Source organism: Xanthomarina arctica (genome assembly GCF_014638915.1).
Lineage (GTDB): Bacteria > Bacteroidota > Bacteroidia > Flavobacteriales > Flavobacteriaceae > Xanthomarina > Xanthomarina arctica.
Genome location: NZ_BMFQ01000002.1, coordinates 980,413 through 1,038,083 on the forward strand (window position 1 = coordinate 980,413; position 57,671 = coordinate 1,038,083).

Here is a 57,671-nt window from a genome sequence, read left to right on the forward strand (position 1 = left end):
CTTTAGACATGTTTGTATTGCCCACCATTTTCCAACCTATAATTTTGAAATAAATAAATTTAGCAAGTTTCCGCATATTACATTTTAAGATATAGTTCCTTTAGCTTGTCGCGAGTTATGGTTTTTTTCCAATGTTTTCCAAGAGCATTTTCCCATAATGGTTCTAAGCTTAAAGCCACATCTATCATAATATCGAATTCCTTATCGGATAAGTTTGAGCAAATTCCTTTTGGAATTGTTATATTATGCTTTTCACGCATAACCTTATACATGGCAACACCTTCAGGGTAATATTCTTCTAAATGTTCAAACACAATACAATTACCTACGCCATGTTTTACTCCTAGCAGATAACCTAAGCCATAACTCATGGCGTGTGCAACGCCAACTTGTGAATAAGCAATACTCATACCTCCATGCCATGAAGCCATCATTAACTTATCATTAGATTCATCTTTGCTTAAAGTGTCTTCTAAAAAAATCTCTTTACATAATTCTAATGCCTTTTCGCCGTAACTTTGACTAAACGAGTTTAAATAAGTTCCATTTAAAGACTCTATACAATGAACATAGCAATCCATTCCTGTATAAAACCATTGATCTTTAGGAACATCTTTTGTTAATTCCGGATCTAAAACAACTTGATCAAAAGGCGTGAAATCACTATTAATTCCTAATTTTCTATGAGGCCCAGTTAGAATGGTGGTTCGAGATACTTCGGCTCCTGTTCCAGATATTGTTGGGATGCCAACATGATAAATAGCCGGTTTTTTAACTAAATCCCAACCTTGATATTCTTTAGATTCACCCTCGTTAGTTAACATAATGGAAATAGCTTTAGCAAGATCCATAATGGTTCCTCCTCCAATGCCTATAATTCCAGATGGTAGTGCTTTATAGGTTAGAATAATCTCTTCAACAAGTTCATCTACTTGAGATGTTTTCGGTTCTTCATTTGCTGAAATATAATATATTTTATCATCGTAAGACAATGGAATTCTTGAAGTCAACCAAGAATTACCTTGAAAAACATCGTCCACAATATATATAAATGGTGCTTTGACGTTTAATCTTTTTGGAGAAAGAATATCTCCTAATTGATTAAAACTACCTCGTCCAAAAACCACTTTGGACACCATTGGGAAATTTTTATAACTCATGAATATGGAATACTAAAATTATCAAATTAATTTAATAATGGTAAAATATCTAACAAACTTGCCACTGTTTTATAGGTTTTACCATTGGTTTCTTTTTCATCCACCTGTTCGTGAGCCCAAGTTGTATGAAATGGCACATGAATAGCGTGCGCCTTAATATTTACTAAAGGTAATACATCTGATTTTAAAGAATTTCCAACCATTAAAAATTCCGATGGCTTAATATCCAAATGATTTAAAAGTTTGGAATAATTAACATCTTGTTTATCAATCAACACTTCAATATGATGAAAATAGTCTGTTAAACCAGACTTTTCCAACTTTCGTTGCTGGTCTAGTAAATCGCCTTTTGTTGCTAATATTAATCGGTATTTAGTTGAAAGGGTTTTTAAAACTTCTTCCACTCCATCAAGCAATTCTACAGGTTTGTTAAGCATGTCTTTCCCAATATCTAAGATGGTTTGCATGGTTTTATTGGATACATTATTATTAGATAATTCCAAAGCCATCTCAACCATTGAAAGCACAAAGCCTTTAACACCATAACCATAAAGAGGCAGGTTTTTCATCTCCATTTTAAAGAGTTCCTGGTCTATTTTGTTTACAGTTTCGAATTGAGATAATAAGTTTGCAAAAGCTACTTCGGCATCACGAAAATATGTTTCGTTTACCCAAAGCGTATCATCTGCATCAAAGCCAATAACTTTTATATTTTTGTACTCTTCAATCAAATTTATTTCAATCTTAATTTAATATTTCTAAATTTATTTTTGCTTATTGGTAGATCCTTTATAAGGAAGAACGTCCTTATTTCCAAAGCTTCTTTGCTCGTTCTAAATCTTCAGGAGTGTCAATTTCCACGCCCTGAACATCTGTTTCTACCATTTTTATTTTTTTGCTATATTCTAAATAACGAATACATTCTATTTTTTCTGAAGCTTCTAAGGTTAGCATTGGTAATCTATAAAAATCCAATAAAGCTTCTTTTCTAAAAGCATAAACACCTTTGTGTTTATGATATTTTACATCAATAGTTTCGTCTCTTGGATAAGGAATTGGACTTCTTGAAAAATAAAGTGCAAAATTATTTTTATCCACAATTACTTTTACGGTATTTGGATTTTTAATTTCGTCCCAATCGGAAATATGAACCATTAGAGATGCTAAATCTATTTCTTTATTTACATCGTCTTTAAAAACCTCAATGAGTTTTTTTAATGAAGATACTTCTGTAAATGGTTCGTCTCCTTGTACATTTACCACAATATCAATGTCCATATGCTCGACTGCTTCTGCTATTCTATCGCTTCCACATTCATGTTCTTTTTTACTCATCAGGGCTTTCCCTCCATGATTGGTAATTTCATCGAAAATAATCTGACTATCGGTTACTACAAAAACATCGTCAAATAACTTGGTGTTTACAGTAGCTTCGTAAGTTCTTCTAATAACAGATTTGCCTCCCAAATCTTGCATAAGTTTGCCTGGAAAACGAGATGCACTATAGCGTGCAGGAATCATGGAAATTATTTTCATCAAAGATTTTATTATTAATTCAAAAATAGGATTTTTAAAAGATATATAACGACTAACTTCAGTGAAATTTTCGCCTTTTCAATATTCTTCTATAGGCAAGCCTACAACTGATTTATTCTTCAGTAAAAAATTCATCTTTAAAACCAATGAGGTACAATTTATCTTTAGCTCGAGTTACAGCAGTGTATAACCAACGTAAATAATCTTTTGTAATGCCATCCGGTAAATAAGGCTGTTCTACAAATACCGTATTCCACTGCCCTCCTTGAGATTTATGACAAGTTATGGCATAGGAAAACTTAACCTGCAAGGCATTAAAATATTTATTATTCTTGACGCTTAAAAACTTTTTATAATTACTAGTTTCATTTTCATAGTCCTTCATAACTTCTTGATAAAGTCTGTTGGAATCTTCATAGGTAAGCGAAGGAGTTTCTGCTGAAATGGTATCGAGAAGTAACACGGTTTCAAATGGTGCCATTTTAGGATAATCAACCATTCGAACTTTCACTTCAGCAAAACGAAAACCATACAAATCAATAATATTAAATATTTCTAGGACCTGAATAATATCTCCATTGGCAATAAACCCAGCTTCAGTAGTAGGTTTTATCCAAAAATAATTATTCTTAACAACCATTATAAAATCTCCTGTTGTTAACTCATTTTCATTAAATAAAATTCGGTTTCTAATTTGTTCATTATATAAATTGGCGCGCTTGTTACTTCTTACTATAATGGCTGTTTCCTCATTGCCTAATTCACTATAGGCATCATTTATAGCATCCATAATTTCATAACCATCCGTAAGCCTAATAATATCTGTATAACCGTTTAAATTAAACTTAAAAGTGTCGAAAAAAGTATCTGTAATGGCTTCACGCAAACTCGTAGCATTAACCAAAATTCCAGAATCTTGCTCTTGCCTAACTACTTCGTCCAACTCCATCTTAGTAACTTCTTTGTTATAGTTAAGACTTAACATGTTTTCATCTAAAGCAGGACTTAAATCTAATTTAACTGGAGGTAATTGAGCTGTATCTCCAATTAATAAAAGCTTGCAATTAGAACCAGAATAAACATATTGCATTAAATCGTCTAAAAGGGAGCCATTTTCAAAAAATTTGGATTCTCCAGGAGTATCTGGAATCATGGAAGCCTCATCAACTATAAAAATGGTGTTTTTATGCTTATTAGGTTGTAAAACAAATTTTACACCTCCTCCTTTATCTTTTTTTGGAAAATATATTTTTTTATGGATGGTAAAAGCTTCTTTCCCAGAATAATTGGAGATTACTTTTGCTGCACGACCAGTTGGAGCCATTAGCACCGCACGCTTCTCTGCCTTCCATAAATTAGACACAACAGTACCAATGATGGTTGTTTTCCCTGTTCCAGCATAGCCTTTTAATAAATATAGTGCATTTGGCTCCTTACTAAAAATAAACTCCGAAAGTTGTAATAAAACAATTTCTTGTTTTGATGTAGGTTTGAATGGAAACTGCTGTCTTATAAGAGAATAAAATTCCGAAGAGGTCATGAAAGATGTTAATTTATTAAATTTCATCAAATATAGGAATGATTTTTTCGTCCTTTGGTTTTTACGATTAAAAAAAAATTGTAGATTTGCGTTACACCTTAATAAAATTTAATAACTGACACTATGTTAAAAATAATTCTTATAGCTGTTGCTGTAATAGTAGTTACAATTGGTTTAGTATGGCTAATTGACAAATTTATCCCTTCTAAAGCAAAGCCTGTTTTGACTATCGCTCTCTGGGCTTTAATTTTCTTTTTGGGTTACCTGACTTATATGTCTGTTTACGAACCTATTCAATTTAACAAAGTAAAGAACAAACGTTATGCTGTAGTAATTGAGAAGCTTATTGATATTAGAGATGCACAATTGGCTCATCAACAAGTAACAGGTCAGTTTGCTCCTAATTTTGAGAGTTTGGAGAAATTTCTAGACACGGCACAATTTACTATTACCCAACGTAGAGATTCTACTATTATAGATGAAGAATTAACGAAACGTTATGGTGGTGTTGAAACTACTAAGGAAATTACAATTATTGACACCTTAGGTTTTAAATCGGTTAAGGATTCATTATTCAAAAACTCTGATAGATATAAAACCATGATGAATGTGCCTAATACAGATGCACAATTTGAAATGCAATCAGGTGTACTAGAAGAAAATGATATAAAAATTCCTGTTTTTGAAGCAAGCGTTAAGAAAAGTATCATCTTATTTGATCAAAACAAATCTTTAATTGATCAAGAAAACCAAGTTATAGCGGTTGATGGTGTTAATGGAGATGCATTAAAAGTAGGATCAATGAACGAAGTTAAGACCATTGGAAATTGGCCTAAAACTTATGGTGATAGCGAATAATACTGATAAAGTAATAACTAATCTAGAATTGTCCATTCAAGTAAGTTTGAATGGACTTTCTTTTTGTATTCTAAATCGACAAACAAATAGCATTACTTTTTTAAAACATTTTGAAAAAGACAAAAAACTTTCGCCTTTTGAAGCTTTAGATTTTCTAAAACATCTATTCAATACAGAAGAAGAATTAAAAACACCATTCCATAATGTGCACGTTATTTATGTGAATGAATTGGCTACTCTAGTACCAAAACCTTTATTTAATGAAGATTTTTTAGCAGATTATTTAAAGTTCAATTCCAAAATATTAAAATCGGATTTTATTGCTTACGATACGATAGACATAAACGAAAGCGTGAATGTGTATGTGCCATATGTGAACATTAACAATTATATTTACGACACTTTTGGAACTTTTATCTACAGTCATTTTTCATCCATACTTATCGATAAGATTCTACAGATTGAAAAACATGCAGACAATTTTAAACTCTATGTAAACGTTAATAAAGACCATTTTGAAATTGTTGTAACTAACAAAGGACAATTAACATTGTATAACACCTTTGACTATTCGACTAAAGAAGATTTTATTTATTATATTTTATTTACCATTGAACAATTGAAGCTCAATCCTGAAAAAATAGACCTTGTGCTTTTAGGATGTATTGATAAAGATTCAGATTTATTCGAAATACTTTATAAATACATTCGTCATGTCCATTTTGGCAAAAGATTAGATTCCTACCTTTATACTAACAATCCAAAATCTAATTATTCAGATTTTGTACTAATACAAAGTTTTTAATGCGCATAGTTTCTGGAGAATTTAAAGGCAGACGGATTACTGCTCCTAAAAAACTTCCTGTTCGTCCTACCACAGATATGGCTAAGGAAGCTTTATTTAATATTTTAAACAATCTATATTATCTTGACGATATCTCTGTTCTAGACCTTTTTTCAGGAACAGGAAATATAAGCTATGAATTTGCGTCACGTGGTACTAAAGATATTGTTTCAGTAGATCAAGATTATGGCTGTATTAAATTTATTAATGAGACAGCAATTAGTTTTGGTATGACTATTCGAACTATAAAGAGTGATGTTTTTAAGTTTTTAGAAAAATCGACACAAAAAGCGACTATTATTTTTGCCGACCCTCCTTACGAATTCTCTTTGGAATATTTTACCAGAATTCCTGAGCTTGTATTTAAAAACAACCTATTAGAAGAAGGCGGTGTTTTAGTTGTAGAACATTCGAAACACACCGATTTATCTAAAGTTGAAAATTTTAGCTATTCCAAAAGTTATGGCGGAAACATGTTTAGCTTTTTTAATGCCGAAAGTAGCGACGAAGAAGAATAAATTATAAAACAAATCCCAAATAGTATACACTAAATGGGATTGTTTATTTAAGCAAATCTATAAGCCGAATTCTGTACATTCTCTATTTATAAAATAGAAAAGCCCTTATCATTTATCTGAGCATACTGTTACCAGCACACTTTAGCTGCCTACCCTCCAACAATCGAGCGTGCCGCCCTCAAACGTTGGTATACATGACATTGCACCACATAGAGTTTACCTGGTTTCACTACAGCATTACCTGTACATACTTTCTGTTGCACTTTTCCTAATCTCACGACTGGTGGCCATTAACCACTATGTTGCACTACGGTGTTCGGACTTTCCTCCATCCTGAATAAACAGGACAGCGATAAGGCGATCTGCTTCCTGCAAAGTTATGTAAAAGTTATAAGTACTAAGAGTTAAAAGTGTCTAAAGTTATAAGTACTTAAAGTTAAGTGCGACTAAAGTATTTTTAAAAACCAACTTTAGGCACTCTAGACACTTTAAATACTTTAGGCACTTTTTTTGTTAATAACTCCTATTAAATTTAGCTTTAAAATCAACTTATTTTAAGCTGAATTTTTAACTTTGTTACAAGATCAATTAGCATCTTGAATGCTAAATTAAATTAGGTAAAATTGGAACACTTTGTAGTATCTGCGCGTAAATACAGACCTCAAACGTTTAAGGACGTTGTTGGGCAGCAAGCTATTACAAATACCTTACTGAATGCCATTGAAAACAATCATTTAGCACAAGCATTATTATTTACAGGTCCTCGTGGTGTTGGTAAAACAACTTGTGCACGTATTTTGGCTAAAATGATTAATAGCGATGGTACAGAAAAAGTAGATGAAGATTTTGCTTTTAATATTTTTGAACTAGATGCGGCTTCTAATAACGGTGTAGACCAAATTAGAGAATTAACAGATCAGGTTCGTATTCCACCACAAGTAGGAAAATACAAAGTGTATATTATTGATGAAGTTCACATGCTTTCTCAAGCGGCTTTTAATGCCTTCTTGAAAACCCTAGAAGAACCACCAAAACATTGCATTTTTATACTTGCAACTACAGAAAAACATAAAATTATTCCAACCATCTTATCGCGTTGTCAGATTTTCGATTTTAAACGCATAACCGTTAAAGATGCCAAAGAATATTTAAAATTTATTGCTCAAGAACAAGGCATTGATGCAGAAGACGACGCACTTCATATCATCGCTCAAAAAGCAGATGGCGCTATGCGTGATGCACTTTCCATTTTTGATCGTGTGGTTAGTTTCTCTGGAAAACATTTAACCAGACAGGCAGTTACCGAAAACTTAAATGTTCTTGATTACGAAACCTATTTTACAAGTACAGATTATATACTTGAAAATAATATTCCTGCCTTGTTAATTCAATTTAACAGCATTTTAGCCAAAGGTTTCGATGGACATCATTACATCGCTGGACTGGCTTCTCACTTTAGAGATTTGCTGGTTTGTAAGAATTCTGAAACCATTGAACTTTTAGAAGTTGGCGAAGACACCAAAGATAAGTACCTGATTCAATCTAAAAAAGCATCGCAACCATTTTTACTGCATGGCATTGAACTTGCCAACGATTGTGATTTAAAATTTAAATCCAGCAAAAATCAACGGTTACTTGTTGAATTATGTATCATGCAGCTTGCCTCTATCACTTTTGATGGAGAAAAAAAAAATAGCAAAAACTTCATAATTCCTGCCAGTTATTTTATTAAAAAAGGAATTAAGCCTATTCCTGTTGCTGTTCCAAAAAAACAACAAGCTGTAGCTGAAAAATCAGAGCAAAGCACTTATGCCCAAGTTGCAACAAATGCAACTTCGGTTTCTAAGAAAATAGCCGAAACTGTTACACAAGAAACTTCTGAAATTCCAAAAATTACTTTAAACAGTGGGAAAAAAGCAACTTCAGGACTTTCACTTAAAAGTATTCAAGCAAAAAAAGACCATCAAATAAAACAAATGGAAGTTGTTGTTGATGAAGAAAATTTACCAACAGATCAGTTTACCAATGAAGTTTTTATGTCCTACTGGAGCTCCTTTGTTAAAACATTGGAAGAAAAAGGACAATTTAATTTGGCTTCCATACTTTCCATAGATACTCCAAAAGTAGTTGGAACAACTATACATTTAGAATTCCCAAATGCCACAAACAAGGTAGAAGTTGAACGTCAGCAATACGACTTGATGATGTTCTTAAAAAAAGCCCTTAATAATTACGACCTTCATTTATCCATAGAAGTTAATGAAGAAATGGAAAAGCAATATGCTTATTCATCCATGGATAAATATGAAAAATTATTAGAGAAAAACCCAGCCATAGAAACCTTACGAAAAACATTCGATTTAGATATTTAACTTGAAAAAAAAGAATAAAGAGAAAAGAAAATAGAATCATTTTAACAGAATTTATTATGTCGAAATTTATATTATTACTTGTATTTATTGGAATAGTTTCTGTGAGTTGCGATGGCAGAGATCGTGTTTATAATAACAACTCAGCCGTCTTGAAGGAAAACAAGCTGTTAGATTCTTTTTCTGAAAGCATAACTTATATTCCAGAAACATATACGGAAGTTGTTACTGATACCATTTTAAGTAATGGTTTTCATATAAAAATGAAAACATATTCCAGCATGGAAAAAAGTGTTTTAAATGAGTTTAAACAAGACACAATAAACCATAAAGAATATTACAGAGAGTTTATTTCGGAAGTGATTATCACTAAAAATTCAATAGAAATTTTTAATAAAAAGGTGGACAAACAGTTTTTTGAAACTATAAAAAACGACCTTCAATTAAACAATTCCATTGTGAAAATTATGGTTGACGAATCTTCATCTATTGAAAAGGATCGTATTGTTTTGTCGGCTATGATTCAGAAAACAAATAGTAATAAAGTGACTTTTTGTGACATCGTGATTGATTCTGAAGGAAAGTTTGAACTAAGAAAAATCAATGAGCTTTATGCTTATTCTAATTAGTTAATTTTAAAAAATGACTAAACCAAAAATCATGTTAGGGTTGAAATTACCAACCGACCCACGTTGGGTAAACATAGTAGAAAAAAACATTGAAGACATTCTAACAGACCATGCTTATTGCGAGCAAAAGGCGGCAAGTACTGCCATTTCTCTAATTGTAGGGTTTCCGGAATACACAGAGCTTGTTCAAGAAATGATTGCCTTAGTAAAGGAGGAAATAAGCCATTTTAAAATGGTTCATGATCGCATTATCGAAAATGGTTGGATTTTAGGTCGCGATAGAAAAGACGATTATGTTTTACAATTGATTACTTTTTTCCCAAAAGGAGGAAGTAGAACTACTCAATTAGTACATAGATTGCTTTATGCTGCCTTAATTGAAGCCAGAAGTTGTGAGCGTTTTAGACTGCTTTCAGAAGAATTGGAAGATAAAGAACTGGCTGAATTCTATAGAAAATTAATGGTAAGTGAAGCCAACCATTACACCATGTTTTTAGGTTTTGCCAGACAATATGGAGACCGAAAAGAAGTGGATGAAAAGTGGCAAAACCTTCTTGATTTTGAAGCAAATATCATGAAAGACTTAAGCAAAAAACAAACCATTCATGGATAAAAAAAACTCCGATACTTTTTTAAGATATCGGAGTTTTTTTTGAAGTTTTAGATAATTATATTTTTACACCAACACCTATTTGAATGTTGCTATTTTTTGCTTCATAGTAGGAATCGTCATCTATAACATTTGTAAATCCGTAGGAATATCTGGCATCGATGAAAATGATATCAGTAATAAAAAATTCCACACCTCCTAATGCCGAGAAAGCAAAGTTTTTATAACCATCTTCAAACTCCCATACTTTAACACCAACCATTGGACCAGCTCCAACGGAGAATCTATCGCCAAATCTATATTTCAGTAATATTGGTAACTGTATGTAATCTATTCTTAAATCTTTACTTTTTGCACCTTCGCCTGAAAATTGGAGTTCTGGAGCAATACCAAGGGTTTCCGATAAATCATATTCAGCAAAAAATCCAAAAGCAAAACCGTTTCTATGCGTATTTTCAAAATCTGGATTAGGTTTAAAATCTAAGTTGGAAATGTTTAAGCCTGCACGAACACCAAACATGCCTTCTTGAGAAAAGGAATAGTTTGCACAAATTACAAAGGCTATAAGTAGTATTGTTTTTTTCATAGTAATATAGTTTAATAATAGTTTCGGGTTTCTAATGAAGCTAATATATACGTTTTACCGAAAAGTAAAATATATTAAAGATTAAATGTATACTTTTTACTGTGTATTGCTAGAAACCGTATCGTAGTAGATGCTTTTTATAATGCCATCGGACAAACCAATTTTAGGCACGTAAATGTCTTTAGCTCCACTCCATTTCATGGCAGACAAATAGATTCTAGTAGCAGGAATAATAACATCTGCACGATCTTGATTTAAATCCAATTCGGTAATACGTTCTTCGTAAGAATAAGATTGTAAGGTATTGTAATAGGACGTTAAATAGAAATAGGTTAAAGGTTTTCCTAAAGGTTTTCCAGAGATTTTAAATATTTTATTAATGTTTCCACCGGAACCAATGACATCAATTTTTTCGAAGGCATCGGTGTTTTTCTTAATCCAGACTTCTAATTCGTTCCATGTTTCTTTTTTAACAATATCGTTCAGCAATCTAACGGTTCCTATTTTAAACGACTTAGATGTCACTGTTTCTCCTTTATTTATAACTGTAAATTCTGAACTCCCGCCACCAACATCAACATATAAGTAGGTTTTATTCTTATCTATATAAGAGTTCAAATCCGTAGCCGCAATGATGGCCGCTTCCTCTTCTCCTTCAATAATATCTATTCTAATTTTCGTTTTTTTATAGATTAAGGCCGAAATCTCTTTCCCGTTTATAGCCTCTCGCATAGCTGAAGTAGCACAAGCCTTATATTTTACCACATTATGCGTTTTCATTAATAATTTAAACGCTTTCATGGTATCTATCATTCTTTCTATGTTGAAATCTGAGATGTTCTGATCCAGGAACACGTCCGCGCCTAAACGAACTGGTACACGAACTAGAGAACTTTTTTTGAAACGCGCTTCCTTTCCTTTTTCTTCTATAATATTAGCTATTAGCAATCTAACAGCGTTTGAACCAATATCGATAGCGGCATATTTCTTTATTGAAAGCATATTAATTTTCTAATTTTTTTAAATAATAATCATACAAAGCAAATTGTGATCTTACTTTAGGCAACTTATTTTTTCTGTATTCATTTTTTCGAGATTCGTCTAGAATTCTAGATTTTACGTTATCGCTCCAAGAAATATTAAAAGTATCTATAAGCTCTTGTTTGATGTCTTCATCCAAAATAGGACAGCTTACTTCTACCCTATTTTCTATGTTTCTAGTCATAAAATCTGCTGATGAAATATACACTTTTGGGTTATTGTTATTACAGAACATATAGAGCCTAGTATGCTCTAAAAATTTATCGACTATACTAATAACTTCAATGTTTTCACTCATCCCTTTAACTCCAGGAATTAAACAGCAAATCCCGCGAATGATCATTTTAACCTTAACACCTGCTCTACTTGCTTCATATAGTTTATCTACCATATTAAAACTTGATAAACTATTCATTTTTAATTGAATATATGCCGGCTTGCCTTCTTTTACATTTTTAATTTCAGTATCTATAAGTTTAAAAAAACCTTTCTGAGTGTAATGTGGCGAGGTAATAATGTGCTTATATCTGTATAATTTATAGTTAATCTCAAAGAAATTAAATACTTTATTTATATCTTTTAAAATACTTTGATTTGAAGTAAACAAGGTATAATCTGTATATATTTGAGCCGTAGATTCGTTAAAATTTCCAGTACTTATAAATCCGTAGCGCTTTAATTTATGATTTTCTTCGCGCTCAATGACACACATTTTACTATGTACTTTTAAACCTTGAACACCAAAAATTAGATTAATGCCTTCAATTTGCATTTGTTGGGCATAATCTATGTTTGCTTGTTCATCGAAACGAGCTTGTATTTCCATAGAAACCGTTACTTTTTTACCGTTTTTAACCGCATTAATTAAAGAACTAGCTACGTGAGAAATTTCAGCTAATCTATAAATGGTAATTTTTATAGTTTTTACCGTTGGATCTAAAGCGGCTTCTCTTAAAAACTTAACCACATAGGAAAACGTTTGATAAGGCGCATAAAGCAAATAATCCTTTTTAGCAACACTTTCGAAAATACTAGCTTCTAAACTTAAGTTTTTAATTGGTAAAGGTTCAATTTTATTATAAAGTAAGTCTGTTCTACCCAAGCTTGGAAAAGCGATATAATCTCTTCTATTATGGTATCGTCCTCCAGGAATAATACTATCGTGAGAATCGATTCCCATTTTAGACATTAAGTAGTTTAAAGTTTCAACATCTATAGTTTTATCGTAAACAAACCGGACAGGTTCTCCTATTTGTCTATGTTTAACGCTATCCGAAATTTTCTCCATAAAACTCTTACTTAAGTCGCTTTCAAAATCTAATTCAGCATCTCTAGTAATTTTAATCATATGAGCAGAAATACTATCGTATTTGAAGATATTAAAGATATCGTCTAAGCAATATCTCAACAAATCGTCTAGCATTATGATATAGCTTTTATCATTTTGATCTGGCAAAACCACAAAACGATCCAAGCTTTTTGAAATTTCGATTAAAGCATATTGATTAAGTTTCCCATTATTTAAACCCATTTTAACGGCTAAATATGAGGCACTATCTTTTAAATTTGGTAGGTCCACTTGATTGCTTAAAATTATGGTAACCAATGCAGGACTTACTTTTTGGATATAATATTGCTTAATAAAATGTTTCTGTTGCGTCGTTATTTCATTTTCTTTTATAATGAAAATATTTTCTTTCTCAAGTTCGCTTTGAATATTGCTTAAAATCTCTAGACTTTCGCTTTGCTGTTCAATAACTATTTGGGTAATTTCTTCAAGAAGCTCTTTAGCTTTAATGCCGCCAAGTTCACTTTTAGCTCCTTTTCCTGCTTCCACAATCCGTTTTACAGTTGCGTATCTTACTTTAAAAAACTCATCTAAATTGTTCGAAAAAATACCAACAAATCTTAATCTCTCAATTAATGGCACATTTTTATCTTCGGCCTCTTGTAAAACTCTGGCATTGAACTGCAACCAGCTTATTTCTCTATTTATATAACTATTGTTAAGTTTTTCACTTTTTGTCATTAAATGGTATTTATATATTACAAATATATTCTATTAGTATGAAATACCGAATACAAAGGCTTCATACTTATTGGAAATTATTACAATTATTTTCAATGAATAAATTATTAAAATGATTTTAAAATCAAGATTAATAGAAACTGTTTTCACTAGGGTTCACAACCTATTTGAAGGAAAAAACTATCCCTTCAAAAGATAAAATATTCAAAATTATTTAGAGTACTTAGATCCTTAAATCTCTCGGAAAAATAATTTTTACCGTTTCGCCCTTATAAATATATTTCCAAGAATCTACTTGAAACTCAATTATTACAAGCCCACTTGTAGGCACATTCTCAATATATCTATCACCAAAATTATTTACAAAATATGTTAATGCCTCATTATGACCAAAAACCATTAAGGTTTCAATGTCATTTGAAACAGCTTTTATTGTTTTAATGAGATTTTCTCCAGAAAAGTCGTAAAGGTTTTTATCAAATTCGATGATATTTGAATCTATTTTCAAATTTTCAAGGAAAATCTCTGCTGTATTTTGAGCTCTTTTTGCTGCGCTAGAAAGCACTTTATTTGGTAATAATTGATACTGTTTAAAACTAAGGGAAACGAGCTTAGCATCATTGATTCCTCTAGATTCCAATCCTCTTTCATGGTCTGATATGCCTTCGCTCCATGAAGATTTAGCATGTCTAATAAGTATTAGTTTTTTCATTTTTTACGATTAAAAGCAACTTTTATCGACAAAGTGTTGCGCATGTCGGACATATGACTTAATTTGGCCACAAATAAAACAAAGTAAGCTATTATAAATCTATTAAATTTAATTATTAAATATTTGAAATCGCACAAAAAATAATTAGAAAGACCCAAAAGTTAGAATTTCCAGAATTATTTGGTTCGGTTAATTATTGCATTTCATCGATGAAGTGATTTTAAAAGTCCGCTTATCGAGTATTTAAGTTATTTAACATTTATTTTTGATTGATACAAAGAATCGCTATTTATTTGTTGTGTAAGCTATAATTAAAAATGATCCCAAGTCAAAAAATTAACTTAATCCATTATGCATTGATGCGTCAATGTACTTCCCTCAGCAATTTTATATCAAATTGCAAAACAAACAATTAAGTCAAATTTACAGATTTTACATTTTTATTATTTAAGGTTTATCATTTAAACTTGAAAGATTATGAGAAAAATAATTAAACGAACGTTATCAAACTTTCTAATGGTTTGTGCTCTAACAGTTTTCTTTTCTGTTAATGGATTTGCACAAGAAAACATTTACCAGATTTTCGATGAAAATTCTGGAAACAGCAATTTAAGGAGTTCAGTAAGTATTCCTAATCAATTGTTACATGGTAAGAACCCTACCATCTATATTGAAAATTCTACAATTATTAATGTTACAGGAGAAACTAGTCCTAAAGTTTTAAAACTTTTGGATGCAACTTCTATAAACATGTTACAAAATAATAACAATCTTTATAATGGGGTTGAAGTTATTACCATAACCTTAAATAGAGCTTCTGATTTAATTAACAGATTAGATGTTTCCAGAATTAACGGATTCTCATCGTTAAAATACATTTATGTAAAATGTTTATTTGATTGTTCAGATCAACAAATAAATAATTTCCTTTTAAATGCAGATTCTGTAACAACAGTATTCTATAAAGTTGTAAACCAGTCCTAAATTAAATTATAATAATTAATTATTATACAGATGAAAAAACTATACGCTATTAAAATTCAAGCTAATAGAAACCTAATTCAACTAGTCTTATTAACGGTTATGTTATTAGGTGCTAGTTTATTTAGCTACAGCCAGGTTAGAGTTCCTTTTACTCCAAGAGCTTCCCAATATACTCCAGGTCAAACTGTTTATAATATTAAGGGAGATTTTACAATGGTAGGTAACACAAACTTAACATTAGTAAATTACAATACTACTAGAAATAATAGTAATAACGACATGGAATTTGTTGATGTAGATGGTGATTCTTCTACTAACAACTCCTCATCATCAACTTTACAATTCTCTGAAGAAAATGGTGCTATCCAAAGTTGTTCTAATATTATATATGCAGGACTATACTGGACTGGCAGAAGTAATAGCAGTAATTTTACAGATTTACAAAGAAGGACTATCAAATTTAAAGGTCCAAATCAATCTTATCAAACATTAGTTGCAGAAGCAGGAGACATTAGATATCCTGGTGATAACGGCATGTATGCTGGATATAAGGAAGTAACTGCCGAAGTTATAAATGGTGGTATAGGTGAATATTTTGTTGCAGATATGGCCCTTTCTGAAGGAGATGGTGGAAGTACTGGTTACTATGGTGGCTGGGGAATGGTAGTTGTTTACGAAAATTCAAAAATGGACTGGCGTGATGTTACTGTTTTTGATGGTTATGCTTATGTAACTGGAGGAAATGCGAGCCATACTTTAGATATTTCTGGTTTTAAATCGGTTCAAAATGGTGATGTAGATTTTAAACTTGGAATGATGGCTGGTGAAGGAGATGTTGGAATTTCTGGAGACTATTTTCAAATAAGAAGACAATCTGATAATCAATATCAAAGTTTAAGTCATACAGGAAATACAGCTACTAACTTTTTCAATTCTTCCATTTCTACTGGAGGAAATGATAGAGATTTAGAATTACAAAATAATACAGGATTAGACATAGCCATGTTTGAAGTGGCAAATCCTAACAATACTATTATAACCAATAACCAAACATCTACCCGATTTAGGTATGGTTCTACTGCAGACACTTACATTATTTTTAATATTACCTTCTCTGTAGACGCTTATGTACCCGATGTTGAAGGTACAGTTACAACAACTAATGTTAATAACATGCCTAATCCTGTACCGCTAGAAGTAGTGCCTGGAGATACTGTAGAATATGGCATGGAGATAAGAAACAAAGGAACAGAAGCTACTAACAATACGGTAATTACCTTACCTATTCCTTATACATCTTCGTATAACGATTTAAGTATTGCTTATACTGTTAATCCACCTTTATTTTCTCCACCGGTTCCGGCTCCGTATTATAATCCTAATTTGGGAGCAACAGGATCTATTGTATGGGAAATTGGGACATTACCAGTTCCAACCAACCCGAATGACATATTAGCTACTCTTTCTTTTGAATTAGTTGCCACCACCGATTGTGCTTTATTAGTAAATGCAAGTTGTGGTACTAATATTTCTTTAGGAGGGTCGATTAGTGGTGTTGGGAATACATCTCAAACCTCATTTAATCAAAATTTAATTCAGGGGTTTAATGCCACTGGAAATTGTATTGGAGAACCAATACCAACCCCTTATATTATTCCAATCAATTCTCAACAATATGTTACTGAAAATTGTGGTAGCTACACTGCTGTTAGAGATTTTTACTTCTGTAATATTGGAACAACTCCAATTCAAACATCTCAAGTAAGTGCAGAATTCCCACAAGGATCTAGATATTATAACGAATATCCGCTTACTCCAACTACTACAGAATATAATGCGTCTAATCCATTTCCTCCTGTAACTGGAACGTACTATGCTATTCCTCCGGGATCATCAACTTGTTATTATCAATTTACAATACATGTTGAAGTCATTACTTCTACGCCAACTGCTACAGATGTTTTCTATTGTTTAAATGAAACTGCGAGTCCTTTAACGGCAACTCCTAGTGCTCAAGGAAACCTATTGTTTTATTATATAAATAACAATCCAAATACCATTGGTCAAACTAGTATTACTCCTAGTACGACTGCTGCTGGTTCAACTACATATTATGTAGCTGAAGGTCTTGACGAAGATTGTGTTAGTCCAAATAGAATCCCTATCGTTGTAACTGTATACGATGAAATTACTATAACCTTAGAAAGTATCACTCCAACAACTTGTAATGTTAATAATATAGGAGCTATAGATATTTCCGTAACTGGAGGTACTGGCGATTATACTTATTTATGGAATGATACAGCTAATTCAACAACTCAAGATATTTCTGGTTTAGCTGCAGGTTCTTATACAGTTGTTATAAATGATGACAATTCTAATTGTACTGCTACTGCTACTTTCGAAGTAATTGTTGAGGCAAGCACTACCCCAATTATTACAGCTCCTGTTGGATTCTCAACTGATGGTTGTACATCTGCAGATGTAACAAACGGAGATTTAACAGCTTTGGCATATTCTGAAACTGAAGTTACTATTACTGAAGCTGAATTTTTAGCTGAAGGTGGTACTTTTACTGAAAATAATGTTGCAAGCATTACTTATCAAGACAGTACTTCTGGTTCTTGTCCTTTATTAGTAACTAGAACTTTTACAATTACTAATGAATGTGACGTTTCCACAAACGATACACAAACAATTACAATAAACTCACCTGCTGTTGTTGTAAATGCTCCGGCTAATGCTTCTGCTGAGGCTTGCGATTATGCAACTCAGGCTGAAGTGGATACGGCTTTCAATACATGGTTAGAAGGATTTACTGTATCTGGTGGCTGTGATGCTACTGGAACTTACGGAACTCCTACTGCTCCTCTTTTATGTGAAGGTGGTACAACTACGGTTACTTATACGATTACTGATGCGTGTTCTCCATCAACTATTGATAGAACATTCTCAATAACTGCTCCTGAAGCTCTTGTTGTAAATGCTCCAGACAATGCTTCTGCTGAGGCTTGCGATTACGCAACTCAAGCTGAAGTGGATACGGCTTTCAATACATGGTTAGAAGGATTTACTGTATCTGGTGGCTGTGATGCTTCTGGTTCTTACGGAACTCCTACTGCTCCTCTTTTATGTGAAGGCGGTACAACTACGGTAACTTATACAATTACTGATGCTTGTTCTCCATCAACTATGGATAGAACATTCTCTATAACTGCTCCTGAAGCTCTTGTTGTAAATGCTCCGGCTAATGCTTCTGCTGAGGCTTGCGATTATGCAACTCAAGCTGAAGTGGATACGGCTTTCAATCTTTGGTTAGAAGGATTTACCGTGTCTGGTGGCTGTGATGCTTCTGGTTCTTACGGAACTCCTACTGCTCCTCTTTTATGTGAAGGTGGTACAACTACGGTTACTTATACTATTACTGATGCGTGTTCTCCATCAACTATCGAAAGAACATTCTCAATAACTGCTCCTGAAGCTCTTGTTGTAAATGCTCCGGCTAATGCTTCTGCTGAGGCTTGCGATTATGCAACTCAAGCTGAAGTGGAAACGGCTTTCAATCTTTGGTTAGAAGGATTTACCGTGTCTGGTGGCTGTGATGCTACTGGAACTTACGGAACTCCTACGGCTCCTGTATTGTGTGAAGGTGGTACAACTACGGTTACTTATACAATTACGGATGCTTGTTCTCCAACAACTTTAGAAAGAACATTCTCAATAACTGCTCCTGAAGCTCTTGTTGTAAATGCTCCAGACAACGCTTCTGCTGAGGCTTGCGATTATGCAACTCAAGCTGAAGTGGATACGGCTTTCAATACATGGTTAGAAGGATTTACTGTATCTGGTGGCTGTGATGCTACTGGAACTTACGGAACTCCTACTGCTCCTGTTTTATGTGAAGGAGGTTCTACAACTGTAACTTATACTATTACTGATGCGTGTTCTCCATCAACTATCGAAAGAACATTCTCAATAGCTACTCCTACTCCTTTAACTATTGTAACCGAAGCTTCTAATATCGACATACAATGTGATGGTACTGGAAATAATGGTGCCATTCAAGAATGGTTAGATAATAATGGCTATGCAGTTATTTCAGATAATTGTTCTGCAATAACTTGGACTAATAATTATGGTGGTGCTGCTTCTGATTGCGCGGCTCCTATTTTTGTTACCTTCACAGCTACTGATGCTTGTGGAAATTCAGTAAATACGTCTGCTTCTTATTCTATTATTGATGCTGTAGATCCTGAAATTACAACTCCTGCTAGTCCGCTTACAGTGGAATGTGATGGCAATGGAAATATGGATGATTTAAACAGTTGGTTAACTAGTAATGGTGGGGCTACTGCTACTGATGATTGTTCTGCTATATCTTGGACCAACAACTATACAACTCTTTCTGATGATTGTGGGGAAACTGGTTCTGCTTCTGTAACTTTTACTGCAACAGACGCTTGTGGAAACGAAAGCTTTACAACCGCTATCTTTACTATTATTGATTCAATAGCACCTGTCGCTCCAACGGCGCCTGCTCCTTTAGCTTACCAGTGTTTAACAGATGTAACTGTAGCTGATGAATTAACGGCAACGGACAACTGCTCTGGAGACATTATTGGTGTTTTAGAAGAAATTACTGATAACTCAAATCCTTGTAACATAATTATTACACGCACTTGGACTTTTACGGACGCATGTGATAACAGTTCATCTGTTTCTCAGATAATCACAGTATCAGACACAATTGCTCCTGTAGCTCCAGAAGCTCCAGCTAATATAACTGTTGAATGTATAGTCTCTGATTTACCTGTTCCACCTGTTTTAGTAGCCTTGGATAATTGTTCTGGTGAAATTATTGGTGTTTTAGAAGAAGTTATTGACAATTCTAACTCTTGTAACGTGATTATTACACGTACTTGGACATTCACTGATGCTTGTAATAACAGTTCGTCTGTTTCTCAAATTATCATTGAAGTTGACACGATTGCTCCTGTAGCACCTGATGCTCCGGCCGATATTTCTTATGAGTGTATCTCAGAAGTTCCTCTTGCTGCAGAATTAACTGCTAACGATGCTTGCGCCGGTTCAATTATGGGTGTAGTTTCAGAAATTACTGATGAAACCAATCCTTGTAACATCCTTATTACACGTACTTGGACTTTTACAGATAGTTGTAACAACAGTTCAACTGTTTCTCAAACAATTACGGTAGCAGATACGATTGCTCCTGTAATTAGTGTTGAAGCTTCTAATATTGATATCCAATGTGATGGCACTGGAAATGATGGTGCTATTGTAGAATGGTTAAATAATAATGGTGGTGCTTCAGCATCTGATAACTGTGGAACGATTACTTGGACTAATAATTATGGTGGTACAGCCTCTGATTGTGCAGCTCCTATTTTAATTACTTTCACTGCTACGGACGCTTGTGGTAATTTTGTTAACACCTCTGCTTCTTATTCTATTATTGATAATGTTGCTCCTCAAATAACAGTTGCTACTTCAGAAACTGTGGAATGTGATGGGTCTGGAAATACGGTAGCTTTAGAAGCTTGGTTAATGAATAATGGTGGCGCAACTGCCACTGATGATTGTTCAGCGATAACTTGGTCTAATAATTTCACTAGTATTACTAACGATTGTGGAGAAACTGGATCTGCTAGTGTAACTTTTACTGCAACTGATGGTTGTGGAAATGAAAGTTCAACAACTGCCATCTTTACAATTATAGATACAATAGCTCCTGTAGCTCCTACTGCTCCTGCCTATATCACTTACGAATGTGTAGCTGATGTGCCTGTTGCTGTTCAATTAACTGCTACGGATAACTGTGCTGGAGAGATTGTTGGTGTACTTGAAGAAATTACTGATAACTCAGATTCTTGTAACATAACTATAACACGTACTTGGACATTTACTGATCCTTGTAATAACAGTTCGTCTGTTTCACAAATTATTATTGTTTCAGATACAACACCTCCAACTTTTAATGGAGTTAATAATCCTGTTTGTGTTGCTGAATTGATAAATGGGTCGTTTGAAGCGAATACTTTTAATGGTACTCATGTTCAGTTCCCGCAAGCACAAGTTCCGGGGTGGAGCACAACAGCCCCACATGGAACATTAGAATTACAAAGAAATGGTCAAGTTGATGGCTCAGTGCCACATAGTGGAAACTATCATTTCGAATTAAACGGTCGAGGTTTAGATGATTTATATCAAGAGTTCTGTACGTTACCGTCTAGTGAATTAGAAATCACGTTTTTCCATAAGAAAAGAGCTGGTTCTAGTGTAGTAGATGTTTTAGAATTATATGCTGGAAACGATCTTAATAATTTAACCTTATTAGGTACTTTCCAAGTAAATGCGAATGAAGGTTGGAAAGAAAACATTGTAAATTATACCGTTCCAGCGAACCATAATTCTACAATCATACTTTTTCAAGCCATATCTGGTTCCACAGTTTCAGTTGGAAACCTATTAGATGATATTTCTGTAAGTTCTAATAATAATTCTTACGGTCCAATGCCTCTAGATATTACTGTAGAATGTACAGAAATTCCAGAAGTGCCAATCCTTACAGCCTCTGATAATTGTGGAGAAGCTACTGTTACATTTACAGAAACTCAAAACCCAGGTAGTTGCGATAATGAATACACAATTATAAGAACTTGGACTGCGACTGACACATGTGGAAATTCAATTTCACATACACAGAATATAACAGTTCAAGATACAACTGCACCAGGATTTGTTCAATCACCACCACAAGACATTACTGTAGAATGTGATGAAATTCCTGAGGCTCCTGTATTAACTGCAACTGATAATTGTGGAGAAGCTACTGTTGCCTTCGTTGAATCAAGTACCATGGGTGATTGTCCAACAATAGAAATTATTGAAAGAACATGGACAGCTACAGATGCTTGCGGAAATGAAACTATTATTACCCAAGTTATAACTGTGGTTGACACATTAGCTCCTACGGCTCCAGATGCACCAGCCGACATTACATATGAATGTGTTGCAGATGTACCTGCTCCTGGAGAATTAACCGCAACAGATAATTGTTCTGGTGACATTACAATTATTGGTATAGATGTTACTGATAGTACGGATCCTTGTAATGTAATTATTACACGTACCTGGACTTTTACAGATGTATGTAATAATACATCTTCTGTTACTCAAACTATTACGGTCTCAGACACGACACCTCCAGAATTTACTGGTGTTAATGAGCCTGTTTGTGTTGCCGAAATTATAAATGGAACTTTTGAAGCCAATACTTTTAATGGCGAACATGTCCAATTTCCTCATGAAGAGGTTCCAGGATGGAGCACAACAGCGGCACATGGAACTTTAGAAATACAGAGAAATGGACAGATCGATGGCTCAATTCCACATAGTGGGAACTATCATTTTGAATTAAATGGTAGAGGTTTAGATGATCTATATCAAGAGTTCTGTACGCTCCCGTCTAGCGAATTAGAAATAACTTTTTATCATAAAAAAAGACCTGGATCTAGTGTCGTAGATGTTTTAGAACTTTATGCAGGTAATGATTTAAATAACCTGACATTATTAGGAACATTCCAAGTAAATGAACAAGAAGATTGGAAAGAGAATATTGTAAACTATACCGTTCCTGCAAATCATAATTCAACAATTATTTTATTTCAAGCTGTTTCAGGATCTTCTAGTTCAGTTGGTAACTTATTAGATGATATTTCTGTAAGTTCAAATAACAATTCTTATGGACCTTTACCTACAGATATTACTGTAGAATGTACTGATATTCCTGAAATACCAGAACTTACAGCTACTGATAATTGTGGAGATGCTTCTGTAACATTTACAGAGACTCAAACTCCTGGAGCTTGTGATAATGAGTATACAATTGTAAGAACATGGACAGCTTCTGATACCTGTGGAAATTCAATTTCACATGTACAAAATATAACCGTTCAGGATACAACTGCTCCTGGTTTTGTTCAAAATCCACCACAAAACATAACTGTAGAATGCGATGCTATTCCAAATGCACCAATATTAACTGCAACTGATAATTGTGGAGATGCTACTGTTACATTTATAGAATCGAGTACAACTGGTACTTGTCCAACTTTAGAAATAATTGAAAGAACTTGGACGGCTACAGATGCTTGTGGAAATGAAACTATTATTACGCAAGTTATAACAGTAGTTGACACTATTGCTCCTGTTGCTCCTGCTGCTCCTGCCGACATTACATTAGAGTGTGTTATTTCAGATATTCCAGATGCTGTGGAATTAACGGCAGTAGATAGTTGTTCTGGTGATATTATTGGTATTGTTTCGGAAACTACCGACGAATCGAATCCTTGTAATGTAACTATTACACGTACTTGGACGTTTACGGATACTTGTAATAACAGTTCAACTGTTTCTCAAACAATTACGGTAGCTGATACAATAGCGCCATTAGCACCAACTGCTCCAGCAGACATCACTTACGAATGTGTTGCTGATGTACCTGTAGCCGCTGACTTAATTGCTACTGATAATTGTGCTGGTGAAATTACAGGTGTTGTTTCAGAAACTATGGATGACTCGAATTCTTGTAACGTGATCATAATCCGTACTTGGACATTTACTGATGCTTGTAATAACAGTTCTTCTGTTTCTCAAACAATTTCAATATCTGATACAATAGCGCCATTAGCACCAACTGCTCCAGCGGACATCACTTACGAATGTGTTGCTGATGTACCTGTAGCCGCTGATTTAATTGCTATTGATAACTGTGCTGGTGATATTACTGGTGTTGTTTCAGAAACTATGGATGACTCCAATGCTTGTAACGTAATTATAATACGTACTTGGACATTTACTGATGCTTGTAATAACAGTTCATCTGTTTCTCAAACAATTACGGTAGCTGATACTACTGCTCCAACAGTGACAAATAACTTAAGTGATATTACTGTCAATTGTGATGTTATTCCTGATGTACCAACACTAGAGTTTGACGATTGTTCAAGTAATGTAACTATAACTTATTTCAACGAAGACAATTCGTTTGATGGAACAAATAACAATTATGAAATTATTTGGACTTGGGAATTTTCTGATACTTGTGGTAACATAGGAACAGCATCTCAAATCGTGTACGTTACTATGACTGATAATGTACAATTAGTTGATGATAATAGATGTTCTGATGATGGAACCATAGACTTATTCGATTACTACAATGGAACAGATACCTCTGGTACTTGGGTAGTTATTTCTGGTCAAACATCTTTAGATGGTAGTTATTTTGATCCTTCAGATGTGCCATTAGGTAATTATGAGTTTAGTTATACTGTTGCTTCTAATGGTTGCTTAAGTACAACCGAAGTTACCATAACGGTTAATGATGACTGTATTGTACTTCCATGTGGTAGCGATGATGTGATTATCTCTAAAGCTATTACTCCTAACGGTGATCAATGGAACGAATATTTCACGGTGACTGGAATTGAAACATGCGGATTTGTAATAGATGTGAAAATATTTAACCGTTGGGGAGCTATGATTTATGAATCTGGAGACTACCAAAATAATTGGAATGGAACAGTTTCTAAAGCATCCATTGGAAATGCTAATAACGTTCCTGCTGGAACATATTATTATATTCTAAATTTAAAAAATAGTGGATTACAACCTATTACAGGATATGTCTACATCGGAACCAAATAAAAACGATAACCTATGAAACTTTATAAACATTACATTGTTGCGATAGCATTGTTGAGTTGTACGGTTGGAATTGCACAACAATTACCTCAATTCACCCAATATATGTATAACACGATCTCAATAAATCCTGCCTATGCAGGAAGCCGAGAGACTTTAAGTGTGGTAGCACTTCACAGAAGTCAATGGGTGGGATTCGATGGAGGACCAATAACTCAAACGCTTTCTATTAGCTCACCTTTAAGAAATGAAAAGATGGGTGTTGGATTATCTGTAATTAATGATAAACTTGGAGATGAACGTTTTACTTATGTTTATGGCGATTTTTCGTATACTATTCAAACGGGGGCTAACACCAAATTAGCATTTGGTGTAAACGCAGGATTTACAAGTTATAGTTTAGATAGAACTGCGGTTGATCCAGGTAGTCAAGATCCTAACATTTATGGCATAGAAGATCGCTGGAGTCCAAATATTGGAGCTGGTGTTTACTGGCATTCACAAATGTGGTATTTAGGTCTTTCTGCCCCTAGAATTTTAAACACTGATTATACTAAGGGTGCAAACAACCAAGATATTGCAGCTTTAGAGAGAGTAAGTTACTACTTTACAGGGGGATATGTTTTCACATTAAGCGAAAACACCAAATTGAAACCTGCCTTTTTGGTTAAAGCAACTAATGGAGCTCCATTATCTTTGGATTTAACAGCGAATTTCTTATTCTTTGAAAAGTTCTGGTTAGGTGGTGGATATAGAGTTAACGAAAACACGTCTGCTATAGGTGTTTTAACAGACTTTCAAGTTTCTAAACAATTTAGAATAGGTTATACTTACGAATATCCGCTTTCAGAAATCAATGCCTACACTGGTGGAACTCATGAAATTTTATTGATGTTCGAATTATTTAAACCTAAACGAATCAAATCTCCTAGATACTTCTAAAATATAACAGCATGAAAACAAAAGTCATATTAACAATAATTGCATTAAGCAGTACTTTTCTATTTTCTCAAGAGAAAGTTGCTGATAAATTTTTTGACAACTATGCCTATTTAAAAGCTGCTGAACTATATCAAGATGCAGTAGATAAAGGCAAAGAAAATGAACATGTTCTTACAAGGTTAGGAGATTGTTACTATAACAACTCAGACTCTGAACAAGCGGCCATCTGGTATGGAAAAGCTTTGGCAAAGTATTCAGATGTTAGTGCGGAACATATTTATAAATACATCCAGACACAACGTAGTTTAAAAAATTACGAAGAAGCTGATAAATGGTTGGAAAAATTTAAAGAGAAACAAGACGGCGATAGTCGTGGTAAAAAAGTAAAAGAAAACAATTTATATTTATATGAAAAATTAGCTTCTACTGCTGGGACTTCTGTAAAACTGGAGAACCTTTTAATGAATTCTGGTTATTCAGATTTTGGATCTTTTGTTAATGCCAATACCATTTATTTTGCATCCGCAAGAGACATTCAAAATGATATATATAAATGGAACGATGAGCCTTTTTTAGATCTCTATCAAGGAACTATTTCTACTACAGATGGTAAAAAAGAAATTTCGGATGTAAAGAAATTATCTTTTGAAGGAGTTCAAAAAAAGAATTTACATACGGCAGACGCCATTGTAACGAACGATGGTAATACCATGTACTTTTCTAGAATGAATGTGGGTAAACGAAATAGAGCTCGTATGGATAAAGAAGGTACGGTTCAATTAAAAATTTACAAAGCCACGCTTATAGATAGCACTTGGTCTAATATTGAAGAATTACCAATTAATAATGATGCCTTTTCAACGTATCACCCGGCCTTAAGTCCTGATAATAAAACCTTATATTTTACCTCAGATCGCGAAGGTGGTCTAGGACAAACAGATATATACAAAGTTGAATTAACAGGTGACAATACCTATGGTGCAGTTTCTAATCTTGGTCCAAAAATTAACACGGAAGGCCGTGAAAGTTTTCCTTTTGTAGCGAAAGATAGTACACTCTACTTTTCATCTGATGGATTCTTAAATTTAGGTTTATTAGATGTTTTTAAATCCGATTATATTAAAAACGAAGATGCCGAAGCTGTCAATCTTGGAGCACCGTATAATAGCGGTTACGACGATTTCGCTTTCTTTATAGATTCAGATTCTAACGAAGGCTATTTCTCCTCCAACAGATTAGGTGGAAAAGGAAGTGATGATATCTACGGATTTACCGTTATTGAATGCACTCAAAAAGTTGAAGGTATTGCCAGAAATAGTAAAACTCTAGAACCGTTACCAATGACAACGGTACAATTAATAGACGAATTTGGTAAAATTGTTAGAGAAATTACAACTAATGAACTTGGTGAATATGCTTTCGATTTAGATTGTAATTCAACATACAAAATACTAGGTAGTAAACCAGATTACAAGGATGCTTTAGTAGCCTTAGAAACTACAGATGAATTTGAGAAAGTCCATAAAGCCGATTTATTATTAATTCCACTTATCAATGATAATGAGATTGTAATAAACCCTATTTTCTTCAATTTTGACAAATGGGATATTAGACCAGATGCCGCTTACGAACTAGAAAATATTGTTTCTGTTATGCGCGAACATCCAAACATGGTTATTAAAATTGAATCTTATACAGATAGTCGTGGTACAGATAGCTATAACATGAAATTATCTGATAGAAGAGCAAAATCTACAAGAGATTATTTATACTCTAGAAACATTGCACAAGAAAGAATTGCTAGTGCTATTGGATATGGAGAAACAGATTTAGTTAACGATTGTTCTAGTGGCGTAGAATGTACTGAAGCCCAACATCAAGCAAATAGACGTTCTAAATTTATAATTCTTAACGATAACGAAAATTAATATTTAATGTTTTAAGTAAAAAACCTGCTTAAACATTTAAAATAAAGTGTAATAAGATTTAGTATTTTTAATATCTATAGCTTACATATTAAACCTTCCTAACAATAGTCTTATTACCTAAAAGCCACTCAACTCGAGTGGCTTTTAAATTTTATAATTACTCGCTTTAAAAACAACTAGATGTATTTTAAAACGAAACATAGTTGTCACTGCCAATGAAACCTTCAAACTTTAAACAATTAATCACAGAACTTCCTTTATAAGAAATTGCAACTTCATTATATTCTATTACAAATAGATTTAGAAGCCTGATAGAGATATACCAAACTCAGAGTCTGTCTATAACCTTAAATTAAAAAGAGATCTTTAAAAAAGCCTGTAAATACGTTTTAGCTAATAGGTTATAAGTCATGGAAAAGACAGATTATATGGCATACAAAAAAACCACTCTCCTATTTTAACAATAGATAGAGTGGTTTTTAAAATTTGCTATTAATTCGACTTAAGGTCTAATCAACTTAAAATAAATATAGCTTACATATTAATTTTTAATTTATTACTAACTGACTATTTTTTTACAAAAATGTTTGTATAAAACCATTTGCCTTCATCATTTTTTTCTGCTGAAATATCGAAATCTGTAAAATCTCCTTCAATATTTTCTTTATGTCCTGGACTATTTAACCACGCATTTACAACAGACTCTGCAGATGTAAATCCATAGGCAACATTCTCAGAAACTGCATTAGCTCCTGCATTATTAATTAAATAATTTTTACGTTGAAAAAAGTTATCATGAGAAACGTTATTATGATCTATCATGTAATCTGTATGACCATAAGCTTGAGATTTAATTAAATTCATGTTATTAAGTGGATTTAACCCAACACTTAATCTGTAGTCATTAATCAATTCTAAAATTTCAATTTCAATAACTTTTGTTTCTGGAACAACAACACTAGAATTCGCATTGTTTGTTGTTTCGTCAAGGCTATCAGTTGAGCAGGAAAATGATAGCAAGGCAAATAATACCATTACTGGTAATAGAGTAGGTTTTTTCATTATGTAGGTAATTTAGATTTGGTATTGCTAATTTAAATTCCTAATTAGAAAAAACTGTTAACAAAATGTTAAAATCGTTAAACTACATGTCTTTTGTCGATTTTTTATACATTTAATCGATGAAATGCATTTTCATAATGATAAAACAAGCTTTTAAACGAATATTTATGGAGATAATCGATTTTTAACCCAATCGAATTCTGGAGTTAATGAATATCTAATTCTATCATGCAGTCTATTAGGTCTCCCCTGCCAAAATTCTATTTCAACTGGTTCCACTAAAAAGCCTCCCCAAAAGTCAGGTCTCGGTATTTCTTTACCTTCGTAGGCCTTTTCTAAAGCTACTAATTTTTCCTCTAGTGCTTCTCTACTTTCTAAAATTTCACTTTGATTTGATACCATGGCTCCTAATTGACTTCCTCGAGGTCTGGATTCAAAATAACCATCGCTTAAATTGTCTGCAATTTTTTTTGCCTTTCCTTTAATAATTATTTGTCTTTCGGCTCCATGCCAAAAAAAAGATAAACATACATTTGGATTATTTTCAATGGCCTTTCCCTTTTCACTTTTATAATTGGTATAAAAAATAAAACCTTCGTAAGTGAATTTTTTAAGAAGCACAACTCTATTTTTTGGAAAACCATCTAAACCTAAGGTAGAAATGGTCATAGCATTGGTTTCAATTTCTGGAAAAAATTTATCAACGTCAAAAAACCATTTTTGAAACAATTCTAATGGATTTTCAGGAGTATCTTCAAGTAAAAGCTCTTGTTTTTCGTAAGATTTTCTGTAATTGCCTAAATCTGTATTCATTACAATGTTATTTAATTATTAAATTGAATTTTCCTTTCATAAATAAACAATTTCACATAAATTTAAGAAAAAATTGCCCTCAATGACATTTGAAAATAGCAAACATTTTAACCTACTTCCAAGTTCAAAAATAGAGTTTTCTTTTGGTACCTTCTTCTTTTTAGATAAAATAGTTGTCTCGGAATTAAATGAAGGCATCCACTTCGATTGGGATAAAATTGAACAAGTTATTTCCTCAATCGCTGATCATTATGGTGATAATTTTAAAGTAGCATTTCTTTCTAATAGAATGAATTCCTATTCAATAGAACCACAATTATGGGTAGATTTTTATAAAGATTATAATTTTATTGTGGCAACTGCCATTGTAGCCTACAACGATTTCAATTTTAAAAATGCCTCATTGGAAAAGCACTTCTCCCAGACAAGCGTAAAACGTTGCGAAACTCTAGATGAAGCCATAGATTGGATTCAAAATTTAAACGAGTTTAATTAAAATTCAAAAACCTTTCCATCTGCCGCTAATTGTACGTTATCAAAAATGGTTTGAGCTTCTAGTTTAAAGTCGTTTAAATTGTCGTAACGCGTAGAGAAATGTCCTAATATTAATGTCCCAACTTCAGCCTGTTTGGCAATGCTTGCTGCTTGTTTAGCAGTACTGTGCTTGGTGGGTGTAGCAAGTTGTTCGTTCTTTTCTAAAAAGGTGGATTCATGGTATAAAACCGTAACATTTTTTATTTGTTCCACCATGGTTTCATTATAAGCTGTATCACTACAAAAAGCATAACTTTTAGATTTATTGGGCTTCTTTGTAACGGTCTCATTTTTTATTAATTCACCTTGATTATTTTCTACGTCGAAACCTTGTTTAAGTTTGTTATAATAAGCTACATCAATATCTGCATTTAAAGTGGCATTCATATCCAATTTACGTTCTCCAAGCTTTTCTTTAAATAGAAATCCATTGGTATAAACTCGATGATCTAAAGGAATGGTATGTACTTCCACTTTGTCATCTTCATAAATTAGTTCCGATTCTATAGAGGTCAATTCATGGAAAATTAGCTGATAATTAGTCCAAGAACCGGCTAATTTCATCTGCAGTGTTACTAGCTCTTTTAAACCTTTTGGAGCATAGATATGTAGTTCGGTTTCCCTAGTTAACAATCTAAACGTTGAGATAAGTCCTATTAATCCAAAATAATGATCGCCATGTAAGTGCGAAATAAAAATATGTTTAATTCGGTTGAATTTCACTTTACTTTTTCGCAATTCCACCTGGGTTCCTTCGCCACAATCGATTAAGAAAATATGATTCTTAATTTCTAATATTTGTGATGTCGGATTGGTATTTGCTCGTGGAACGGCACTATGACAGCCTAATATGGTGAGTTTCATTTTTGATGTTTGTTGTAGAGTTGTTTGTTTTTGAGTCGCTGAACCCATTAATTATTTATCACGTTTTGATAAAATGCCACAGCTAAACAGCTAAACGACAAACGACCAATCTATTAGAACCCTAAGTCGCGTTCCATTTCTTCCATTTCAATAATATCGTAAGCCTCTTTTATTGTTGGAACCACTAGAATTTCGTCTGGCATCTCGTCCAAATTCACTTTATCTGAAACAATAACAAACGAATGTTTTGCTTTTCGGTGTGTATTTGAAAGTTGTAAAAATTCGATAACCTCCTCTAAAGGAATGGCTTTTAAACTTGTTAAAGAAATAATGATATTATCATTTTTATAACGGTTGTAAACAACATCTAGTTTCTTTATCAATTCGAAAACAGATGCTTTTTCTTGGGTAATTACGGTAACATTACCATCTTTATCTATAATCATATTTTTATTGTTTAATTTTTGAAGCTAATAAATATATTACAGCCATTCTAACGGCTACCCCATTTTGCACTTGATCTAAAATAATGGCTTGTTTAGAGTCTGCTACATCACTTGTAATCTCTACGCCCCTATTTATTGGTCCAGGATGCATAATAGTAATCTCTTTATCTAAAGAATCTAAAAGTGCTTTATTTACACCAAACTGTTGCGTATATTCTCTGGTTGATGGAAAATAACTAATGTCCATTCGTTCGTTTTGAACTCGTAACATGTTTGCCACATCACACCAATTTAACGCTTTCCGTAGGTTAGTTTCAACTTTCACCCCAAGCTTATCTATATATTTAGGTAGTAATGTTTTCGGTCCACAAACCATCACATTAGCTCCTTGGAGTTTTAATGCGTAAATATTGGAAAGTGCTACGCGACTATGCAAAATATCTCCAACAATTACCACGTTCTTACCTTTTACCTCTCCTAGACGCTCTCTTATAGAATAAGAATCTAACAAGGCTTGGGTAGGATGTTCATGTGCGCCGTCTCCTGCATTAATAATACTTGCATCCACATGTTGCGATAAAAACACACTAGCTCCAGGATTTGGATGTCGCATTACAACCATATCCACTTTCATGGAAAGGATGTTGTTAACGGTATCTATTAATGTTTCTCCTTTTGTTACTGAAGATTGCGATGCTGAAAAATTAATAACATCTGCTGAAAGTCTTTTCTCGGCAAGTTCGAAAGACAGTTTGGTTCTTGTAGAATTTTCAAAGAATAAGTTGGCAATAGTAATGTCTCTAAGTGAAGGTACTTTTTTTATGGGTCTGTTAATCACTTCTTTAAAATGATCGGCAGTTTCAAAAATAAGTTCGATATCTTTTTTATTCAGATATTTTATTCCAAGTAAATGGTTGACACTTAGTTCACTCATGTTTTTTATTTTTGCCACGAATTACACAAATTTTCACTAATGCAGACGTGAAATGTTGTATTGGTTTCTAATTGTTCGCTTTAATATTAACCTTCCTATTATTTGCATTCATTTATGTTAAAATCAATCTCAGAAATTATTTTATTATTTTTTGTAAATTCTAAATAAACGTGTGCATCATTTAAAAACTTATATCTTATTAAAAGAGGTTTCATAACATTAAATAACTCCTCTGCATTATTTCCGTAGGTAAAAAATCGACCATCAGTATCATCCATATTGACTTCGTGACCATCATGCTTACCAATGTTTTCAGGAATATTTTCATAAAGATCACTTTCTAACCTATGGATTTCATCTAAACCATTAAATTTTCCAAAGCAAATGATAACAGCATCCTTTCTATCATTATTATTAAAGTCCAATTTTTCTAGTTCTTCAAAAGTCATAAAATCTTTATTCTATTCTCTTTACTCTTTATTCATTTATATTTTCAATTAAATAAACGGCATCTTCTCCTTCATTCTCAACCCAGTTTACCTTGACTCTTTCATTATTTATAGCATCTACTTGTCTGCCTCTATAATTTGGCTGAATGGGTAAATGTCTACTAAAACGTCTGTCTATTAAGGTAAGAAGTTCTATTTCCTTTGGTCTTCCAAAGGATTGAATGGCCGTTAAGGCTGAACGAATACTTCGTCCAGTATATAAAACATCGTCAATAAAAACAATGTTTTTATCTTCAACTAAAAAATTTATTTCTGTGGTATTGGCTTCAAGGGGTTTTTCACCTCTTCGAAAATCGTCTCTAAAAAATGTGATGTCCAGAAGTCCTAATTGAACATTTTTTATTTTATAGTCGTCCTTTAATATTTTGGTTAATCGTTTTGCCAAGAATATGCCTCTAGGCTGTATCCCGATTAATACGGTATTTGAGAAATCTTTATGTTTTTCAATTAATTGACAAGCCAATCTGTGAAGAATGATGTTTACCTCTACGGCATTAAGTAACATTTTTTGACTCATATTATCCAAACTTAATTGGTGAACAAAGTTAAGATAAATAATTGTGGTTTACAATGGATTTTCCTGCAAAGACATAAACCTTTCTATTAGCGGAAAGAGGCAGCAAGGATTTGAGAATAAAGCAAAAAAAAGCCTTCAAAATAAATTGAAGGCTTTGATTTTATATAATGGATTACATTCTTGCTTCCTTACCAATTGGCAAGAGAGCAAAGAACTAGATTATTTCTTTCCGTCCATTTTATCTTTAAGAGCTTGTAAAGCGTCGTTAGCATCACCTAAAGTTGGTTTTGCTTCAGAAGCTTGAGCTTCTTGCTTCTTAACAGCTGCTTTTACGTTTGCTGCTTCTTCTGCTCTAAAAATAGCAGTATGAGAAGCTACAACACGCTTAAACTCTTTGTTAAATTCAATGATTTTGAATTCTGCAGAATCACCTTTCTTAAGTTTCTTTCCATCTTCTTTTTCAAGGTGACGAGAAGGAACAAAAGCAACGATATCTTCGTTAAATTCAATAGTTGCACCTTTATCAACAACATCAGCAATTTCTGCTGTATGAACTGTATCTAAAGCGAACTCAGTTTCGTATTTATCCCAAGGATTATCTGTAGTTTGTTTATGACCTAAACTTAATTTACGTCCTTCTACATCTAATTCTAGAACTACTACGTCTAAAGTATCTCCAACATTACAGAATTCACTTGGATGCTTGATTTTTTTAGTCCAAGATAGATCAGAGATATAAATCAATCCGTCAATACCTTCTTCTAATTCAACAAATACACCAAAGTTTGTAAAGTTACGAACAATACCAGAATGGTTAGAACCTACTGGATATTTAGAAGTAATATCTGTCCATGGATCTTGAGATAATTGCTTAATACCAAGAGACATTTTACGATCTTCTCTATCTAAAGTTAAGATTTGAGCTTCAATTTCGTCACCAACAGTTACGAAATCTTGAGCTGAACGTAAATGTGTAGACCAAGACATTTCAGAAACGTGAATTAAACCTTCAACGCCATCTGCTACTTCAATAAAAGCACCGTAATCAGCAATGACTACAACTTTTCCTTTTACTCTGTCTCCAACTTTTACCTCTTCGCCTAAAGCATCCCAAGGATGTTTGCTTAATTGTTTTAATCCTAATTGGATTCTAGATTTATCTTCATCGAAATCAAGGATAACGACGTTTAATTTTTGATCTAATTCTACAATCTCGTTTGGATGGTTAATTCTAGACCAAGAAAGGTCTGTAATGTGGATTAATCCATCTACACCACCAAGATCGATAAAGACTCCGTAAGAAGTAATGTTTTTAACAACACCTTCTAATACTTGTCCTTTTTCTAATTGACCAATAATTTCTTTCTTTTGTTCTTCAATATCCGCTTCAATAAGCGCTTTATGAGAAACTACAACGTTTTTAAATTCATGGTTAATTTTAACCACTTTAAATTCCATTGTTTTGTTAACATACTGATCGTAATCTCTAATAGGCTTCACGTCAATTTGAGAACCTGGTAAGAATGCTTCGATACCGAAAACATCTACAATCATACCACCTTTAGTTCTACATTTAACGAAACCATTAACGATTTCACCATTATCATGTGCCGCGTTAACGCGATCCCATGCTTTAATGACACGAGCTTTTCTGTGAGATAATATTAATTGTCCTGTTGCGTCTTCACGAACATCAATTAATACTTCTACTTTGTCTCCTACTTTTAAGTTTGGATTGTAACGGAATTCGTTTAAAGAAATAACCCCTTCAGATTTTGCGTTGATGTCAATAATAGCATCACGATCTGTAAGGTGAATAACGATTCCTTCAACAACTTCATCATCTAAAGTGTCAACAAAATTAGCCGCTACTAATTTTTCAAATTCTAACAATTGAGAATCTTCAACCTCATCAATACCTTCTTGGTAATTGTGCCAGTTAAATTCTTTTAAGAATTTTTCAGGGTTAGCTTGAGCTTCAGATACTGGAGCTTCTACTTTTTGAGTTTCAGTTGCTTCAACTGCTTGTGCTTCTGTTGCTTCAACTTCAGCTTGGTTTGCTTTTTCAGCCATTTAATGTAAGTTAATAATGCTTTTTACTTAATTTCCAATTTGATGAAAACGTAATCACATTATGTTTTGTATTCTATGCTGTTTCAGAAAATTTAAGCAAATATCACACAGAAGTGTTAATTTAAATTTGTTTTAATCCCTTCTAATTTCTGACTCTCTGCTAAAAGGAGTGCAAAATTAATGTTTTTAGATAAATTATCCTAATGTATTTTTCTAAAAATTAAAGGTTTATTTGTATTCTTTCTGCTTATTTTCAACAAGTTGAAGTATTTTGTTGAATTGCTCCTCTAAAGACAAATTAGAATTGTCTATTTCTATAGCATCATTGGCTTTTACCAGAGGTGAATCTTTTCGATTTGAATCTATAAAATCTCGTTCCTGAACATTATGAAGTACTTGTTCGAAATTAACTTCATCACCTCGAGAAATTAATTCTTGAAACCTTCTATTTGCTCGTGTTTCTGCAGAAGCTGTCATAAATAATTTCAATTCTGCATCAGGAAAAACTACAGTTCCTATATCTCGTCCATCCATAACAATACCTTTACTCTCCCCCATTTTTTGCTGTTGTTTTACCAGCAGTTTTCTCACTTCAGAAATTTCAGCCACCGGACTCACAAAACTAGAGACCTCCATAGTTCTAATATCTTTTTCAATATTATTACCATTTAAATACACTTCAGCAAAACCCAACTCAGGATTAAATTTAAAATTAATAGAAATTTGATCTAGATGATCTATTAAATCCTGAATATGAAAATAAGATGCTCCAATAAACTGATTTTGCATTGCAAACCAAGTAACGGCACGATACATAGCACCAGAATCCACATAAATATATCCTAAATGCTTAGCTAATTGTTTGGCAACGGTACTTTTTCCTGTTGAGGAAAATCCGTCGATTGCAATGGTAATTTGTTTCATGAATTTTATTTGAAGTGCCTAAATTACTTAAAAAACTCAAGCTAGGAAAAGAAAAATACGGATTGAGAACAAAAACATCTTAAGCTCTCATAACTATAGACACTTTTAGTGCTACTAACTTTAGGCACTTTAGACACTTTAAAGATTACCTCAAATCAAGTTGTAACCCAAAAAAGTTAGCATTGCCTGCACTAGAATATCTAGCATGTGTAAAGCTAAAACGTAGTTTATTTAATTTAAGACCAAATCCTGCAGATATACCTGAAAAACTTCGTTGGTCTATAATTTTAAGTTCTTGAGAGCGTCTAAAATTATATCCCAATCGGATACTGAAAGCTCCTTCAGGAAAAATTTCTGCCCCTAAAATGGTGTGATTTAGGACGTTTTGGAAAAAACCAGATTCTTCTTGAGTTTGATTGCCTTCCAAATCGGTTTCTGCTCTAGCTGGATTTGACACCGAAATGGGCCATTCTTGTAAATTCTCGAAAGTTAAATGCCAACGAAGTGGTACATGTTCTAAAGTTTGCGACATTCCGAAAGCGATCTCTAAAGGTAAAGGTTCATTTAAACCAGCATAGGTAGTAATTTGGATTCCGGCATTTCTAACAACAAGCGTTGCCTGAAACTCAAGATCTTCGTTAATATAAATCAGGCCTGCATCTATAGCGGCCCCAAAAGAAGTATATTGCTCTAATTTGGAGGTGATTAATTTAGCACTTCCTCCTAAATAAAAATCTGAATAACCTAATTGCGCTGCATATCCAAAAGAAAGCGCAGCTTCGTTTCCTGTAAAGGAACCTGTAGAATTTCCGTCTTCATCGTAACCATCAAAACTTCCGTAGTTCACATAGTTTACTCCCATATGAAAGGTTTGTGTACGTCTGTCCCAAGTATAGGCATACGCCGCAGTCCCATAACTAATGCCACCCAAATAGCTTGTATAATTTACGGCCAATTGATTATCCATTTCTGGATTAATAGTTGCTGGATTTGTAAGGGCTTGAGAAACATCATAATCGACATTTGTAAAAACTTTCCCACCTAAAGCTGCCTGACGGGGAGAGGCAACCAAGTTTAGAAATTGATACGTTGTTTCGCCACCTACTTGAGCTGAGACAAAAGTACAGGTTAGCAATAAAAAAACAATCGTAAATTTCTTAAACATAAGGGTGCAAAAGTAATTAAGTCTATACTTAAACGGCTGCAAGTATAATTTATTTTTAAATGATAAAAAAAACCTCGAATATAAATTCGAGGTTTTGGTTCTTTTTCAAGACAACTCGCTTAGAGTTCCTTTGCATTTACCACTTTTTGATTTGTGAGAGCTAGTTTAATAACATCACTCATATCTGTAACATAATGAAAAGTTAAACCTTTTACATAATCTGGTTTTATCTCTTCTATATCTCTTCTATTTTCTTCACAAAGTAAAATTTCTTTAATTCTTGCTCGTTTCGCCGCTAAGATTTTTTCTTTTATCCCTCCAACAGGAAGCACTTTTCCTCTTAAGGTGATTTCTCCAGTCATAGCAAGACTCTTCTTTACTTTTCTTTGTGTAAATAAAGACACCAATGAGGTAAGCATCGTAACTCCTGCACTTGGTCCATCTTTAGGAGTTGCTCCTTCTGGTACATGAATATGCACATTGTATTTTTCGAAAATATCTGGATCTAAACCTAAATCTACTGCGTTAGATTTAATGTATTCCATGGCAATAGTAGCAGATTCTTTCATAACAGTTCCTAAGTTACCTGTTATGGTTAACGTGCCCTTCCCTTTAGATAAAATAGATTCAATAAATAAAATATCGCCTCCTACTCTAGTCCAAGCTAATCCGGTAACGACTCCTGCTACATTATTATTTTCGTATTTATCGCGTTCCATTTTTGGTCCGCCAAGAACTTCTATAATATCTTCGTTTGATATTTTAATATGATATTCTTCCTCCATGGCTATATTTTTAGCCGCATAACGTACCATTTTGGCAATTTGCTTTTCTAAACCACGAACTCCAGATTCTCTAGTATAACCCTCTACTATTTTTTCTAATTGAGGTTTCGCTATTTTTAAATGAACATCTGTTAACCCGTGTTCTTTTAATTGTTTTGGAAGTAAATGGCGTTTCGCTATTTCAACTTTCTCTTCAATAGTATAACCTGTAACATTAATTATTTCCATTCTATCTAGCAAAGCAGGCTGAATGGTAGACAAGCTATTACACGTAGCTACAAACATTACTTTAGACAGGTCGTAACCCATTTCCAAGAAATTATCATGAAACTCACTGTTTTGCTCTGGATCTAAAACTTCTAACATGGCAGAAGAAGGATCTCCTTGATGCGAATTGGAAAGTTTATCAATTTCGTCTAAAACAAACACCGGATTAGAAGTTCCTGCCTTTTTTAAACTTTGAATAATACGTCCCGGCATAGCACCAATATAGGTTTTTCTATGACCTCTAATTTCAGCTTCATCACGCAGACCACCTAAAGAAACACGCACATATTCTCTTCCTAAAGCTTCAGCAATAGACTTCCCTAAAGACGTTTTACCAACTCCTGGAGGGCCGTAAAGACAAAGAATTGGCGATTTCATATCGTTACGCAATTTAATAACTGCTAGGTATTCTATAATTCGTTTCTTAACATCATCTAACCCATAATGATCGCGATCTAAAATACGCATGGCACGTTTTAAATCGAATTTATCCTTACTGAATTCATTCCACGGTAAATCCAGGAATAAATCTAAATAATTACGTTGAATGGAATAATCGGCAACTTGCGGATTCATACGTTGCATTTTAGCTATTTCCTTATTGAAATGTTCCTCTATATCTTTATTCCACTTTTTAGACTTAGCACGAACTTTCATTTCTTCCAACTCTTCATCATGACTCACGCCTCCCAATTCTTCTTGAATGGTTTTCATTTGTTGGTGAAGGAAATATTCACGTTGCTGTTGGTTCATATCACTTTGAACCTTTAATTGAATATCGTTTTTAAGTTCTAATTTCTGAAACTCAACATTCATAAACTTTAAGGTTGCCAAAGCTCTTTCCTTTAAGTCGTTAATTTCCAGTAAAGATTGTTTCTCTTTAACAGAAAGATTCATGTTAGACGACACAAAATTGATTAAAAACGAATTACTTTTAATATTCTTAATCGCAAAAGAGGCTTCACTAGGAATGTTTGGGCTTTCTTTAATAATTTCAAGCGCTAGATCTTTAATAGAATCAATAATGGCTTCAAATTCTTTATTTTTTACTGCTGGTCTAACTTCAGGAACTTCACTAATAGTTGCCTTTATATATGGCTTTTCAGTAAGTACTTCCCCAACTTTAAATCTTTTCTTTCCTTGAATAATAACGGTTGTGTTACCATCAGGCATTTTAAGAACTCGTAATATTCTTGCAACAGTTCCAGTTTGATGAATGTCTGCAGCCGTTGGATCTTCTACTTCTTCGTCTTTTTGTGCCACGACTCCAATAACTTTACTTCCCTTATTGGCATCATTTATTAACTTGATAGATTTGTCTCTACCAGCGGTAATAGGAATAACCACTCCTGGAAATAAAACCGTATTTCTTAAGGATAAAATAGGTAAGGATTCAGGTAATTCTTCGTTTGTTATTTTCTCTTCATCTTCAGGTGTCATTAATGGAATTAATTCTGAATTTTCATCAAAATCTTGAAATGACAAACTGTCAAGGCTAAATAAATTTCTTTTCTTCATATATATTATTAAGTCATTCTGTCATTAATTATCTCAAAAACAGAATTTATATCTTATTAAATCTTTAAACTTTAAACACTACAACTCTAAGAGTTAGCAAATTAACAAACCTTAGAGTTATTAATTCTATTAGAAAGTTCAATTAATATGCCATACTTTATATTCGTATTTAAAATTGAGTAGCATTCCAATTAATATACAAACTTATCATTTTAAAAAAAAATGAAATATTTTTTATGCAAACTGTAACACTTTATCTTTATCATCATCTATATACTAACAAACCGTATTAATTGACACTAACCACAAAAAATATTGAGCAGCTCATTGCCCTTTGTAAATCTGGAAACCAGCTTGCGCAGTTGGAAATTTATAACAGATATTATAAAGCCATGTTTAATGTAGCTTATAGAATTGTAAAAGATCGTTTTGAAGCTGAAGACGTGATGCAGGAAGCTTTTCTGTTAGCCTTTACAAAACTAGAAAACCTGCAGGATGTTTCAACATTTGGGGCTTGGTTAAAACGAATTGTTATTAATAATAGTATTTATCATTATAGAAAAAATAACAAATACGATACGATTTCTTTTGAAGATATTCAATACAAAATTGAAAATGAAGATCAAGGGATTCCTAATGACTATGAGTTTACTAATTTAAAAGCCAAACAAGTGCTCGAGACCTTAAAAGCTTTAAAAGAGAACTATAGAATTACGTTGACCTTGCACTTAATTGAAGGATACGATTATGAGGAAATTTGCAACATTTTAAATATTAGCAATGCTAGTTGCAGAACCACAATATCAAGAGCTAAAGAAAGTTTAAGACAAAAATTACAACCCCTAGTATCACATTAAAACACCACGTATGAACAAAGATAACCTAGATAAATTATTTGATGATCTACAGGATGCATTTAATGTTGAAGAACCTAATTCTGGACACACGAAGCGTTTTTTGGATAAGTTAAATGCGAATGCCAATCCTGTAGGAACTTCAAGAGGTTCTAAAATAATACACTTATGGAAACCCTTGGCTGGAATTGCTGCAACTCTTGTTTTAATTTTAACCTTGGTTATAGCTAACAAGCCACAAAACGAAGTAAGAGATCTGGCTAATGTATCTCCTGAAATGGAAAAAACACAAAGTTTTTTTACAAGCACCATTTCTGAAGAATTAAAGAAACTGGAAAGCGAATCAAATCCAGAGACTAAAATGATCATTAAGGATGCCTTAATTCAAATTAAAAAACTGGAAATAGATTATGAAAACCTTAAAGTGGATTTAACAAAAAGTGGTGATGATAACCGAGTGATTTTTGCCATGATAAAAAACTTTCAAAACCGAATAGATATTTTACAAAACACACTAATAAACATAGAAAACATTAAACAACTTAACAACGTAAATTATGAATACAATTCAAATATATAGACTATTAACTCTCTTTTTGCTTTTACCAATTATCGGTTTTGCAACAACGGAGATTGAGGTAGATTCAATAACTAAAGAGAAACACACCAAAGAAAAGATTATAAAAAAATCTTATAACGTGTCGACTAATGCTACTTTAAAAATAGATAACAGCTATGGGAATTTAGACATTGTTACTTGGAATGAAAATAGAATAGAAATTGTTGTAACCATTACTGTAAAAGGTAACGACGAAGAAAAGGTGCAACAAAAACTAGACGACATTTCGGTAGATTTTAGTGGAACGAACAGTCTTGTTTCTGCTGAAACAATTTTCAATAAATCCAAATCCAATTCTTGGTGGAATTGGAGTGGCAATAACAATGTAAACATGAGCATCAATTATGTCGTTAAAATTCCTATTACGAATTCTATAGATTTAAGTAATGATTACGGGAACATTAATGTAGGAAAGCTTGAAGGTCGTGCAACTATTAGTTGCGATTATGGAAAAATTACTACCAAGGAATTGATGGCTGACAACAACAAAATAAGTTTCGATTATACTTCTAATTGTTATTTTGAATATATTAAAAGTGGCGAAATAAATGCTGATTATAGTGGCTTTACTGTAGCAAAAACTAAAAACATTAAAATTAATGCTGATTATACCTCTTCTATTATAGAAACTGCTGAAGACGTAAATTATGTTTGTGACTATGGTTCAGTAAAAATTAATAGAGCGAATAACATTGTTGGGAATGGCGATTATTTAACTGTAGTTATTGGTGATGTTTATAAAAACGTAACACTTGAAGCCGATTATGGCTCCATAAAAATTGAAAACATGACAGAAAAAGCAGGCAATGTAACGATTGAATCAGACTACACAGGAATTAAAATTGGCCATGCTCCTACTTACAATTTTAATTTTGACATCCATTTAGAATATGCTTCTTTAAATGATAGTGGCTTTGAATTCAATAAAAAACGTGAAGAATCTGGAGAAAAATATTATGCTGGTTATTATGGCAGTTCAAATTCAGGGAACCTTATAAAAATAGAATCAGACTACGGAAGTGTGACATTCAATAAAAACTAATCAATTAAAACTATATTACATTATGAAAAATTTAATTCTTATCGCAGTCATACTTATTTCAAGTATTGGATATGCTCAAAAAGTAAATGGTAATGGAAATTTAACAACCATTACAAGAACAACAGGAACTTACGATGCAATTTCATGTTCTGGCTCTTTCGATTATATTTTAGTAGCCGGAACTGAGGGAACCATAACTCTTGAAGGTGAAGAAAACTTACTCCCATATATTATTACTGAAGTAAAAGGGAATAAGTTAATAATTAAACAAAAAGACAAAGCTAATTTAAGAACGAGTATCAATAAATCTATAAAAATAACCATTCCGTTTACAGATATTAGTAGTGTTTCACTTGCTGGATCGGGAGATTTATGGAATGAAGATCTTATTTCTGCTACCAAATTTGAAGCGTCTTTAGCTGGCTCAGGAGATGTTACCTTAAATATTAAAGCTAATGCTGTAATAGGAAGCTTAGCTGGTTCTGGAGATTTATCTCTAAAGGGAGAAACAGATAGTTTAGAGGCTAATGTCTCTGGTTCTGGAGATTTTGATGCCTCTAAGTTGGAGTCTAACCATACAGATGTTTCTTTGGCTGGTTCTGGAGATGCTGATGTTGTAAGTAACAAATCTTTAAAAGCTAGAGTTACAGGATCTGGAGATATCGAATATAAAGGAAACCCCGAAACAGAAGACACAAAAGTAGCTGGTTCTGGGAGTATAAGTAAGGATAACTAAGACTATTATTTTTAATAAAAAGCCTCTCATTAAATTAATTAGTGAGAGGCTTTTTATTTATTTTTTTAATTTAATATTTTCTTTAGGAACTCTAAATAATAAAATGATACCTATCAAAAAGAATACAAATAAAAACAAAATGGCATTCCGCATACTTCCGGTAATCTGATCTATCGTTGCAAAAATAACCATCCCGATAACAATCCCTATTTTCTCTGCCACATCATAAAAACTAAAAAAGGATGTTGTATCCTCCGTTTCAGGTAAAAACTTAGAATAGGTCGATCTAGCCAAAGCTTGAATACCTCCCATAACCAAGCCTACAAAACCTGCTGTAATATAAAAATGAACTGGTGTTATCACAAAATATGCTGCAAAGCAGAGGAACATCCACATAAAATTAACCACAATCAGTGTTTTTATATTTCCAAATTTTTCAGAAGCTCTAGAAGTTAAAATCGCTCCAAAAATGGCTACAATTTGAATAACTAAAATACTTACTATTAAACCCATGGTTTTTTCATCATTGTCTGCCCACGCTATTTCTTCTTCACCAAAATATACAGCAATTAACATAATGGTTTGAACAGCCATACTAAACACGAAAAAAGCGGCTAAATAACGCTTCAATCTTAAGTCTTTTTTAAGTTGATTCCAAACTTGACGTAGCTCTCTAAACCCATTAAGGATGACGTTTCTTGTAACCTTCTCTCCAGTTGAAACCCCTTTAGGCAAAATGTAAAAAGTATATTGACTAAATAAAATCCACCAAATACCTACCATAACAAAGGACCAACGCATCATTGCCATTTTAGCTTCGCCAGTTTCTTGGCTCATAACCATGGCTAAATTGATGATTAGTAAAATAACACTACCAACATATCCAAACGAAAATCCTTTAGCACTTATTCTATCTTGCTGTTCTGGAAAAGCAATATCCGGTAAGTATGAATTATAGAATACCAAACTTCCCCAGTAGCCAATTAAACCCATAAAATAAAATACCAAGCTAATGTAAATATGATCCAAACTAAACCAAAATAAGCCAATGCATCCAAGACCTCCAACATAACAGAAAAACTTCATAAAACCTTTCTTATTCCCAATATAATCGGCTATTCCAGACAATAATGGCGACAAAATAGATACTACTAAAAAAGTAAAGGCCGTTACAAATGTTATTAATGCAGTGCTTTTAAATTCAAACCCAAAAGCATTAATGTGTTTTATTTCACTAAAAAATAAGGCAGAATAAAATATGGGGAAAATTGATGATGCTATTGTTAAGGTGTAAACTGAATTTGCCCAATCGTAAAATGCCCAAGCATTCAGTAATTTTTTGTTTCCTTTTTCAAGTTTTGCCATAAAATATTTTTAAATAAAAAAGCTGTTCTTATTAAGAACAGCTTCGAAAGTAAGTAAATAATTTAAATTATTTCTTTTTAAAATTTTGTTATTGGTCTAAAAGATGTCACTCCAAACTTTTTAGCCTCAGCTTCTGCCATAGGGACCATCTCCGTAATAGCTTGAATTCTAGAAGCATTAGATGGGTGCGTACTTAATAATTCTGGTGGTGCATTGCCTCCACTGTTTGCCTCCATACGTTTCCATAATTCTGCCGCTTCCGTTGGATTGTAACCAGCCATTGCCATTAAAATCAAACCAACTTCATCGGCCTGAGATTCATGACTTCTACTAAAAGGTAACATCACTCCTACTTGAGATCCAATTCCATAATACTGATTAAATGCGGCTCTATCATTATCGTTTTGAATAGCGACATTTCCAGCTAAAGCAACGCCTTGTTGGATATAATCTGCACTCATACGTTGTTGACCATGATTAGCAAGCGCATGCGCCACTTCATGCCCCATAATGGCAGCAACTCCAGTTTCACTTTGAGCAATTGGAAGAATTCCTGTGTAAAAAACAATCTTACCTCCTGGCATACACCAAGCATTAACTGTATTATCGTCTATAAGCGTATATTCCCACTTATAATCCTTTAAATAACCCTCATAACCATTGGCATTTAACCAACGTTCCGCAGCTACTGAAATTCGCTGTCCAACTCTTGTTATCATTTCAGATTGTGCCGTTCCAGTAATAACCTTACTTTCAGAAAGCACTTGATCATATTGCTGAAAAGCAGTTGGAAATAATTGTGAATTTGGCACCAAAGCCATCGTTTGTTTTCCCGTAAATGGATTTGTGGAACATGCCATGACAAGCAATAACAGCGCAACCAAACTTAGTATGTTTCTTAATTTCATGTTTAATATTTTATCAGAATAAAAAATTATAAAAAATCCAACCTTACGATGTAAAACGAACATTTTTCTATAATTAGTCTATTTAGTTTCAATATGTAAAGTTAATTAAGTTTCACCGACTAAAACTTCACAAACGATAATTTATTTAATCCATATGAAAATTTTAATAAGTATTATTTTAGTTATAAGCATGCAAAGTTGCATTGGTCAAGAAAACAGTAAAAGCTCGCAATATGATTCTTTTAAAGTTACCAAAACAAATGCTGAATGGCAGGAACTTTTGAGCCCTGAAGCCTATTACGTTTTAAGAGAATCTGGAACAGAAAGGGCTTTTTCAAGTCCATTAAACAATAATGAAGTTATTGGAATTTACGAATGTGCAGCTTGTAAGACTCCCTTATTTAAAAGTGAAAATAAATTCGATTCTGGAACGGGATGGCCTAGTTTCGATCAAGAAATAGTTGGTAATGTAGCTTATTCCAAAGACGGAAGCGCCTATTATGGTTTTGAAGAACATTGTGCCACATGTGGTAGCCATTTAGGGCATATATTTAATGATGGTCCTAAAAACACGACAGGAAAAAGACATTGTATTAATGGTGTGGCTCTTAATTTCGTCCCTAAAAAGTAACTGAAGTAAAATATTGTTATTTTTAGAATTTAGTTATTGAAAACAGGAAGTTACTCCTTATTTTTAATCAATGGAAAACACTTTTATAACGGCTATTAAAAAGCAATTTGATTATTACAAATTAGTTGGAGACAAAACGTTCGATCAATTAACTTTTAAAGAGCTTATTTGGCAACCAAATGATACATCTAATAGCATTTCTGTTATCGTGAAACATATGGTTGGAAATATGTTTAGCCGTTGGACAAACTTTCTAACTGAGGATGGTGAAAAATCATGGAGACAACGAGAGCAAGAATTTCAACCAAGCTATAAAAATAAAGAAGAATTAGTAGTGGCTTGGGAAAGTGGCTGGAACTGTTTATTTGAGGCCATTTCGCCTTTACAAGACCAAGACATGTCTAAAATAGTTTATATTAGAAATGAAGGACATTTAGTTTCTGAGGCTATTTTTAGACAATTGGGTCATTATCCATATCATATTGGTCAAATAGCCTATCTAGGGAAACTTCAAAAAGGTGATGCTTGGAAATCTTTATCCATCCCAAAAGGACAATCTACATCTTACAATAAAGATAAGTTTAGTCAAGATAAGGAAAGACCGCATTTTACCGATAATCTTTAGTTGATTATTCTCTCGCAAAGTGGCGGAAATGCAAAGCTTAGGTTGAAGTTGAAGTTGAAGTTGAAGTTGAAAACTAAATTTTAATCAATGACTGGATACTAGATACTGAATACTGCGACTGCGACTGCGACTGCGACTGCGACTGCGACTGTAATCAAAGAATAAAATCCGTCTCTCGATCTAATACATGTCATTAAGTCTATTTTCTCAATCATCATTTGTTATATGAAATTTACTTTTTGTACCTTTGTAGCTTCAAAAAACGACTAAAAAATATACGATGAGTAAATACGATATTATTGTTCTTGGAAGTGGTCCTGGTGGCTATGTTACTGCAATTAGAGCATCTCAACTAGGTTTAAAAACTGCAATTGTTGAAAAAGAAAGTCTTGGTGGCGTGTGTTTAAATTGGGGTTGTATTCCTACAAAAGCACTTTTAAAGTCTGCTCAAGTTTTCGAATATTTAAAACATGCTAACGATTATGGCCTGTCTGTAAATGAATTCGATAAAGATTTTAGTGCCGTTGTAAAACGTAGTCGCGGCGTTGCTGAAGGCATGAGCAAAGGTGTTCAGTTTTTAATGAAAAAGAACAAAATTGACGTTATTAATGGTTTTGGAAAACTTAAACCTGGAAAGAAAGTTGAAGTTGACGGAAAGGAATATAGCGCAGATCATATAATTGTTGCAACTGGAGCCAGATCAAGAGAATTACCTAGTTTACCACAAGATGGTAAAAAAGTAATTGGTTATAGAGAAGCTATGACTTTAGCCGAACAACCAAAGAAAATGATTGTTGTTGGTTCTGGAGCTATTGGCGTTGAATTTGCTTATTTCTACAACTCTATGGGAACAGATGTAACCATTGTTGAATTTTTACCAAATATGGTTCCTGTTGAAGATATTGATGTTTCTAAGCAATTAGAAAAAAGCTTTAAGAAAAGTGGTATCAAGATCATGACCTCTGCTGAAGTTACTAAAGTAGATACTTCTGGTAAGGGTGTAAAAGCAACAGTTAAAACGACTAAAGGAGAAGAAGTTCTTGAGGCTGATATTATTTTATCTGCTGTTGGAATTAAATCTAACATTGAAAATATTGGTTTAGAAGATGTTGGTATTGCTGTAGATAGAGATAAAATACTAGTAAATAATTATTACCAAACAAACATTCCTGGTTATTATGCTATTGGAGATGTTACTCCTGGTCAAGCTTTAGCTCACGTAGCTTCTGCTGAAGGGATTTTATGTGTTGAAAAAATTGCTGGTATGCACGTAGAAGCATTAGACTACGGAAACATACCTGGTTGTACCTATGCATCACCAGAAATTGCGAGCGTTGGTTTAACTGAAAAACAAGCAATAGATAAAGGATACGAAATTAAAGTTGGAAAATTCCCCTTCTCTGCTTCTGGAAAAGCAAGTGCTTCTGGAGCCAAAGATGGTTTCGTAAAAGTAATATTCGACGCAAAATATGGCGAATGGCTAGGTTGCCATATGATTGGTGCTGGCGTTACAGATATGATTGCTGAAGCTGTTTTAGGAAGAAAACTAGAAACTACTGGACACGAAGTATTAAAAACGGTACATCCACATCCAACCATGAGTGAAGCTGTTATGGAAGCAGTTGCTGATGCTTATGGTGAAGTGATTCACTTGTAAAAGCCCATCCTAACCTTCTAGAAGGGAAGAAACTTTCACTCTGATGAATAAAAAATAATTATAATGCAAAATGCGATTCTAACGAATCGCATTTTTTATTTAAATGAATATGAAACTTTAATTAAAGAGGATTTAAAAAACTTTGTATGCCCAATTCATAACTTTGAAGACCAAAACCTACAATTATCCCTTTGGCGTGAGGAGCCACAAAAGATTGATGTCTAAAATCTTCACGGTTAAACGTATTGGAAATATGGACTTCTACAACAGGCGTTTCAATACCTGCAACAGCATCTCCAATTCCTACAGAAGTATGTGTGTAAGCCGCAGCATTTAATATAATACCTTCATAACTAAAACCTGCTTCATGAAGTTTATCAATAATTTCACCCTCAATATTGGATTGAAAATGTTCTAATGATACGTTTGGATATTTTTCTTTTATGGTTTCAAAAAATTCATTAAAAGTTAAACTCCCGTAGATTTGAGGTTCACGTTTTCCTAATAAATTTAAATTTGGACCGTTAATAATGATGATTTTTTTCATCTTAAATAATTTATTCTAATTTATAGTAAAGGTATCAAAAATTAAGGCATAAAAAAACCGAAGCATAGCTTCGGTTTTTAATACAATATCTGGATTGTTTAAAACATGAATCCAACTCCAAATTGCCAAACAGAATTCTTAGCATCTACATTTTCAAAAATGGTATTCTCTTCAAAAATATTTGTTAAACCTAAGTTATAACGCCCATTCACAAAAAAACCATTGTCAAACTTATAGCTAACACCAAAGGCTACACTTGTATCGAAATCTTTAACATAAGAATCTTCATCATTGATTTCTATGTCTCCGTCATCAGAATTTGGTTGAAAATCGAACTCTTCATGAATTTTAAATCCAAATTGAGGACCAACTTCCAAACTCAAGCCTTCAACTAAATATGCTTTTAATAAAACAGGAACTTGAATGTAATCTAATTGATATTCGATGTTCTGATCTGTATCAAAAATATTGTCTTGATCTATTTCTTTAACATCAAAACCTTGTCCTGAATAAAACACCTCTGGTTGTAACGATAATCTGTCAGAAATTGGAATTTCTACTACAATACCAGCATTAAAGCTCGTTCTAGATTTCACATCTCCCATATCGTCTCCAATTATTTTGGTTAAATTGACGCCACCTTTAACCCCAAACTGAATCTCCTTGGAGTCCGCTTGCGCATGAATCATGCTTATACTAAAAATAAATAACCCTGATAATAAAACTAATTTTTTCATATGTTTTGTTTTTTATGATTTATAATCTTACTGCAAAAATTGTATATTTTTAGGGAGAGGATTGACTGATTTAAAAATAAAAATGACGCATTCAAAATGTATTAAAAAGAAAAAACCGAAGCTATTAGCTTCGGTTTTTTTATAATGATTTGTTTTCTAAAATGTTAAAAGCCAAATTCTACTCCAACATTGAATGAGTTAAATCCGCTAGTTGTATAAATGTTATTAGTATAATTACCATTATTTATAGATTTGTAATCTGAACCTCCAGAAATACTTTGGAAAGAAGCAATTAAAGCAACTGGTCCTAAATCAAAACCAAATTTAGGTCTTGCATAAAAACCTGTTTTAGCATCTCCTGCAACATTAATACCTACACCTAAATCTAAACCTCCAAAAAACTTGTGGTCTGAAAAGTAATATCTAGCAGAAGCTGCTATTGGAATAAAAGAAGCATCTTGGTAATCTGCTATAAAAACATTTCCATTATTAGAATAAGAATAACTATTGTTTCCAATAAAATGCGTGTATCCTGCTAATCCACCAACCTCAAGGTTATCAATAACTTCAAACAAATAAGCACCATCAAAACCAAAATTAAAGGCAGAGATATCACTTGTTGTACTTAATGGTAAACCTATGTTAGCACCAACATAAAAACTACCAGATTCCGCTTTTTGAGCAAAATCATCTTGTGCATTCATTGATACAAATCCGAAAACTGCAATTGCAATTGTTAAAACTATTTTTTTCATCTTAATTAAATTTATTTTAGATTTTAAATTTTAACAAATATATGAAATGTATTAATTTAATTGAATAAAAAAGACCGAAACAAATAGCCTCGGTCTTTTTTATATTATTTAATGTATTTATCACTTAGAACATAAATCCAATTGATACTTGAAATCCAGCATTATGTTTATTAAAAACTAATCATTTTATGAATCTGTTACATCAAAATCATTTATATCATATGGTATTATTTAATGTTAGAAACCGTATTCAACTCCAAAGTTGACAGATTTAAACCCATTTAGTTCATAGACTTGGTAACCATTTGAATTATTATAGTTTTGTCCACCCGAAATACTTTGGAAAGAAGCAATTAAAGCAATTGGACCTAAATCAAAACCAAATTTTGGTCTTGCGTAAAAGCCTGTTTTAGCGTCGCCAGCAACATTAATTCCAACACCCAAATCCAAGCCTCCAAAGAACTTATGATTCCCAAAATAATATCTTGCTGAAGCTGCAATAGGAATAAAAGAAGCATCTTCAAAATCAACGTAAACGAAGTCTTCATAATCATTATCATACGAAGCATAAGAACCTTTAGCAATATATTGAGTATACCCAACAAGACCACCTACTTCTAAATTCTCTATTACTTCGAACAAGTAAGCAACATCAAAACCAAAATTAAAAGACCCATAATCTCCACCATTATTATCATTATAATAATAATTATCATTAATTAAAGAGAATCCTATATTAGCACCAACATAAAAACTACCAGATTCAGCTTTTTCAGCAAAATCATCTTGGGCGTGCACATTTGTAAATCCGAAAACTGCAACTGCAGCCAATAAAATTAATTTTTTCATAATTGTTTAAGTTTTAATTGATTACAACAAACTAAATACTTTTTTTTCTATTAATTAACAAAAAATTAAATTTTATTAACAATTTAATAAACAAATACACATAATCGCTTGTTATTCAGTTGATTAAAATTATAGTTATTAACAAATAGTAATTAATTATATCTCGATTTGAATTCAAAATAGTTGTACCAAGCTCCATTTTTTAATTTATTTTTGTACTAATGAAATGGGAACACGCTTTAAAGGATTATAAATTATATCTAAAAATTGAAAGAGGTTTGTCCATTAATTCCATTAACAGCTATGCTTTGGATGTAAAGAAGCTTATGGAATTCCTGGAGTTTAATAACATAAACACATCCCCTATTTCCATTACTAAAGAAACACTTCAGCAATTTATATACGACATCGCCAAGGTTGTCAATGCCAGAACACAATCTAGGATAATATCAGGTTTACGGAGCTTTTTTAATTATCTGATTTTTGAAGATTACAGAACAGATAATCCCTTAGAATTAATTGAATCGCCTAAGATTGGCAGAAAGCTTCCAGACACTCTCTCAATAGAAGATATCAACCGATTAATAGAAGCCATCGATTTAAGTAAACCGGAAGGCGAACGCAATCGGGCTATCCTGGAAACTCTTTATAGTTGTGGATTAAGAGTTAGTGAATTGACGAATCTAAAAATTTCAGATTTATTTTTTGAAGAAGGTTTTATAAAAGTTACTGGAAAAGGAGATAAGCAACGCTTTGTTCCTATTGTAGATTCAGCACAGAAATATATTATTATATATAAAGACAGCGTTCGAAATCAGCTTTCCATCCAGAAAGGTCATGAAGACACTTTATTTTTAAATAGAAGAGGAAAACAACTAACTAGAGCCATGATTTTTACAATTATTAAGCAACTAGCTGTAAAAATTGATTTAAATAAAACCATTTCACCACATACCTTAAGACATTCCTTTGCAACACATTTGTTGGAAAATGGAGCCGATTTAAGAACCATACAGCTTATGTTAGGCCATGAGAGCATAACAACTACCGAAATATATGTACATGTTGACAAAAGTCATTTAAAGAATGTCCTTCATACATTTCATCCAAGAAAATAATTATTTTACCGATTTATTTTGCGTTTTGGCGGATTATTGTATTTTTGTCTTCCCCTCTTAAAATTTATCCCAGAACATTTGACCTATGAATAGTATTTATAATTCATCAAATACGGAGTTTAAGAACTCTAAAGAGCAAAACTCTCTTTTTAAGAACCTAACCTATCAATTTGCATTAGACAGTTCCAATATTGGCGTTTGGGAATGGGACGCTAGTACAGATAAAGTATACTACTCTAAATTAGCTAAACACAATTTGGGTTACTCTGAGTTTGAAGATTTACCAGAATCACATTGGAGTAAACGTGTACATCCAGACGATATTTTGTCGCTTAATAAAAGTTTAGATACTCATATAAAAAACAAAACACCACAATATAAAAGTGAACATCGATTATTGCGCAAGGATGGTTCTTACAGGTGGTTTTCAGATTGTGGTAAAATTATTGAACGTGATGATTCTGGAAATCCTTTAAGAGCTGTTGGAACTTTAACTGATATTACGGAAAGAAAAGAACACGAGAAGACTTTAACTAATAATTTAGATATTATTACAGGTCAAAACAAAAAACTAACAAACTTTGCACATATTGTTACTCACAACTTAAAAGAGTACGCAGGTAATTTTGAAAGTTTACTGCAATTTTATGACGAAACTAACGATGCGAGTGAAAAAGCTGAGTTAGTGGATCATTTAAAGACTGTTTCCTCTTCCTTAAGTAGAACTATAAATAGTTTAAATGAAATTGTTTCTAAACAATCCCTAAAAAAAATTGATCGTAACCAGATTAATATTTATAATCAAATAGAAGAAACAGTAAAAATTCTGGATCTGGAGATTTCTAGTAAAAAAGCCGTAATCGTTAATAATGTCAATAAAGATATTAGCATTCATGCAAATTCGGCATATCTAGAAAGCATTATTCAAAATTTAGCTTCAAATGCCTTAAAATATTCCCATCCTGACAGAACACCTTTAATTTCTATTGATTCTCATATCTTTAACGATGGTCTTCTAATGATTACTGTCACAGATAATGGAATAGGTATTGATTTAGACAAACATGGTAAAGATCTTTTTGGTCTCTACAGAACGTTTCATGGGAATGAGGATGCTGAAGGTGTTGGTTTATATCTTACAAAAAGCCAGATAGAAATTTTAGGGGGAAATATTTCTGCTAAAAGCACATTAAACGTAGGGACGACCTTTACAATAACTATGGGAACACAAAAAAAACCAGCTTAAAGCTGGTTTTTTTTTGATATTATATTATTAAAATTACTATTACTTAGCAATATTAACAGCTCTAGTTTCTCTAATTACAGTAACCTTTACTTGGCCTGGATAAGTCATATCTGTTTGGATTTTTTGAGATATATTAAAGGATAAGTCTGATGCATTTTGATCTGATACTTTTTCGCTTTCAACTATCACCCTCAATTCTCTCCCTGCTTGGATGGCGTATGCTTTTTTAACACCACCAAAACCAAAGGCTATATCTTCAAGATCTTTTAAACGTTGTATATAACTATCTAATACTTGACGTCTAGCTCCTGGACGAGCTCCAGAAATAGCATCACACACCTGAACGATAGGAGATAATAAAGATGTCATCTCTATTTCATCGTGATGGGCTCCAATAGCATTACAAACATCTTCTTTTTCACCATACTTTTCAGCCCACTGCATTCCAAGAATTGCGTGTGGTGTTTCCATATCTGCTTCTGCATCTGGCACTTTACCTATATCGTGTAAAAGTCCGGCACGTTTAGCCATTTTAGGGTTTAATCCTAATTCAGCAGCCATGATACCACAAAGTTTTGCAACTTCTCTTGAGTGTTGTAATAAGTTTTGTCCGTAAGACGAACGATATTTCATTCTACCTACCATTTTAATAAGTTCTGGGTGTAGATTATGAATCCCTAAATCGATGATGGTACGTTTACCAACTTCAATAATTTCCTGTTCAATCTGTTTGGTTGTCTTTTTAACAACTTCTTCAATTCTGGCTGGATGTATTCTTCCATCAGTCACTAATTTGTGTAATGACAGTCTAGCAATCTCACGTCTTACAGAATCGAAACAAGATAAAATAATAGCTTCTGGAGTATCATCAACTATAATCTCTACTCCTGTTGCTGCTTCAATAGCACGAATATTTCGTCCTTCACGACCAATAATTCGTCCTTTCACATCGTCCGATTCAATATTGAAAACAGACACACAGTTATCAACCGCTTCTTCTGTTCCAATACGTTGAATGGTATTAATAATAATTTTTTTAGCTTCTTGTTGTGCAGTCAGTTTGGCTTCTTCCAAAGTATTTTGTACAAAAGACATGGCATCACTTTTCGCTTCACCTTTAAGAGACTCTATTAATTGCGACTTAGCTTCTTCGGCAGATAAACTAGAAATTACTTCTAATTGTTCTATCTGGCTTTTATGTAGCCTGTCTAATTCGACTTGTTTTTTATCAAAAATATCGACTTTATAACTGTAATCTTTTATTTTATCTTCTAAACTTTGGTTGAGTTTGGCACTTTTGGAAAGCTCACTAGAAACCTGAGATTCTTTATCTCTAGTACGTTTTTCGGCTTCTGCCATTTTTTTATCTCGAGAGTTGATAACTTTTTCATGCTCAGATTTTAATTCAATGAATTTTTCTTTAGCCTGAAGCATTTTATCCTTTTTAAGGCTTTCTCCTTCACTATTTGCTTCCTTAAGAATGGCTGCTGCCGATTTTTTAGCACCTTTTATAAGTTTAGATGCATTATTTTTTTCTAAGGCTTTTGCAATGATGAAACCAATAATGATTCCAAGCAAAACGCCACCTATAGTTAATATAATTGAGTTTTCCATGTTAGTTTGTTTGTGTATAAAAAAAAAGCCTACACTAGTTCGTTTTGTAATAAACTCCTTATAACAAGTTTAGGGCTAACAAACGGATCAAGTATCTGCTCGAGATACTGAAATAAATCAGCACTAGCAGCTCGCTTTTACAGTTCAAACTCACCCTTTTTAAAGAATTAATGTTGAGTTTCAAAAAATTAACTAATGTAGGCAGTAACCTTACTTATTTTAAAGAACGTTAAGAGTTTAAATGCAGTTCTAACATATTGTTTAAAGCCGTTAGCTTGTCTTCAACATGGTCACTTACATTTTCTTTATCTATTGATTTTTGTTCTACTTGAGATGCAAATTGTAGGGCACACATGGCCAAAACGTCTTGTTTATCTCTCACAGAATAACTTTGCTCAAATTGAGTAATCATTGACTCAATATTTTTTGCCGCCTTACGCAATCCTTCTTCCTGACTAGGTTGAATAGTTAAAGGATATACTCTGTTAGCTATGGATAGCTTTATTTTAAGCTGATCTGACATTGAGTTTCGATGTTACATTATTCGGATAATTGCGCAATACAATAGTCAATTTCCCTAATTAATGTGTTTATTTTAAGCTTTGTTTCTCTTTTGTTTTCATCACTACCTAGCATTGTATTTGCAATTTTGAGTGCTTCGTATTTTTCTTCCCAAGAAACTATAATTTGCTGTTGGTTAAGAAACTCTTGTTTAGAAGCGTGCAACTCTTTCTCTAATTTTAAGTTCGTTTGTTCTACAAGCGCTATTTGCTGTAAAACTTTACTTACTTTTATTTCAAGAGCGTCAACAATTTCTTCTATTTTACTCATTTACTATATACAATACTTATGAGACAAAGTTAACATACCTTCGTATAAATTACAATAGTTTTGACATAAAATTTATAAAATGTTCTAAATGCCTGATTTTAATGTAAAATATCCATGCAATATATGTTTTGTAGATTACGTTCAAATTAATAATTTTGCTAGAATTATTTGATATATGAGATTTTTATTACCCCTTTTCATTTTTGTTGGTGCCATAGGTTATGCACAAGATTATTATCCAAAAGATTACTTTGGTAGTCCTTTGGATGTTACTCTTGTTTTGTCTGGTTCTTTTGCAGAGTTGCGTTCCAACCATTTTCATTCTGGATTAGACATCAAAACAGAACAACGTGAAGGTTTAAAGGTTTATGCTGTAGCTAGTGGTTATGTAAGTCGTATTAAAATCTCTACGTTTGGCTATGGAAAAGCACTATATATCACGCATCCAAATGGTTACACAACCGTTTATGCGCATTTGCAGAAATTCTCGCCAGAAATAGAAACTTATATTAAAAAAATACAATACGAAAAAGAATCTTTTGAAGTTGAAGTTTTTCCTAAAACCGAAGACCTAATTGTTGAAAAAGGTGAATTTGTTGCTTTAAGTGGAAATACTGGTGGATCTGGTGGTCCTCATCTTCATTTTGAAATTAGAGACAATAACGAAAGACCTATAAATCCGTTGCTTTTTGGAATTGATATAAAAGATACCACCTTACCAGTTATAAAGGAGATTTACGCATATCCTTTAGGTAGGGATTCCTATGTAAATAAATCGAACGAAAAACAAAAACTAAGGTTAATCTCACTTCCAAATGGCGATTATACAGTTGAAAACATTCAGGCTTTTGGACAAATTGGTTTTGCCATAGAATCTACAGACAGACAGGATTTAGCATACAACAACAACGGCGTTTACAACATTCAAACTTTTTTTAATGGTAATAAAAAAATTGAAATTGATTTTAGCCGTTTTTCATTTGATGAGACAAGACATCTTAATCGATTTATAGATTATGGCCATTTTCAAACTAAAAAAGAAAGACTCCAAAAGCTATTTATTGAAAAAGATAATCCTTTAAGTTTATTTCAAGAATCGGATAACAATGGGTTT

The 57,671-nt window shown here is 32.9% G+C and carries 50 protein-coding genes and 2 other RNA genes (2 of these 52 only partly in view); 21 read left to right on the forward strand and 31 right to left on the reverse strand.

Features of this window, described 5'->3' with window-relative positions:
• The 5 genes from IEV77_RS10760 to IEV77_RS10780 all read right to left on the reverse strand — a co-directional run.
• Nucleotides 1-76: the beginning of a 1-acyl-sn-glycerol-3-phosphate acyltransferase gene (locus IEV77_RS10760; protein ID WP_188464597.1), read on the reverse strand. It extends 473 nt beyond the left edge of the window; the window shows 76 of its 549 coding nt (coding positions 1-76); it begins with the start codon at nt 74-76; its stop codon lies beyond the left edge, outside the window.
• A 1-nt stretch (nt 77) separates the two neighbouring features.
• Nucleotides 78-1,160 (reverse strand): iron-containing alcohol dehydrogenase family protein, encoded by a 1,083-nt coding sequence (locus IEV77_RS10765; RefSeq protein ID WP_188464599.1) that lies wholly within the window; start codon nt 1,158-1,160, stop codon nt 78-80.
• Nucleotides 1,161-1,186: 26 nt separating this feature from the next.
• Nucleotides 1,187-1,891 (reverse strand): HAD family hydrolase, encoded by a 705-nt coding sequence (locus IEV77_RS10770; protein ID WP_229736649.1) that lies wholly within the window; start codon nt 1,889-1,891, stop codon nt 1,187-1,189.
• 76 nt (nt 1,892-1,967) lie between these two features.
• Entirely contained in the window at nt 1,968-2,696 is a 729-nt protein-coding gene (gene kdsB / locus IEV77_RS10775) for a 3-deoxy-manno-octulosonate cytidylyltransferase (protein WP_229736650.1), read from the reverse strand.
• Between the two features lie 112 nt (nt 2,697-2,808).
• Entirely contained in the window at nt 2,809-4,236 is a 1,428-nt protein-coding gene (locus IEV77_RS10780; RefSeq protein WP_188464887.1) for an ATP-dependent DNA helicase, read from the reverse strand.
• A 123-nt stretch (nt 4,237-4,359) separates the two neighbouring features.
• On the opposite strand from IEV77_RS10780, the gene IEV77_RS10785 reads away from it, so the two are divergent.
• The 3 genes from IEV77_RS10785 to IEV77_RS10795 are packed head-to-tail and all read left to right on the forward strand — an operon-like array spanning nt 4,360 to nt 6,456.
• Entirely contained in the window at nt 4,360-5,094 is a 735-nt protein-coding gene (locus IEV77_RS10785; protein WP_229736651.1) for a hypothetical protein, read from the forward strand.
• A complete protein-coding gene (locus tag IEV77_RS10790; protein WP_229736652.1) occupies nt 5,078-5,899 on the forward strand; it encodes a DUF3822 family protein in 822 nt (273 codons plus the stop codon). Before IEV77_RS10785 ends, IEV77_RS10790 begins: the two co-directional genes overlap by 17 nt.
• Nucleotides 5,899-6,456: an RsmD family RNA methyltransferase gene (locus IEV77_RS10795; protein ID WP_188464601.1), complete on the forward strand. Its 558-nt coding sequence runs from the start codon at nt 5,899-5,901 to the stop codon at nt 6,454-6,456. The genes IEV77_RS10790 and IEV77_RS10795 overlap by 1 nt, the downstream gene beginning before the upstream one ends.
• Nucleotides 6,457-6,500: 44 nt before the next feature.
• On the opposite strand, the gene rnpB is transcribed toward IEV77_RS10795, so the two are convergent.
• Nucleotides 6,501-6,825, reverse strand: an RNA gene (rnpB, locus tag IEV77_RS10800) — RNase P RNA component class A.
• Between the two features lie 254 nt (nt 6,826-7,079).
• Here rnpB and dnaX point away from each other — a divergent pair.
• Genes dnaX through IEV77_RS10815 form a run of 3 tightly spaced genes read left to right on the forward strand, consistent with a single transcriptional unit; the run spans nt 7,080 to nt 10,067 of the window.
• Nucleotides 7,080-8,828, forward strand: coding sequence for a DNA polymerase III subunit gamma/tau (gene dnaX, locus IEV77_RS10805; RefSeq protein ID WP_188464603.1), 1,749 nt, complete (start codon nt 7,080-7,082; stop codon nt 8,826-8,828).
• A gap of 56 nt (nt 8,829-8,884) precedes the next feature.
• Nucleotides 8,885-9,454: a hypothetical protein gene (locus IEV77_RS10810; protein WP_188464605.1), complete on the forward strand. Its 570-nt coding sequence runs from the start codon at nt 8,885-8,887 to the stop codon at nt 9,452-9,454.
• Between the two features lie 31 nt (nt 9,455-9,485).
• Nucleotides 9,486-10,067 carry a MiaE family protein gene (locus tag IEV77_RS10815; protein WP_188464893.1) on the forward strand — a complete coding sequence of 194 codons (582 nt, stop codon included), beginning with the start codon at nt 9,486-9,488 and terminating at the stop codon, nt 10,065-10,067.
• 55 nt (nt 10,068-10,122) lie between these two features.
• On the opposite strand, the gene IEV77_RS10820 is transcribed toward IEV77_RS10815, so the two are convergent.
• The 4 genes from IEV77_RS10820 to IEV77_RS10835 form a co-directional block, all read right to left on the reverse strand.
• Nucleotides 10,123-10,650 carry a porin family protein gene (locus IEV77_RS10820; protein WP_188464607.1) on the reverse strand — a complete coding sequence of 176 codons (528 nt, stop codon included), beginning with the start codon at nt 10,648-10,650 and terminating at the stop codon, nt 10,123-10,125.
• A 96-nt stretch (nt 10,651-10,746) separates the two neighbouring features.
• The gene (locus IEV77_RS10825) at nt 10,747-11,652 is read right to left on the reverse strand and encodes a Ppx/GppA phosphatase family protein (RefSeq protein WP_188464609.1); all 906 of its coding nucleotides are present in this window, start codon (nt 11,650-11,652) and stop codon (nt 10,747-10,749) included.
• Between the two features lies 1 nt (nt 11,653).
• A complete protein-coding gene (gene ppk1 / locus IEV77_RS10830) occupies nt 11,654-13,720 on the reverse strand; it encodes a polyphosphate kinase 1 (protein ID WP_188464611.1) in 2,067 nt (688 codons plus the stop codon).
• A 223-nt stretch (nt 13,721-13,943) separates the two neighbouring features.
• A complete protein-coding gene (locus IEV77_RS10835; protein WP_188464613.1) occupies nt 13,944-14,432 on the reverse strand; it encodes a SixA phosphatase family protein in 489 nt (162 codons plus the stop codon).
• Between the two features lie 477 nt (nt 14,433-14,909).
• Here IEV77_RS10835 and IEV77_RS10840 point away from each other — a divergent pair, with 477 nt between their 5' ends.
• From IEV77_RS10840 to IEV77_RS10855, 4 genes are read left to right on the forward strand one after another with little or no spacing between them, the layout of a single operon-like run.
• The gene (locus IEV77_RS10840) at nt 14,910-15,416 is read left to right on the forward strand and encodes a hypothetical protein (protein ID WP_188464615.1); all 507 of its coding nucleotides are present in this window, start codon (nt 14,910-14,912) and stop codon (nt 15,414-15,416) included.
• 30 nt (nt 15,417-15,446) lie between these two features.
• Nucleotides 15,447-25,145, forward strand: coding sequence for an HYR-like domain-containing protein (locus tag IEV77_RS10845; RefSeq protein WP_188464617.1), 9,699 nt, complete (start codon nt 15,447-15,449; stop codon nt 25,143-25,145).
• Nucleotides 25,146-25,157: 12 nt separating this feature from the next.
• Nucleotides 25,158-26,084, forward strand: a complete 927-nt coding sequence (locus IEV77_RS10850) for a PorP/SprF family type IX secretion system membrane protein (RefSeq protein ID WP_188464619.1) — start codon at nt 25,158-25,160, stop codon at nt 26,082-26,084.
• 11 nt (nt 26,085-26,095) lie between these two features.
• On the forward strand, nt 26,096-28,012 hold the full coding sequence (locus tag IEV77_RS10855) for an OmpA family protein (protein ID WP_188464621.1): 1,917 nt from the start codon (nt 26,096-26,098) through the stop codon (nt 28,010-28,012).
• 567 nt (nt 28,013-28,579) lie between these two features.
• Here the strand turns inward: IEV77_RS10855 and IEV77_RS10860 are convergent.
• Nucleotides 28,580-29,074, reverse strand: a complete 495-nt coding sequence (locus IEV77_RS10860; RefSeq protein ID WP_229736653.1) for a CAP domain-containing protein — start codon at nt 29,072-29,074, stop codon at nt 28,580-28,582.
• A gap of 165 nt (nt 29,075-29,239) precedes the next feature.
• Nucleotides 29,240-29,887: a pyridoxamine 5'-phosphate oxidase gene (gene pdxH / locus IEV77_RS10865; protein WP_188464623.1), complete on the reverse strand. Its 648-nt coding sequence runs from the start codon at nt 29,885-29,887 to the stop codon at nt 29,240-29,242.
• An 82-nt stretch (nt 29,888-29,969) separates the two neighbouring features.
• Between pdxH and IEV77_RS10870 the strand changes: the two genes are divergently transcribed.
• Nucleotides 29,970-30,383 (forward strand): hypothetical protein, encoded by a 414-nt coding sequence (locus IEV77_RS10870; RefSeq protein ID WP_188464625.1) that lies wholly within the window; start codon nt 29,970-29,972, stop codon nt 30,381-30,383.
• Here IEV77_RS10870 and IEV77_RS10875 read toward each other — a convergent pair.
• From IEV77_RS10875 to lon, 9 genes are all read right to left on the reverse strand, one after another.
• Nucleotides 30,380-31,285, reverse strand: coding sequence for a ribonuclease Z (locus IEV77_RS10875; protein WP_188464627.1), 906 nt, complete (start codon nt 31,283-31,285; stop codon nt 30,380-30,382). The two genes, IEV77_RS10870 and IEV77_RS10875, sit on opposite strands and share 4 nt — an antisense overlap.
• 113 nt (nt 31,286-31,398) lie before the next feature.
• Nucleotides 31,399-31,731, reverse strand: coding sequence for a ribonuclease Z (locus tag IEV77_RS10880; protein WP_188464629.1), 333 nt, complete (start codon nt 31,729-31,731; stop codon nt 31,399-31,401).
• Nucleotides 31,732-31,735: 4 nt separating this feature from the next.
• Complete coding sequence (locus IEV77_RS10885; protein WP_188464631.1) at nt 31,736-32,665, reverse strand: aspartate carbamoyltransferase catalytic subunit; 930 nt, start codon at nt 32,663-32,665, stop codon at nt 31,736-31,738.
• Nucleotides 32,666-32,763: 98 nt separating this feature from the next.
• Nucleotides 32,764-33,114 carry a hypothetical protein gene (locus tag IEV77_RS10890; RefSeq protein ID WP_188464633.1) on the reverse strand — a complete coding sequence of 117 codons (351 nt, stop codon included), beginning with the start codon at nt 33,112-33,114 and terminating at the stop codon, nt 32,764-32,766.
• A gap of 28 nt (nt 33,115-33,142) precedes the next feature.
• Nucleotides 33,143-33,691, reverse strand: a complete 549-nt coding sequence (gene pyrR, locus IEV77_RS10895) for a bifunctional pyr operon transcriptional regulator/uracil phosphoribosyltransferase PyrR (RefSeq protein WP_188464635.1) — start codon at nt 33,689-33,691, stop codon at nt 33,143-33,145.
• A gap of 219 nt (nt 33,692-33,910) precedes the next feature.
• Nucleotides 33,911-35,764 carry a 30S ribosomal protein S1 gene (rpsA, locus tag IEV77_RS10900; RefSeq protein WP_188464637.1) on the reverse strand — a complete coding sequence of 618 codons (1,854 nt, stop codon included), beginning with the start codon at nt 35,762-35,764 and terminating at the stop codon, nt 33,911-33,913.
• 228 nt (nt 35,765-35,992) lie between these two features.
• Nucleotides 35,993-36,688, reverse strand: a complete 696-nt coding sequence (cmk, locus tag IEV77_RS10905; protein WP_188464639.1) for a (d)CMP kinase — start codon at nt 36,686-36,688, stop codon at nt 35,993-35,995.
• A gap of 145 nt (nt 36,689-36,833) precedes the next feature.
• Nucleotides 36,834-37,853, reverse strand: coding sequence for a type IX secretion system protein PorQ (porQ, locus tag IEV77_RS10910; protein WP_188464641.1), 1,020 nt, complete (start codon nt 37,851-37,853; stop codon nt 36,834-36,836).
• A 119-nt stretch (nt 37,854-37,972) separates the two neighbouring features.
• Nucleotides 37,973-40,423 carry an endopeptidase La gene (lon, locus tag IEV77_RS10915; RefSeq protein ID WP_188464642.1) on the reverse strand — a complete coding sequence of 817 codons (2,451 nt, stop codon included), beginning with the start codon at nt 40,421-40,423 and terminating at the stop codon, nt 37,973-37,975.
• Between the two features lie 293 nt (nt 40,424-40,716).
• Between lon and IEV77_RS10920 the strand changes: the two genes are divergently transcribed.
• From IEV77_RS10920 to IEV77_RS10935, 4 genes are read left to right on the forward strand one after another with little or no spacing between them, the layout of a single operon-like run.
• A complete protein-coding gene (locus IEV77_RS10920; RefSeq protein ID WP_188464644.1) occupies nt 40,717-41,280 on the forward strand; it encodes an RNA polymerase sigma factor in 564 nt (187 codons plus the stop codon).
• A gap of 10 nt (nt 41,281-41,290) precedes the next feature.
• Nucleotides 41,291-41,857 carry a hypothetical protein gene (locus IEV77_RS10925; RefSeq protein ID WP_188464646.1) on the forward strand — a complete coding sequence of 189 codons (567 nt, stop codon included), beginning with the start codon at nt 41,291-41,293 and terminating at the stop codon, nt 41,855-41,857.
• Nucleotides 41,835-42,938 carry a hypothetical protein gene (locus IEV77_RS10930; RefSeq protein WP_188464648.1) on the forward strand — a complete coding sequence of 368 codons (1,104 nt, stop codon included), beginning with the start codon at nt 41,835-41,837 and terminating at the stop codon, nt 42,936-42,938. The genes IEV77_RS10925 and IEV77_RS10930 overlap by 23 nt, the downstream gene beginning before the upstream one ends.
• A 22-nt stretch (nt 42,939-42,960) precedes the next feature.
• Nucleotides 42,961-43,674, forward strand: a complete 714-nt coding sequence (locus tag IEV77_RS10935) for a head GIN domain-containing protein (protein WP_188464650.1) — start codon at nt 42,961-42,963, stop codon at nt 43,672-43,674.
• A gap of 57 nt (nt 43,675-43,731) precedes the next feature.
• On the opposite strand, the gene IEV77_RS10940 is transcribed toward IEV77_RS10935, so the two are convergent.
• Both IEV77_RS10940 and IEV77_RS10945 read right to left on the reverse strand, forming a co-directional pair.
• The gene (locus IEV77_RS10940) at nt 43,732-45,039 is read right to left on the reverse strand and encodes an MFS transporter (protein WP_188464652.1); all 1,308 of its coding nucleotides are present in this window, start codon (nt 45,037-45,039) and stop codon (nt 43,732-43,734) included.
• A gap of 77 nt (nt 45,040-45,116) precedes the next feature.
• Entirely contained in the window at nt 45,117-45,947 is an 831-nt protein-coding gene (locus tag IEV77_RS10945) for a M48 family metallopeptidase (RefSeq protein WP_188464654.1), read from the reverse strand.
• A gap of 154 nt (nt 45,948-46,101) precedes the next feature.
• On the opposite strand from IEV77_RS10945, the gene msrB reads away from it, so the two are divergent.
• From msrB to lpdA, 3 genes are all read left to right on the forward strand, one after another.
• On the forward strand, nt 46,102-46,578 hold the full coding sequence (gene msrB / locus IEV77_RS10950) for a peptide-methionine (R)-S-oxide reductase MsrB (protein ID WP_188464656.1): 477 nt from the start codon (nt 46,102-46,104) through the stop codon (nt 46,576-46,578).
• Nucleotides 46,579-46,648: 70 nt separating this feature from the next.
• The gene (locus tag IEV77_RS10955; RefSeq protein WP_188464658.1) at nt 46,649-47,203 is read left to right on the forward strand and encodes a DUF1572 family protein; all 555 of its coding nucleotides are present in this window, start codon (nt 46,649-46,651) and stop codon (nt 47,201-47,203) included.
• Between the two features lie 280 nt (nt 47,204-47,483).
• Nucleotides 47,484-48,860: a dihydrolipoyl dehydrogenase gene (gene lpdA, locus IEV77_RS10960; RefSeq protein ID WP_188464660.1), complete on the forward strand. Its 1,377-nt coding sequence runs from the start codon at nt 47,484-47,486 to the stop codon at nt 48,858-48,860.
• 121 nt (nt 48,861-48,981) lie between these two features.
• On the opposite strand, the gene aroQ is transcribed toward lpdA, so the two are convergent.
• The 4 genes from aroQ to IEV77_RS10980 all read right to left on the reverse strand — a co-directional run bounded on the left by aroQ (nt 48,982) and on the right by IEV77_RS10980 (nt 51,748).
• Complete coding sequence (aroQ, locus tag IEV77_RS10965) at nt 48,982-49,407, reverse strand: type II 3-dehydroquinate dehydratase (RefSeq protein WP_188464662.1); 426 nt, start codon at nt 49,405-49,407, stop codon at nt 48,982-48,984.
• Nucleotides 49,408-49,505: 98 nt separating this feature from the next.
• Entirely contained in the window at nt 49,506-50,144 is a 639-nt protein-coding gene (locus tag IEV77_RS10970) for a porin family protein (RefSeq protein ID WP_188464664.1), read from the reverse strand.
• Between the two features lie 164 nt (nt 50,145-50,308).
• Entirely contained in the window at nt 50,309-50,899 is a 591-nt protein-coding gene (locus IEV77_RS10975) for a hypothetical protein (RefSeq protein WP_188464666.1), read from the reverse strand.
• 237 nt (nt 50,900-51,136) lie between these two features.
• Nucleotides 51,137-51,748 carry a hypothetical protein gene (locus IEV77_RS10980; protein WP_188464668.1) on the reverse strand — a complete coding sequence of 204 codons (612 nt, stop codon included), beginning with the start codon at nt 51,746-51,748 and terminating at the stop codon, nt 51,137-51,139.
• Nucleotides 51,749-51,969: 221 nt separating this feature from the next.
• On the opposite strand from IEV77_RS10980, the gene xerD reads away from it, so the two are divergent.
• Both xerD and IEV77_RS10990 read left to right on the forward strand, forming a co-directional pair.
• Nucleotides 51,970-52,866: a site-specific tyrosine recombinase XerD gene (xerD, locus tag IEV77_RS10985; protein WP_188464670.1), complete on the forward strand. Its 897-nt coding sequence runs from the start codon at nt 51,970-51,972 to the stop codon at nt 52,864-52,866.
• An 85-nt stretch (nt 52,867-52,951) separates the two neighbouring features.
• Entirely contained in the window at nt 52,952-54,112 is a 1,161-nt protein-coding gene (locus tag IEV77_RS10990) for a PAS domain-containing sensor histidine kinase (protein WP_188464672.1), read from the forward strand.
• A gap of 39 nt (nt 54,113-54,151) precedes the next feature.
• On the opposite strand, the gene rny is transcribed toward IEV77_RS10990, so the two are convergent.
• The 4 genes from rny to IEV77_RS11010 all read right to left on the reverse strand — a co-directional run bounded on the left by rny (nt 54,152) and on the right by IEV77_RS11010 (nt 56,557).
• Entirely contained in the window at nt 54,152-55,726 is a 1,575-nt protein-coding gene (rny, locus tag IEV77_RS10995; RefSeq protein ID WP_188464674.1) for a ribonuclease Y, read from the reverse strand.
• Nucleotides 55,727-55,777: 51 nt separating this feature from the next.
• Nucleotides 55,778-55,905: non-coding RNA, 6S RNA (gene ssrS, locus IEV77_RS11000), on the reverse strand.
• Nucleotides 55,906-55,955: 50 nt separating this feature from the next.
• A complete protein-coding gene (locus IEV77_RS11005; protein ID WP_188464676.1) occupies nt 55,956-56,249 on the reverse strand; it encodes a cell division protein ZapA in 294 nt (97 codons plus the stop codon).
• 17 nt (nt 56,250-56,266) lie between these two features.
• The gene (locus tag IEV77_RS11010; RefSeq protein WP_188464678.1) at nt 56,267-56,557 is read right to left on the reverse strand and encodes a hypothetical protein; all 291 of its coding nucleotides are present in this window, start codon (nt 56,555-56,557) and stop codon (nt 56,267-56,269) included.
• Nucleotides 56,558-56,732: 175 nt separating this feature from the next.
• On the opposite strand from IEV77_RS11010, the gene IEV77_RS11015 reads away from it, so the two are divergent.
• Nucleotides 56,733-57,671, forward strand: partial view of a M23 family metallopeptidase gene (locus IEV77_RS11015; protein WP_188464680.1) — the 5' portion only. It continues 750 nt past the right edge of the window; 939 of the gene's 1,689 nt are visible here — the first part of the coding sequence; it begins with the start codon at nt 56,733-56,735; its stop codon lies off the right edge, out of view.

Bases quoted from the DNA above. Each gene is read 5' to 3' on its own strand.
- IEV77_RS10930 (WP_188464648.1), top strand. From the start codon at position 41,835: ATGAATACAATTCAAATATATAGACTATTAACTCTCTTTTTGCTTTTA.
- xerD (WP_188464670.1), top strand. From the start codon at position 51,970: ATGAAATGGGAACACGCTTTAAAGGATTATAAATTATATCTAAAAATT.
- IEV77_RS10880 (WP_188464629.1), bottom strand. From the start codon at position 31,731: ATGATTATAGATAAAGATGGTAATGTTACCGTAATTACCCAAGAAAAA.
- IEV77_RS10855 (WP_188464621.1), top strand. From the start codon at position 26,096: ATGAAAACAAAAGTCATATTAACAATAATTGCATTAAGCAGTACTTTT.
- IEV77_RS10850 (WP_188464619.1), top strand. From the start codon at position 25,158: ATGAAACTTTATAAACATTACATTGTTGCGATAGCATTGTTGAGTTGT.
- IEV77_RS10945 (WP_188464654.1), bottom strand. From the start codon at position 45,947: ATGAAATTAAGAAACATACTAAGTTTGGTTGCGCTGTTATTGCTTGTC.
- IEV77_RS10840 (WP_188464615.1), top strand. From the start codon at position 14,910: ATGAGAAAAATAATTAAACGAACGTTATCAAACTTTCTAATGGTTTGT.
- IEV77_RS10870 (WP_188464625.1), top strand. From the start codon at position 29,970: ATGACATTTGAAAATAGCAAACATTTTAACCTACTTCCAAGTTCAAAA.
- IEV77_RS10785 (WP_229736651.1), top strand. From the start codon at position 4,360: ATGTTAAAAATAATTCTTATAGCTGTTGCTGTAATAGTAGTTACAATT.
- lon (WP_188464642.1), bottom strand. From the start codon at position 40,423: ATGAAGAAAAGAAATTTATTTAGCCTTGACAGTTTGTCATTTCAAGAT.
- IEV77_RS10955 (WP_188464658.1), top strand. From the start codon at position 46,649: ATGGAAAACACTTTTATAACGGCTATTAAAAAGCAATTTGATTATTAC.
- IEV77_RS10890 (WP_188464633.1), bottom strand. From the start codon at position 33,114: ATGACTTTTGAAGAACTAGAAAAATTGGACTTTAATAATAATGATAGA.
- IEV77_RS10845 (WP_188464617.1), top strand. From the start codon at position 15,447: ATGAAAAAACTATACGCTATTAAAATTCAAGCTAATAGAAACCTAATT.
- pdxH (WP_188464623.1), bottom strand. From the start codon at position 29,887: ATGAATACAGATTTAGGCAATTACAGAAAATCTTACGAAAAACAAGAG.
- rpsA (WP_188464637.1), bottom strand. From the start codon at position 35,764: ATGGCTGAAAAAGCAAACCAAGCTGAAGTTGAAGCAACAGAAGCACAA.
- rny (WP_188464674.1), bottom strand. From the start codon at position 55,726: ATGGAAAACTCAATTATATTAACTATAGGTGGCGTTTTGCTTGGAATC.
- ppk1 (WP_188464611.1), bottom strand. From the start codon at position 13,720: ATGACAAAAAGTGAAAAACTTAACAATAGTTATATAAATAGAGAAATA.
- IEV77_RS10980 (WP_188464668.1), bottom strand. From the start codon at position 51,748: ATGAAAAAATTAATTTTATTGGCTGCAGTTGCAGTTTTCGGATTTACA.
- lpdA (WP_188464660.1), top strand. From the start codon at position 47,484: ATGAGTAAATACGATATTATTGTTCTTGGAAGTGGTCCTGGTGGCTAT.
- IEV77_RS10940 (WP_188464652.1), bottom strand. From the start codon at position 45,039: ATGGCAAAACTTGAAAAAGGAAACAAAAAATTACTGAATGCTTGGGCA.
- IEV77_RS10975 (WP_188464666.1), bottom strand. From the start codon at position 50,899: ATGAAAAAAATAGTTTTAACAATTGCAATTGCAGTTTTCGGATTTGTA.
- IEV77_RS11005 (WP_188464676.1), bottom strand. From the start codon at position 56,249: ATGTCAGATCAGCTTAAAATAAAGCTATCCATAGCTAACAGAGTATAT.
- IEV77_RS10935 (WP_188464650.1), top strand. From the start codon at position 42,961: ATGAAAAATTTAATTCTTATCGCAGTCATACTTATTTCAAGTATTGGA.
- IEV77_RS10765 (WP_188464599.1), bottom strand. From the start codon at position 1,160: ATGAGTTATAAAAATTTCCCAATGGTGTCCAAAGTGGTTTTTGGACGA.
- IEV77_RS10860 (WP_229736653.1), bottom strand. From the start codon at position 29,074: ATGAAAAAACCTACTCTATTACCAGTAATGGTATTATTTGCCTTGCTA.
- IEV77_RS10780 (WP_188464887.1), bottom strand. From the start codon at position 4,236: ATGACCTCTTCGGAATTTTATTCTCTTATAAGACAGCAGTTTCCATTC.
- IEV77_RS10825 (WP_188464609.1), bottom strand. From the start codon at position 11,652: ATGCTTTCAATAAAGAAATATGCCGCTATCGATATTGGTTCAAACGCT.
- porQ (WP_188464641.1), bottom strand. From the start codon at position 37,853: ATGTTTAAGAAATTTACGATTGTTTTTTTATTGCTAACCTGTACTTTT.
- IEV77_RS10820 (WP_188464607.1), bottom strand. From the start codon at position 10,650: ATGAAAAAAACAATACTACTTATAGCCTTTGTAATTTGTGCAAACTAT.
- kdsB (WP_229736650.1), bottom strand. From the start codon at position 2,696: ATGAAAATAATTTCCATGATTCCTGCACGCTATAGTGCATCTCGTTTT.
- IEV77_RS10795 (WP_188464601.1), top strand. From the start codon at position 5,899: ATGCGCATAGTTTCTGGAGAATTTAAAGGCAGACGGATTACTGCTCCT.
- IEV77_RS10810 (WP_188464605.1), top strand. From the start codon at position 8,885: ATGTCGAAATTTATATTATTACTTGTATTTATTGGAATAGTTTCTGTG.
- cmk (WP_188464639.1), bottom strand. From the start codon at position 36,688: ATGAAACAAATTACCATTGCAATCGACGGATTTTCCTCAACAGGAAAA.
- msrB (WP_188464656.1), top strand. From the start codon at position 46,102: ATGAAAATTTTAATAAGTATTATTTTAGTTATAAGCATGCAAAGTTGC.
- IEV77_RS10925 (WP_188464646.1), top strand. From the start codon at position 41,291: ATGAACAAAGATAACCTAGATAAATTATTTGATGATCTACAGGATGCA.
- IEV77_RS10835 (WP_188464613.1), bottom strand. From the start codon at position 14,432: ATGAAAAAACTAATACTTATTAGACATGCTAAATCTTCATGGAGCGAA.
- IEV77_RS10970 (WP_188464664.1), bottom strand. From the start codon at position 50,144: ATGAAAAAATTAGTTTTATTATCAGGGTTATTTATTTTTAGTATAAGC.
- pyrR (WP_188464635.1), bottom strand. From the start codon at position 33,691: ATGAGTCAAAAAATGTTACTTAATGCCGTAGAGGTAAACATCATTCTT.
- IEV77_RS10990 (WP_188464672.1), top strand. From the start codon at position 52,952: ATGAATAGTATTTATAATTCATCAAATACGGAGTTTAAGAACTCTAAA.
- IEV77_RS10790 (WP_229736652.1), top strand. From the start codon at position 5,078: ATGGTGATAGCGAATAATACTGATAAAGTAATAACTAATCTAGAATTG.
- aroQ (WP_188464662.1), bottom strand. From the start codon at position 49,407: ATGAAAAAAATCATCATTATTAACGGTCCAAATTTAAATTTATTAGGA.
- IEV77_RS10815 (WP_188464893.1), top strand. From the start codon at position 9,486: ATGTTAGGGTTGAAATTACCAACCGACCCACGTTGGGTAAACATAGTA.
- IEV77_RS11010 (WP_188464678.1), bottom strand. From the start codon at position 56,557: ATGAGTAAAATAGAAGAAATTGTTGACGCTCTTGAAATAAAAGTAAGT.
- IEV77_RS10875 (WP_188464627.1), bottom strand. From the start codon at position 31,285: ATGAAACTCACCATATTAGGCTGTCATAGTGCCGTTCCACGAGCAAAT.
- IEV77_RS10885 (WP_188464631.1), bottom strand. From the start codon at position 32,665: ATGAGTGAACTAAGTGTCAACCATTTACTTGGAATAAAATATCTGAAT.